Source organism: Kitasatospora sp. NPDC001225 (genome assembly GCF_053597855.1).
Genome location: NZ_JBSFJC010000055.1, coordinates 1 through 55454, shown reverse-complemented (window position 1 = coordinate 55454; position 55454 = coordinate 1). Strand labels below are relative to the sequence as shown.

General features: G+C 73.9%; 54 protein-coding genes and 3 pseudogenes (1 of these 57 running past the window's edge). 38 read left to right on the top strand and 19 right to left on the bottom strand.

What is annotated here, in order from left to right:
- The 4 genes from efp to ACWDCZ_RS20380 form a co-directional block, all read left to right on the top strand.
- Positions 1-471: the 3' portion of an elongation factor P gene (gene efp, locus ACWDCZ_RS20395; RefSeq protein ID WP_049651352.1), read on the top strand. It extends 93 nt beyond the left edge of the window; 471 of the gene's 564 nt are visible here — the last part of the coding sequence; its start codon lies off the left edge, out of view; its stop codon occupies positions 469-471.
- Positions 472-475: 4 nt separating this feature from the next.
- A complete protein-coding gene (nusB, locus tag ACWDCZ_RS20390) occupies positions 476-913 on the top strand; it encodes a transcription antitermination factor NusB (protein ID WP_049651353.1) in 438 nt (145 codons plus the stop codon).
- 142 nt (positions 914-1055) lie between these two features.
- Positions 1056-1883, top strand: coding sequence for a thioesterase family protein (locus tag ACWDCZ_RS20385; RefSeq protein WP_049651354.1), 828 nt, complete (start codon positions 1056-1058; stop codon positions 1881-1883).
- A gap of 135 nt (positions 1884-2018) precedes the next feature.
- A complete protein-coding gene (locus tag ACWDCZ_RS20380; protein WP_143204534.1) occupies positions 2019-2933 on the top strand; it encodes a hypothetical protein in 915 nt (304 codons plus the stop codon).
- A 148-nt stretch (positions 2934-3081) separates the two neighbouring features.
- Here ACWDCZ_RS20380 and bldD read toward each other — a convergent pair whose 3' ends face one another.
- Positions 3082-3585, bottom strand: a complete 504-nt coding sequence (bldD, locus tag ACWDCZ_RS20375; protein ID WP_030056198.1) for a transcriptional regulator BldD — start codon at positions 3583-3585, stop codon at positions 3082-3084.
- A 329-nt stretch (positions 3586-3914) separates the two neighbouring features.
- On the opposite strand from bldD, the gene pyrR reads away from it, so the two are divergent.
- From pyrR to ACWDCZ_RS20305, 14 genes are all read left to right on the top strand, one after another.
- A complete protein-coding gene (pyrR, locus tag ACWDCZ_RS20370; protein WP_049651356.1) occupies positions 3915-4538 on the top strand; it encodes a bifunctional pyr operon transcriptional regulator/uracil phosphoribosyltransferase PyrR in 624 nt (207 codons plus the stop codon).
- Between the two features lie 5 nt (positions 4539-4543).
- Entirely contained in the window at positions 4544-5533 is a 990-nt protein-coding gene (locus ACWDCZ_RS20365; protein WP_049651357.1) for an aspartate carbamoyltransferase catalytic subunit, read from the top strand.
- Positions 5530-6831: a dihydroorotase gene (locus tag ACWDCZ_RS20360; RefSeq protein WP_049651358.1), complete on the top strand. Its 1302-nt coding sequence runs from the start codon at positions 5530-5532 to the stop codon at positions 6829-6831. Before ACWDCZ_RS20365 ends, ACWDCZ_RS20360 begins: the two co-directional genes overlap by 4 nt.
- Entirely contained in the window at positions 6831-7394 is a 564-nt protein-coding gene (locus ACWDCZ_RS20355; RefSeq protein ID WP_049651359.1) for a PH-like domain-containing protein, read from the top strand. The genes ACWDCZ_RS20360 and ACWDCZ_RS20355 overlap by 1 nt, the downstream gene beginning before the upstream one ends.
- A complete protein-coding gene (carA, locus tag ACWDCZ_RS20350; RefSeq protein ID WP_049651360.1) occupies positions 7391-8548 on the top strand; it encodes a glutamine-hydrolyzing carbamoyl-phosphate synthase small subunit in 1158 nt (385 codons plus the stop codon). Before ACWDCZ_RS20355 ends, carA begins: the two co-directional genes overlap by 4 nt.
- The gene (gene carB, locus ACWDCZ_RS20345) at positions 8541-11849 is read left to right on the top strand and encodes a carbamoyl-phosphate synthase large subunit (protein WP_117487143.1); all 3309 of its coding nucleotides are present in this window, start codon (positions 8541-8543) and stop codon (positions 11847-11849) included. Before carA ends, carB begins: the two co-directional genes overlap by 8 nt.
- A gap of 89 nt (positions 11850-11938) precedes the next feature.
- Positions 11939-13042 carry a quinone-dependent dihydroorotate dehydrogenase gene (locus ACWDCZ_RS20340; RefSeq protein WP_117487142.1) on the top strand — a complete coding sequence of 368 codons (1104 nt, stop codon included), beginning with the start codon at positions 11939-11941 and terminating at the stop codon, positions 13040-13042.
- Positions 13043-13086: 44 nt separating this feature from the next.
- The gene (gene pyrF / locus ACWDCZ_RS20335; protein WP_049651363.1) at positions 13087-13917 is read left to right on the top strand and encodes an orotidine-5'-phosphate decarboxylase; all 831 of its coding nucleotides are present in this window, start codon (positions 13087-13089) and stop codon (positions 13915-13917) included.
- 407 nt (positions 13918-14324) lie between these two features.
- Positions 14325-14651, top strand: coding sequence for an integration host factor, actinobacterial type (gene mihF, locus ACWDCZ_RS20330; RefSeq protein ID WP_030056187.1), 327 nt, complete (start codon positions 14325-14327; stop codon positions 14649-14651).
- Between the two features lie 49 nt (positions 14652-14700).
- A complete protein-coding gene (gmk, locus tag ACWDCZ_RS20325; RefSeq protein WP_049651364.1) occupies positions 14701-15258 on the top strand; it encodes a guanylate kinase in 558 nt (185 codons plus the stop codon).
- 37 nt (positions 15259-15295) lie between these two features.
- Positions 15296-15562, top strand: coding sequence for a DNA-directed RNA polymerase subunit omega (rpoZ, locus tag ACWDCZ_RS20320; RefSeq protein WP_030056185.1), 267 nt, complete (start codon positions 15296-15298; stop codon positions 15560-15562).
- Positions 15563-15750: 188 nt separating this feature from the next.
- The gene (gene coaBC, locus ACWDCZ_RS20315; RefSeq protein WP_049651365.1) at positions 15751-16980 is read left to right on the top strand and encodes a bifunctional phosphopantothenoylcysteine decarboxylase/phosphopantothenate--cysteine ligase CoaBC; all 1230 of its coding nucleotides are present in this window, start codon (positions 15751-15753) and stop codon (positions 16978-16980) included.
- Between the two features lie 152 nt (positions 16981-17132).
- Positions 17133-18356, top strand: coding sequence for a methionine adenosyltransferase (metK, locus tag ACWDCZ_RS20310; protein WP_049651366.1), 1224 nt, complete (start codon positions 17133-17135; stop codon positions 18354-18356).
- Between the two features lie 140 nt (positions 18357-18496).
- A complete protein-coding gene (locus ACWDCZ_RS20305; protein WP_449816581.1) occupies positions 18497-20581 on the top strand; it encodes a primosomal protein N' in 2085 nt (694 codons plus the stop codon).
- 430 nt (positions 20582-21011) lie between these two features.
- Here ACWDCZ_RS20305 and ACWDCZ_RS20300 read toward each other — a convergent pair.
- A pseudogene (locus ACWDCZ_RS20300) lies at positions 21012-21479 on the bottom strand (hypothetical protein); the annotation flags it as partial.
- A 311-nt stretch (positions 21480-21790) separates the two neighbouring features.
- On the opposite strand from ACWDCZ_RS20300, the gene def reads away from it, so the two are divergent.
- From def to ACWDCZ_RS20270, 6 genes and pseudogenes are all read left to right on the top strand, one after another.
- Positions 21791-22336, top strand: a complete 546-nt coding sequence (gene def, locus ACWDCZ_RS20295; RefSeq protein WP_074002396.1) for a peptide deformylase — start codon at positions 21791-21793, stop codon at positions 22334-22336.
- Positions 22337-22414: 78 nt separating this feature from the next.
- Entirely contained in the window at positions 22415-23353 is a 939-nt protein-coding gene (fmt, locus tag ACWDCZ_RS20290; RefSeq protein WP_449816580.1) for a methionyl-tRNA formyltransferase, read from the top strand.
- A 135-nt stretch (positions 23354-23488) separates the two neighbouring features.
- Positions 23489-24922, top strand: coding sequence for an RsmB/NOP family class I SAM-dependent RNA methyltransferase (locus tag ACWDCZ_RS20285; protein WP_074002398.1), 1434 nt, complete (start codon positions 23489-23491; stop codon positions 24920-24922).
- Positions 24923-25354: 432 nt separating this feature from the next.
- Positions 25355-25510, top strand: a complete 156-nt coding sequence (locus ACWDCZ_RS20280) for a hypothetical protein (RefSeq protein ID WP_449816579.1) — start codon at positions 25355-25357, stop codon at positions 25508-25510.
- A gap of 66 nt (positions 25511-25576) precedes the next feature.
- Positions 25577-25735 (top strand): annotated as a pseudogene (locus tag ACWDCZ_RS20275) (MerR family DNA-binding transcriptional regulator); the annotation flags it as partial.
- A 216-nt stretch (positions 25736-25951) separates the two neighbouring features.
- Complete coding sequence (locus ACWDCZ_RS20270) at positions 25952-26695, top strand: MerR family transcriptional regulator (RefSeq protein WP_449816582.1); 744 nt, start codon at positions 25952-25954, stop codon at positions 26693-26695.
- A 79-nt stretch (positions 26696-26774) separates the two neighbouring features.
- Here the strand turns inward: ACWDCZ_RS20270 and ACWDCZ_RS20265 are convergent, their stop codons facing one another.
- The 10 genes from ACWDCZ_RS20265 to ACWDCZ_RS20220 all read right to left on the bottom strand — a co-directional run bounded on the left by ACWDCZ_RS20265 (position 26775) and on the right by ACWDCZ_RS20220 (position 34461).
- On the bottom strand, positions 26775-27224 hold the full coding sequence (locus ACWDCZ_RS20265) for a hypothetical protein (protein ID WP_049654244.1): 450 nt from the start codon (positions 27222-27224) through the stop codon (positions 26775-26777).
- A gap of 173 nt (positions 27225-27397) precedes the next feature.
- Positions 27398-27724, bottom strand: a complete 327-nt coding sequence (locus ACWDCZ_RS20260) for a sulfurtransferase TusA family protein (protein WP_449816578.1) — start codon at positions 27722-27724, stop codon at positions 27398-27400.
- Positions 27721-28407 carry a class I SAM-dependent methyltransferase gene (locus tag ACWDCZ_RS20255; RefSeq protein WP_449816577.1) on the bottom strand — a complete coding sequence of 229 codons (687 nt, stop codon included), beginning with the start codon at positions 28405-28407 and terminating at the stop codon, positions 27721-27723. Before ACWDCZ_RS20255 ends, ACWDCZ_RS20260 begins: the two co-directional genes overlap by 4 nt.
- A 177-nt stretch (positions 28408-28584) precedes the next feature.
- Positions 28585-29124: a MarR family winged helix-turn-helix transcriptional regulator gene (locus ACWDCZ_RS20250; protein ID WP_375875508.1), complete on the bottom strand. Its 540-nt coding sequence runs from the start codon at positions 29122-29124 to the stop codon at positions 28585-28587.
- A gap of 79 nt (positions 29125-29203) precedes the next feature.
- Complete coding sequence (locus ACWDCZ_RS20245) at positions 29204-29560, bottom strand: DUF6204 family protein (RefSeq protein ID WP_375875509.1); 357 nt, start codon at positions 29558-29560, stop codon at positions 29204-29206.
- A 142-nt stretch (positions 29561-29702) separates the two neighbouring features.
- Positions 29703-30632: an aminoglycoside phosphotransferase family protein gene (locus ACWDCZ_RS20240; RefSeq protein ID WP_449816576.1), complete on the bottom strand. Its 930-nt coding sequence runs from the start codon at positions 30630-30632 to the stop codon at positions 29703-29705.
- A gap of 68 nt (positions 30633-30700) precedes the next feature.
- Complete coding sequence (locus ACWDCZ_RS20235) at positions 30701-31678, bottom strand: serine hydrolase domain-containing protein (protein ID WP_449816575.1); 978 nt, start codon at positions 31676-31678, stop codon at positions 30701-30703.
- A gap of 597 nt (positions 31679-32275) precedes the next feature.
- On the bottom strand, positions 32276-32965 hold the full coding sequence (locus ACWDCZ_RS20230; RefSeq protein ID WP_049654234.1) for an alpha/beta hydrolase: 690 nt from the start codon (positions 32963-32965) through the stop codon (positions 32276-32278).
- A 32-nt stretch (positions 32966-32997) separates the two neighbouring features.
- A complete protein-coding gene (locus ACWDCZ_RS20225; protein WP_074002406.1) occupies positions 32998-33327 on the bottom strand; it encodes a hypothetical protein in 330 nt (109 codons plus the stop codon).
- Positions 33328-33663: 336 nt separating this feature from the next.
- Positions 33664-34461, bottom strand: a complete 798-nt coding sequence (locus tag ACWDCZ_RS20220; RefSeq protein ID WP_449816574.1) for a hypothetical protein — start codon at positions 34459-34461, stop codon at positions 33664-33666.
- Positions 34462-34612: 151 nt separating this feature from the next.
- Between ACWDCZ_RS20220 and ACWDCZ_RS20215 the strand changes: the two genes are divergently transcribed.
- A complete protein-coding gene (locus ACWDCZ_RS20215; RefSeq protein WP_074002408.1) occupies positions 34613-35221 on the top strand; it encodes a TetR/AcrR family transcriptional regulator in 609 nt (202 codons plus the stop codon).
- A gap of 41 nt (positions 35222-35262) precedes the next feature.
- Positions 35263-36783 (top strand): carotenoid oxygenase family protein, encoded by a 1521-nt coding sequence (locus ACWDCZ_RS20210; RefSeq protein ID WP_449816573.1) that lies wholly within the window; start codon positions 35263-35265, stop codon positions 36781-36783.
- Between the two features lie 169 nt (positions 36784-36952).
- Here the strand turns inward: ACWDCZ_RS20210 and ACWDCZ_RS20205 are convergent, their stop codons facing one another.
- Complete coding sequence (locus tag ACWDCZ_RS20205; protein ID WP_387966785.1) at positions 36953-37729, bottom strand: class I SAM-dependent methyltransferase; 777 nt, start codon at positions 37727-37729, stop codon at positions 36953-36955.
- Between the two features lie 218 nt (positions 37730-37947).
- On the opposite strand from ACWDCZ_RS20205, the gene ACWDCZ_RS20200 reads away from it, so the two are divergent.
- From ACWDCZ_RS20200 to ACWDCZ_RS20190, 3 genes are all read left to right on the top strand, one after another.
- On the top strand, positions 37948-39459 hold the full coding sequence (locus ACWDCZ_RS20200) for an outer membrane protein assembly factor BamB family protein (RefSeq protein WP_449816572.1): 1512 nt from the start codon (positions 37948-37950) through the stop codon (positions 39457-39459).
- A 96-nt stretch (positions 39460-39555) separates the two neighbouring features.
- Positions 39556-40365, top strand: a complete 810-nt coding sequence (locus ACWDCZ_RS20195) for an alpha/beta fold hydrolase (protein ID WP_049654204.1) — start codon at positions 39556-39558, stop codon at positions 40363-40365.
- Between the two features lie 170 nt (positions 40366-40535).
- Positions 40536-41930, top strand: a complete 1395-nt coding sequence (locus ACWDCZ_RS20190; RefSeq protein WP_449816571.1) for an alpha/beta fold hydrolase — start codon at positions 40536-40538, stop codon at positions 41928-41930.
- Positions 41931-42018: 88 nt separating this feature from the next.
- On the opposite strand, the gene ACWDCZ_RS20185 is transcribed toward ACWDCZ_RS20190, so the two are convergent.
- Positions 42019-42585 (bottom strand): hypothetical protein, encoded by a 567-nt coding sequence (locus ACWDCZ_RS20185; protein WP_049654207.1) that lies wholly within the window; start codon positions 42583-42585, stop codon positions 42019-42021.
- Positions 42573-43715, bottom strand: coding sequence for a serine hydrolase domain-containing protein (locus ACWDCZ_RS20180; RefSeq protein ID WP_449816569.1), 1143 nt, complete (start codon positions 43713-43715; stop codon positions 42573-42575). The genes ACWDCZ_RS20185 and ACWDCZ_RS20180 overlap by 13 nt, the downstream gene beginning before the upstream one ends.
- Here ACWDCZ_RS20180 and ACWDCZ_RS20175 point away from each other — a divergent pair.
- Both ACWDCZ_RS20175 and ACWDCZ_RS20170 read left to right on the top strand, forming a co-directional pair.
- A complete protein-coding gene (locus ACWDCZ_RS20175; RefSeq protein ID WP_049654209.1) occupies positions 43714-43974 on the top strand; it encodes a DUF3885 domain-containing protein in 261 nt (86 codons plus the stop codon). The genes ACWDCZ_RS20180 and ACWDCZ_RS20175 overlap by 2 nt on opposite strands.
- 119 nt (positions 43975-44093) lie before the next feature.
- A pseudogene (locus ACWDCZ_RS20170) lies at positions 44094-44804 on the top strand (vWA domain-containing protein); the annotation flags it as partial.
- A 192-nt stretch (positions 44805-44996) separates the two neighbouring features.
- Here ACWDCZ_RS20170 and ACWDCZ_RS20165 read toward each other — a convergent pair.
- The 3 genes from ACWDCZ_RS20165 to ACWDCZ_RS20155 are packed head-to-tail and all read right to left on the bottom strand — an operon-like array spanning position 44997 to position 46761.
- Positions 44997-45386 (bottom strand): roadblock/LC7 domain-containing protein, encoded by a 390-nt coding sequence (locus tag ACWDCZ_RS20165; RefSeq protein WP_449816568.1) that lies wholly within the window; start codon positions 45384-45386, stop codon positions 44997-44999.
- A complete protein-coding gene (locus ACWDCZ_RS20160) occupies positions 45383-46405 on the bottom strand; it encodes a hypothetical protein (RefSeq protein ID WP_181970524.1) in 1023 nt (340 codons plus the stop codon). Before ACWDCZ_RS20160 ends, ACWDCZ_RS20165 begins: the two co-directional genes overlap by 4 nt.
- Positions 46402-46761 (bottom strand): hypothetical protein, encoded by a 360-nt coding sequence (locus tag ACWDCZ_RS20155; RefSeq protein WP_449816567.1) that lies wholly within the window; start codon positions 46759-46761, stop codon positions 46402-46404. Before ACWDCZ_RS20155 ends, ACWDCZ_RS20160 begins: the two co-directional genes overlap by 4 nt.
- Before the next feature lie 141 nt (positions 46762-46902).
- Here ACWDCZ_RS20155 and ACWDCZ_RS20150 point away from each other — a divergent pair, with 141 nt between their 5' ends.
- The 4 genes from ACWDCZ_RS20150 to ACWDCZ_RS20135 all read left to right on the top strand — a co-directional run bounded on the left by ACWDCZ_RS20150 (position 46903) and on the right by ACWDCZ_RS20135 (position 51528).
- Positions 46903-47268, top strand: coding sequence for a hypothetical protein (locus ACWDCZ_RS20150; RefSeq protein ID WP_049654214.1), 366 nt, complete (start codon positions 46903-46905; stop codon positions 47266-47268).
- Positions 47269-47651: 383 nt separating this feature from the next.
- Entirely contained in the window at positions 47652-48728 is a 1077-nt protein-coding gene (gene zapE / locus ACWDCZ_RS20145; protein WP_449816566.1) for a cell division protein ZapE, read from the top strand.
- Between the two features lie 483 nt (positions 48729-49211).
- Positions 49212-49943, top strand: a complete 732-nt coding sequence (locus ACWDCZ_RS20140) for a hypothetical protein (RefSeq protein ID WP_387966794.1) — start codon at positions 49212-49214, stop codon at positions 49941-49943.
- A 208-nt stretch (positions 49944-50151) separates the two neighbouring features.
- Positions 50152-51528 (top strand): pyridoxal-phosphate dependent enzyme, encoded by a 1377-nt coding sequence (locus tag ACWDCZ_RS20135; RefSeq protein ID WP_380741138.1) that lies wholly within the window; start codon positions 50152-50154, stop codon positions 51526-51528.
- On the opposite strand, the gene ACWDCZ_RS20130 is transcribed toward ACWDCZ_RS20135, so the two are convergent.
- Positions 51525-52223 carry a TetR/AcrR family transcriptional regulator gene (locus tag ACWDCZ_RS20130; RefSeq protein ID WP_449816565.1) on the bottom strand — a complete coding sequence of 233 codons (699 nt, stop codon included), beginning with the start codon at positions 52221-52223 and terminating at the stop codon, positions 51525-51527. The genes ACWDCZ_RS20135 and ACWDCZ_RS20130 overlap by 4 nt on opposite strands.
- Before the next feature lie 201 nt (positions 52224-52424).
- Between ACWDCZ_RS20130 and ACWDCZ_RS20125 the strand changes: the two genes are divergently transcribed.
- From ACWDCZ_RS20125 to ACWDCZ_RS20115, 3 genes are all read left to right on the top strand, one after another.
- Entirely contained in the window at positions 52425-53411 is a 987-nt protein-coding gene (locus ACWDCZ_RS20125) for an ATP-binding cassette domain-containing protein (RefSeq protein ID WP_449816564.1), read from the top strand.
- Entirely contained in the window at positions 53411-54250 is an 840-nt protein-coding gene (locus ACWDCZ_RS20120) for an ABC transporter permease (protein WP_387966796.1), read from the top strand. Before ACWDCZ_RS20125 ends, ACWDCZ_RS20120 begins: the two co-directional genes overlap by 1 nt.
- A gap of 70 nt (positions 54251-54320) precedes the next feature.
- Positions 54321-55307: an aldo/keto reductase gene (locus tag ACWDCZ_RS20115; protein WP_049649295.1), complete on the top strand. Its 987-nt coding sequence runs from the start codon at positions 54321-54323 to the stop codon at positions 55305-55307.
- Positions 55308-55454 lie beyond the last annotated feature (147 nt).

The following is a 55454-nucleotide window of genomic DNA, read 5'->3' as shown; positions in this document are numbered from 1 at the left end:
GGCAAGGGCCCGGCCTTCGTGCGTACCAAGCTCAAGGAGGTCCTGACCGGCAAGGTCGTCGACAAGACCTTCAACGCGGGCACCAAGGTCGAGACCGCCAACGTCGACAAGCGCGGCATGCAGTTCTCGTACAAGGACGGCGAGAACTTCGTGTTCATGGACATGGACACCTACGACCAGCTGACCATCGAGCCGTCGGTCGTCGGCGACGCCGCCAAGTACCTGCTGGAGGGCTTCGAGGCCCTCGTCGCGCAGAACGAGGGCTCGGTCCTCTACATCGAGCTCCCGGCCGCGGTCGAGCTGACCATCGCCGAGACCGAGCCGGGCGTCCAGGGCGACCGCTCGACCGGTGGCACCAAGCCGGCCACCCTGGAGACGGGCGCCGAGATCCAGGTGCCGCTCTTCGTCACCACCGGTGAGAAGGTCAAGGTCGACACCCGCGACGGCAGCTACCTCGGCCGGGTGAAGTAAGTCCGTGTCGGCCGCACGCAGCAAGGCCCGCACGCGGGCCTTCCAGATCCTCTTCGAGGCCGACCACCGTGGGGTAGACCCGCAGCAGGTCCTCGCCGACTGGGTGGCCCGCGCCCGCGAGCCCAAGCCCGACGAGGGCACCCCGCAGGTCGGTGAGTACACCATGGAGCTCATCGAGGGGTACGTCCAGCACGCTCGTCGCATCGACGACCTGATCGAGCAGTACGCCGTGGGCTGGACGCTCGACCGGATGCCGATCGTGGACCGCAACGTCCTGCGGCTCGGTGCGTACGAGCTGATCTGGGAGGACGGCGTCCCGGACGCCGTCGTCCTGGACGAGGCCGTCGAGATCGCCAAGGAGTTCTCCACGGACGACTCCCCGGCCTTCGTCAACGGCCTGCTCGCCCGCTTCCTCGAGCTGAAGCCGAGCATCCGCCGCTGAGTGGTCGAATCCCGTGAACGGCCGTCGGACCCGAACAGGTGTCCGGCGGCCGTTCCGCGTTTCACCCGGGCGGCGTAGGGTGAGGGCCTACTTGTCAGTAACTTGACGTCCGGAAGCACGCGTGAAGGGCAGGTCCCCCCACATGACCACGGCGATCCGCAGCGAGTTCGACCAGGGCATCGCCCTGACCAGGCACCCCGAGGAGGCCGGCCGGTACGAGGCCGAGCTCGGCGCCGGCTGGCAGATCGGCGGCGGGGTGAACGGCGGACTGCTGCTCGCGGTGGCCGGACACGCGCTGTCGCTGGAGCACGGCACCCACCCGGACCCGGTGTCGATCAGCGGTTACTACCTGTCCGCCTCCACGCCCGGCCCGGCCACCGTCCGCACCGAGGTGCTGCGCACCGGCCGCGGCCTGTCCACCGGCACCGCCTCGCTCAGCCAGGACGGCGTCGAGCGGCTGCGCGTGGTGGCCAGCCACGGCGACCTCGCCACCGCCGACGGCGAGGTGCGCACCAGCGCGCTGCCGCCGCAGCTGCCGCCGCCGGACCAGTGCATCGGCGTCGAGCACGCGCCCAAGGAGCTGATCGCCCAGGCCGCCCTGCTGGAGCGGTTCGACCTGCGGCTGGACCCGGCCACCATCGGCTGGGCGCTCGGACAGCCCTCCGGCAACGGGCGGATCCAGGGCTGGTTCCGGCTCGCCGACGGCCGCGAGCCCGACCCGCTGCTGCTCCTGCTGGTCGCCGACGCGCTGCCGCCGGTCACCTTCGACCTCGGCCTGCCGGGCTGGGCCCCCACCGTCGAGCTGACCGTCCACCTGCGGGCCAGGCCGGTGCCCGGCTGGCTGCGGGTCACCCACGCGACCCGCAACCTGGCCGGCGGCTACTTCGAGGAGGACGCGGAGGTCTGGGACGAGTCCGGCCGCCTGGTCGCGCAGTCCCGCCAGCTGGCCCGCGCGCCCCGCTCCGCCTGACGCCCGCGCGACCCGCATTACCGGTGGTTACATTCCTGTGACACGCCGTACGTGTGCGACGCGCGCGGATGGGGAGGAAGACGGTCAGCGGCACGCCTGCCGCCGACCGTCCTCCCCTGAAGCCAGGAGCCACCGATGAGTCATTTGGGGCGCGCCCGCCGTAACTCCGACTGCACCGCCGGCGGCTCGCGGCCCGTGGTGCGGTCGCACCGGCCGCGGCGGGTCGAGGGCGCCGAGCAGGCGTTCGTCATCGGAGTGCTCACCAACGCCGCGGACTTCGCCCGGGCCCGCGCCTGGGGGATCTCCGACGCCCCCGACCACGAGCGCTACCTGGCCGACACCGCGGACCTGCTGGCCGAGGCGCTGGAGCGGTTCGACACCGTCCGGGCCCGGACGTTCCACCCGCAGGACTTCGAGGAGTTCTGCCTGCTGAACGGGCTGGACCCGGCCGAGCCCGCGGCCCGCGACCGCTACCTGGTCAACCCGGCCCTGCAGACCCAGCTGCTGGCCTATCAGGGCGAGGAGCTGGCCGGGGACTTCGTGCCGCGCCTGGTGCGCGCCCGGGAGAACGGGCTGACGCTCTGCCACGCCGACCTGCTGCTTGACGGGGGCCTGTACGGGGGCGCGGGCGCGTCCGACGAGGAGCATGCCGCCTGGGTGCGCGCCGCCTACGAGCGCGGGGGCGAGGTGTTCCGGCGGATGCTGGTCGGCGCGGGCGCCGGGGTGTACGAGCTGCGCCTGCGGGTGGACGCGCCCGGCGGCGGGCTGACCGCCGCGGCCCGGGTGCTCCAGTGGGAGGACGGCGTGGTCCGGATCAACGACGAGGACCTGGAGCTGGTCTGCGCGGTGCTCTGCACCGGGCTGGCCCTGGAGCTGCCGGGCGTCGCGGTGCTGCACGGCTCGCAGGGCTCGGCGGCCTCCTGCGGGGAGTACCTGCCGGCCTCCTGGGCCTGGTCGAGCGGCGGGCAGGAGTGGGCCCCGGCCGACCGGCCGGTCCGGCTGGACGGCGTGGCGGCACAGCCCGGCTACAGCCTGGGGACGGTCTGCTGACGCCTCCGCCGCCCCGGGGTGGTGTGGCTACACCGCGGCGCGGCCCCCGGTCTGGGGAGCCGCGCCGTGACGTTTCTGCTTGCCAGCACTAGTGGCGCGAGTGCTGGGTTGTGCCTGGATCCGCTGGCGGGAGCCGGTGCGGTGAGCCTCAGCTCGCATCCTCCTCGCGCACCGCACGGCGCGCGTCGGGGTTCAGCACGCCCCAGGAGATCAGCTGCTCGGTGAGGATCGACGGGGACTGGTCGTAGATCACGGCCAGGGTGCGCAGGTCGTCCTGGCGGATCGACAGCACCTTGCCGTTGTAGTCGCCGCGCTGGCTCTGGATGGTCGCCGCGTAGCGCTGCAGCGGGCCGGCCTTCTCGGAGGGGACCTGGGTCAGTCTCTCCAGGTCGAGGACCAGGCGCGGCGGCGGCTCGGCCGCGCCGCCGGGCGTACCGCCGGGCAGCAGCTCCTGGACCGGGACGCCGTAGAACTCCGCCAGTTCGGCCAGTCGCTGCACGGTGACCGCACGGTCACCACGCTCGTACGAACCGACGACGACTGCCTTCCAGCGCCCCTGGGACTTCTCCTCGACACCGTGCAGGGAGAGACCCTGCTGAGTGCGGATCGCTCGGAGCTTGCCTCCGAGTTGCTTCGCGTAGTCGCTGGACATTGATCTCCCCGGACGAGATTGCTTCGCGTTCAGTGGTGGGTCACGGGCGATTGCCGACGCCGTTACCGGTGGGTCCGACGTCCGTCTCGTAACTCACTGTGAGGTTACGTAGAGTAAGGTAGTTGCGTCAAGCCGAATGGGGCAGTCGTGCGAATGGCCCGCATCGGCGGCGCGTCCGGAGTGTTAACCCGGGGAAGCGGAATGGTGGACGTCTGTTTGCCGTCCGGCGCGCTGGTAGGATGACCGAAGCCCGCGCCCGGTCGGCGGGGGCCATCCCAGACATCCTTTAAGGCCCGTCCAGTGAGGCGGGGAAGGAGGTCCGCTTCGGCATGACCACACACCACGAACCCACGCCGCGGCCGCCGCACCAGGTGCTCGACGGCACGGACATCGCCCGGGTCGTCACCCGGATAGCGCACGAGATCGTCGAGCGCGCCAAGGGCGCGGAGGACGTCGTGCTGCTCGGCATCCACACCAGGGGCGTCCACCTCGCCCGCCGCCTGCACGACCGGCTGGCCCAGATCACCGGGCGCGAGATCCCGCTGGGCTCCCTGGACATCACCATGTACCGGGACGACCTGCGGCTGAAGCCCGCCCGGGCCCTGGAGCACACCGAGATCCCGCCCGGCGGCATCGACGGCAAGCTCGTCATCCTGGTCGACGACGTGCTCTTCTCCGGCCGCACCATCCGCGCCGCGCTCGACGCGCTGAGCGACATCGGCCGCCCGCGCGCCGTCCAGCTCGCCGTCCTGGTCGACCGCGGCCACCGCGAGCTGCCGATCCGCGCCGACTACGTGGGCAAGAACCTCCCCACCTCGCTGCGCGAGGCCGTGCAGGTGCGCCTCGCCGACCGCGACGGCGTGGACGCCGTCCTGGTCGGCGACCGCGACTTCGCCCAGCGCTCCTCGCAGGCCCTGGCCCCCCAGTCTTCCGAACCGCACCTCCCGGAGTAGCCCGCGTGAAGCGCCACCTCGTCTCCGCCGCCGATCTCAGCCGCGACGACGCGCTGCTGATCCTGGACACCGCCGAGGAGCTCGCCCAGCTCTCCGGCCGGGCCGTCAAGAAGCTGCCCACGCTGCGCGGCCGCACCGTCGTCAACCTCTTCTTCGAGGACTCCACCCGGACGAAGACCTCCTTCGAGGTCGCCGAGAAGCGGCTCTCGGCCGACGTCATCAACTTCTCCGCCAAGGGCTCCTCGGTCTCCAAGGGCGAGAGCCTCAAGGACACCGCGCTGACCCTCCAGGCGATGGGCGCCGACGCGGTGGTCATCCGCCACCACGCCTCCGGCGCCCCGGCCCGGCTGGCCCAGTCCGACTGGCTGCACGGCAGTGTGATCAACGCCGGTGACGGCACCCACGAGCACCCCACCCAGGCGCTGCTCGACGCCTTCACCATGCGCCGCCACCTCAACCCGGGCGCCGGCCAGGACCTCGCGGGCCGCCGGGTGACCATCGTCGGCGACGTCCTGCACAGCCGGGTCGCCCGCTCCAACGTCCACCTGCTGAACACCCTCGGCGCGCAGGTGACCTTCGTCGCCCCGCCGACCCTGCTGCCGATCGGGATCGAGAACTGGCCCTGCGAGGTCAGCTACGACCTGGACAGCGTGCTGCCCAAGACGGACTCGCTGATGATGCTGCGGGTGCAGCGCGAGCGGATGAACGCCGCGTTCTTCCCGACCGAGCGCGAGTACAGCCGCCGCTACGGCATGAACGGCCGCCGGATGGCCCAGCTGCCGGACCACGCGATCGTGATGCACCCCGGTCCGATGGTCCGCGGCATGGAGATCACCGCCGAGGTCGCCGACTCGCCGCGCTGCACCGCGATCGAGCAGGTCGCCAACGGCGTCTCCGTCCGGATGGCCGTCCTCTACCTGCTGCTCGGCGGCGCCGTCTTCGCCGACGCGCCCACCGACACCCCCCGTACCGACTCCGTGGAGACCGCCCAGTGACCAGCTACCTGATTCGCAACGCCAAGATCCTGGGCGGCGCCCCGCAGGACCTCCACCTCGCCGACGGCGTCGTCCAGGCGATCGGCACCGGCCTGACGGTCGAGGCGGACATCGAGATCGACGCCACCGGGCTGATCGCCCTGCCCGGCCTGGTCGACCTGCACACCCACCTGCGCGAGCCCGGCCGCGAGGACGCCGAGACCGTGCTCACCGGCACCCGGGCCGCCGCGATGGGCGGCTTCACCGCCGTGCACGCGATGGCCAACACCACCCCGGTGGCCGACACCGCCGGCGTGGTCGAGCAGGTCTGGCGGCTCGGCCAGGAGGCCGGCTACTGCGACGTGCAGCCGGTCGGCGCCGTCACCGTCGGCCTGGAGGGCAAGCAGCTCGCCGAGCTCGGCGCGATGCACGAGTCCGCCGCCGACGTCCGGGTCTTCTCCGACGACGGCAAGTGCGTGGACGACGCGGTGCTGATGCGCCGCGCCCTGGAGTACGTCAAGGCCTTCGACGGCGTCGTCGCCCAGCACGCCCAGGAGCCGCGGCTCACCGAGGGCGCCCAGATGAACGAGGGCCAGGTCTCCGGCGAGCTCGGGCTCGGTGGCTGGCCGGCCGTCGCCGAGGAGTCGATCATCGCCCGCGACGTGCTGCTCGCCGCGCACGTCGGCTCCCGGCTGCACGTCTGCCACCTCTCCACGGCCGGCTCGGTCGAGATCGTCCGCTGGGCCAAGTCCAAGGGCTGGGACGTCACCGCCGAGGTGACCCCGCACCACCTGCTGCTCACCGACGAGCTGGTCCGCACCTACGACCCGGTGTACAAGGTGAACCCGCCGCTGCGCACCGCCGAGGACGTCCGGGCACTGCGCGAGGCGCTGGCCGACGGCACCATCGACGCCGTCGCCACCGACCACGCGCCGCACCCGGCCGAGGACAAGGACTGCGAGTGGGCCGTGGCCGCGATGGGCATGGTCGGCCTGGAGACCGCCCTGTCGGTCGTGCAGCAGACCATGGTCGACACCGGCCTGCTGAACTGGGAGGGCGTCGCGGACCGGATGTCGCACCGCCCGGCCCGGATCGGCCGTCTCACCGGCCACGGCCGGCCGATCTCGGTGGGTGAGCCCGCCAACCTGGTGCTGTTCGATCCCGCGTACCGTGGTGCCGTGAACCCGGACAGCTTCGCCACCCGCAGCCGCAACACCCCCTACAAGGGCCTGGACCTGCCCGGACGGGTGCACGCCACCTTCCTGCGCGGGCGCGCCACCGTGCTGGCCGGCGAGCTCGCCGAGCGGGGCGAGGCGTGATGGACCGCGCCACGCTCGCCCAGGAGCAGGCGAAGGTCACCGACTGGCCCGGGTACATCGGCTGGTCCATCGGCCTGCTGATCGTGATCGGCCTCGTCTACTGGCTGATGCGCCAGGGCTGGAACTGGCGGCGCACCCTGCAGTCCGGGATCCCGCCGCTGCCGGCCGTGCCGGCCCGCGCCGGGCGCACCATCCTGGAGACCAGCGGCCGGTACCACGGCACGACCACCGCCGGGAACTGGCTGGACCGGGTCGTCGCCCACGGCCTGGGCACCCGCAGCCGCGCCGACCTCACCCTCGGCGAGGACGGCCTGCTGGTGCAGCGCCCGGGCGACGTCGACTTCTGGATCCCGGCCGAGCACCTGACCGGTGCCCGTACGGACTCCGGGATCGCCGGCAAGGTCGTCCCCTCCGGGCTGCTCGTCGTCACCTGGACGCACGAGGGCGCCGAGCTGGACTCCGGTTTCCGGGCCGACCACCCCGATGAGCACGCCGCCTGGGTCGAGGCGGTCGCCCAACTCGCAACACGTACGAAGACGAAGACGGAAGAGGCCGCGCAATGACCGCACCTGCCCCCACCACGCAGCGCCAACGGCGGGAACGAGTGCCTGCCGTGCTCGTCCTGGAGGACGGCCGGACGTTCCGCGGACAGGCCTACGGCGCCATCGGCGAGACCTTCGGCGAGGCGGTCTTCAACACCGGCATGTCCGGCTACCAGGAGACCCTCACCGACCCGTCGTACCACCGCCAGGTGGTCGTGATGACCGCCCCGCAGATCGGCAACACCGGCTGGAACGACGAGGACGACGAGTCCAAGCAGATCTGGGTCGCCGGCTACGTGGTGCGCGACCCCGCCCGGGTCGCCTCCAACTGGCGCTCCCGCCGCTCGCTCGACGAGGAACTGGTCGACCAGGGTGTCGTCGGCATCAGCGGCATCGACACCCGCGCGCTGACCCGCCACCTGCGCGAGCGCGGCGCGATGCGCTGCGGCATCTTCTCCGGCGAGGCGCTGGCCGACCAGGCCGCCCTGCTGGCCCGGGTGCAGCAGTCGCCCGAGATGAAGGGCGCCGACCTGTGCGCCGAGGTCGCCACCACCGAGGCGTACGTGGTGCCCGCGATCGGTGAGAAGAAGTTCACCGTCGCCGCGCTGGACCTCGGCATCAAGGCGATGACCCCGCAGCGGATGGCCGAGCGCGGCATCGAGGTGCACGTGCTGCCGGCGAACTCCACCCTGGAGGACCTCTACGCCGTCAACCCGGACGGCGTGTTCTTCTCCAACGGCCCGGGCGACCCGGCCACCGCCGACCACCAGGTCGCCGTGGCGCAGGGCGTGCTGGAGCGCAAGACCCCGTTCTTCGGGATCTGCTTCGGCAACCAGATCCTCGGCCGCGCCCTGGGCTTCGGCACCTACAAGCTCAAGTACGGCCACCGCGGCATCAACCAGCCGGTGCAGGACCGCACCACCGGCACGGTCGAGGTGACCGCCCACAACCACGGCTTCGCCGTGAACGCCCCGCTGGACAAGGTGAGCGACACCCCCTACGGGCGGGTCGAGGTCTCCCACGTCTGCCTCAACGACGACGTGGTCGAGGGCCTCCAGGCACTCGACGTCCCCGCCTTCAGCGTGCAGTACCACCCCGAAGCGGCCGCCGGTCCGCACGACGCCGCCTACCTGTTCGACCGCTTCGTGAAGCTCATGGAGGGCCAGCGTGCCTAAGCGCTCTGACATCAAGTCCGTCCTGGTGATCGGCTCCGGCCCGATCGTGATCGGCCAGGCCGCCGAGTTCGACTACTCGGGTACGCAGGCCTGCCGGGTCCTCAAGGCCGAGGGCCTGCGGGTCGTGCTGGTCAACTCCAACCCGGCCACGATCATGACCGACCCGGAGATCGCCGACGCCACCTACGTCGAGCCGATCACCCCGGAGTTCGTCGAGAAGATCATCGCCAAGGAGCGCCCCGACGCGCTGCTGCCGACCCTGGGCGGCCAGACCGCGCTCAACACCGCGATCTCGCTGCACGCGGCGGGCACGCTGGAGAAGTACGGCGTCGAGCTGATCGGCGCCGACGTCGAGGCGATCAACAAGGGCGAGGACCGCGAGCTCTTCAAGGGCGTCGTCGAGGCCGTCAACGCCAAGATCGGCCACGGCGAGTCCGCCCGCTCGGTCATCTGCCACACCATGGACGAGGTGCTGGCCGGCGTCGACACGCTCGGCGGCTACCCGGTCGTCGTCCGCCCCTCCTTCACCATGGGCGGCGCCGGCTCCGGCTTCGCCCACAACGAGGAGGACCTGCGCCGCATCGCCGGCCAGGGCCTGACCCTCTCGCCGACCACCGAGGTGCTCCTGGAGGAGTCCATCCTCGGCTGGAAGGAGTACGAGCTGGAGCTGATGCGCGACAAGAACGACAACGTCGTGGTCGTCTGCTCCATCGAGAACTTCGACCCGATGGGCGTCCACACCGGTGACTCGATCACCGTCGCCCCGGCGATGACGCTCACCGACCGCGAGTACCAGATCCTGCGCGACATCGGCATCGCCGTCATCCGCGAGGTCGGCGTGGACACCGGCGGCTGCAACATCCAGTTCGCCGTCAACCCCGAGGACGGCCGGGTCATCGTCATCGAGATGAACCCGCGCGTCTCCCGCTCCTCGGCGCTCGCCTCCAAGGCCACCGGCTTCCCGATCGCCAAGATCGCCGCCAAGCTGGCCGTCGGCTACACCCTGGACGAGATCCCCAACGACATCACCGAGCAGACCCCGGCCTCCTTCGAGCCGACCCTCGACTACGTCGTCGTCAAGGTGCCGCGGTTCGCGTTCGAGAAGTTCCCGAGCGCCGACGCCACGCTGACCACCACCATGAAGTCGGTCGGCGAGGCGATGGCCATGGGCCGCAACTTCCCCGAGGCCCTGCAGAAGGCGCTGCGCTCGCTGGAGAAGAAGGGCTCCCAGTTCAACTGGACCGGCCCGCTCGGGGAGAAGACCGAGCTGCTGGTCAAGGCCACCGTGCCGACCGACGGCCGGATCAACACCGTGATGGACGCCATCCGGGCCGGCGCCACCCCGGAGGAGGTCTTCGAGTACACGAAGATCGACCCGTGGTTCGTCGACCAGCTCTTCCTGCTGGACGAGATCGCCGGCGAGCTGGCCGAGGCCGAGGAGCTCACCCCCGAGCTGCTGCGCCACGCCAAGCGGCACGGCTTCTCCGACCAGCAGATCGGCGAGATCCGCGGCCTGAAGCCGGACGTCGTCCGCGAGGTGCGCCACGCCCTCGGCATCCGCCCGGTGTTCAAGACCGTCGACACCTGCGCCGCCGAGTTCGCCGCCAAGACCCCGTACTTCTACTCGTCCTACGACGAGGAGAACGAGGTCGCCCCGCGCACCAAGCCCGCCGTGATCATCCTGGGCTCCGGCCCGAACCGCATCGGCCAGGGCATCGAGTTCGACTACTCCTGCGTGCACGCCTCCTTCGCGCTCGCCGACGCCGGGTACGAGACCGTCATGGTCAACTGCAACCCGGAGACCGTCTCCACCGACTACGACACCTCCGACCGGCTCTACTTCGAGCCGCTCACCCTGGAGGACGTGCTGGAGATCGTCCACGCCGAGCAGCAGGCCGGCCCGCTCGCCGGCGTGATCGTCCAGCTCGGCGGCCAGACCCCGCTCGGCCTGGCCCAGGCGCTCAAGGACAACGGCGTGCCGATCGCCGGCACCCAGCCCGAGGCGATCGACCTCGCCGAGGAGCGCGGCGCCTTCGGCCGCGTCCTGCGCGACGCCGGCCTGCCGGCCCCCAAGCACGGCACCGCCTTCTCCTTCGAGGAGGCCAAGGCGATCGCCGACGAGATCGGCTACCCCGTGCTCGCCCGCCCGTCCTACGTGCTCGGCGGCCGCGGCATGGAGATCGTCTACGACGAGGCCTCGCTCGCCTCCTACCTGGAGCGCCACGCGGGCCTGATCTCCGAGCACCCGGTGCTCATCGACCGCTTCCTCGACGACGCGGTGGAGATCGACGTCGACGCCCTCTACGACGGCACCGAGCTCTACCTCGGCGGCGTCATGGAGCACATCGAGGAGGCCGGCATCCACTCCGGCGACTCCGCCTGCGCGCTGCCCCCGATCACCCTCGGCGGCTACGACATCAAGCGCCTGCGCACCTCCACCGAGGCCATCGCGCGCGGTGTCGGCGTCCGCGGCCTGATCAACATCCAGTTCGCCATGGCCGGGGACATCCTCTACGTGCTGGAGGCCAACCCGCGCGCCTCCCGGACCGTCCCGTTCACCTCCAAGGCGACCGCCGTGCCGCTGGCCAAGGCCGCCGCCCGGATCTCGCTCGGCGCCACCATCGCCGAGCTGCGCGCCGAGGGCCTGCTCCCGGCCGAGGGCGACGGCGGCACGCTGCCCGCCGACGCGCCGATCGCGGTCAAGGAGGCCGTGATGCCGTGGAGCCGCTTCCGCGACATCCACGGCCGCGGCGTGGACACCGTGCTCGGCCCGGAGATGCGCTCGACCGGTGAGGTCATGGGCATCGACAAGGTGTTCGGCACCGCCTACGCGAAGGCGCAGTCCGGCGCGTACGGCGCGCTGCCGACCAAGGGCAAGGTCTTCGTCTCGGTGGCCAACCGGGACAAGCGCAACCTGGTCTTCCCGGCCCGGGCGCTGGTCAACCTCGGCTTCGAGGTGCTCGCCACCGCCGGCACCGCCGAGGTGCTCCACCGCGGCGGCATCCCGTCCACGCTGGTGCGCAAGCACAGCGAGGGCGAGGGCCCGAACGGCGAGCGGACCATCGTCCAGCTGATCCACGACGGTGAGGTCGACCTCATCATCAACACGCCGTACGGCACCGGCGGCCGCCTCGACGGCTACGAGATCCGCACCGCGGCCGTGGCCCGCGCGGTGCCCTGCCTGACCACCGTCCAGGCGATGGGCGCGGCCGTGCAGGGCATGGACGCGCTGCTGCGCGACGAGGTCGGGGTGATGTCGCTCCAGGAGCACGCCGAGCTGATCAACGCCGGCCGCAAGTAGCACCACCGCAGTGGGGGGCACCGGAGCCAGCCGGGTGCCCCCCACTTCCATGAGCAAGCCCGTTATCCGCTCCGGGAGTTGAACCACCCTTGTACAAGCTTCTGTTCGACCTGCTCTTCAAGAGGATGGACCCCGAGAAGGCCCACCACCTCGCCTTCTTCTGGATCCGCCTCGCCTCCTCGGTGCCCGGCCTGCGCACCCTGGTGCGGCTGGTGCTCGCCCCGCGCGACCGGGCCCTGCGCACCCGCGCCCTCGGCCTCGACCTGCCCGGCCCGTTCGGCCTGGCGGCCGGCTTCGACAAGAACGGCGTCGGCATCGACGGCCTGTCGATGCTCGGCTTCGACTACGTCGAGATCGGCACCGTCACCGGCGAGGCCCAGCCCGGCAACCCGGCGCCCCGGCTCTTCCGCCTGGTCGAGGACCGCGCGCTGATCAACCGGATGGGCTTCAACAACCAGGGCTCGGCCCGGGTCGCCGCCCGGCTGGCCGCCCGCCCGCACACCAGCTCCACCCCGGTGCTCGGCGTCAACATCGGCAAGACCAAGGTGGTCGAGGAGGCCGACGCCGTCGCCGACTACGTGAAGTCCACCGAGCGGCTCGCCCAGTACGCCGACTACCTGGTGGTCAACGTCAGCTCGCCGAACACCCCCGGGCTGCGCAACCTCCAGGCCGTGGACCACCTGCGGCCGCTGCTCTCCGCCGTCCGCGAGGCCGCCGACCGCACCACAGCGCACCACGTGCCGCTGCTGGTCAAGATCGCCCCCGACCTGGCCGACGAGGACGTCGACGCGGTCGCCGACCTCGCCCTGGAGCTGGGCCTGGACGGCATCATCGCCACCAACACCACGATCGGCCGCGAGGGCCTGCGCGCCGACGCCGCGCGGGTCGAGGAGATCGGCATGGGCGGCCTGTCCGGCGCCCCGCTCAAGGCCCGCGCCCTGGAGGTCCTCCAGCGGCTGCGCGCCCGCACCGGGGGCCGGCTGACCCTCGTCTCGGTCGGCGGCATCGAGACCGCCGAGGACGCCTGGCAGCGGATCGTCCACGGCGCCGACCTGGTCCAGGGCTACAGCGCCTTCATCTACGAGGGACCGTTCTGGTGCCGGCGGATCCACAAGGGCCTGTCCGCCAAGGTCCGCGCGGGCGGCTTCCGCAGCCTGGCCGACGCCGTCGGCAGCGCCGTCCGCGGCTCGTGAACACCCCCATCGGTTCTGGACCCACCGGTCCTGGAAAGGACGACATGACCCTCGCCCCGTTCGGCGCCCGGCTGCGCCAGGCCCTCGACACCCGCGGCCAGCTCTGCGTCGGCATCGACCCGCACGCCTCCCTGCTCGCCGCCTGGGGGCTCGGCGACGACCTCGCCGGGCTGGAGTCCTTCAGCCGCACCGTGGTCGAGGCGCTGGCCGACCGGGTGGCCGTGCTGAAGCCGCAGGCCGCCTTCTTCGAGCGCTTCGGCAGCAAGGGCGTCGCGGTGCTGGAGCGCACCGTCGAGGAGGCCCGGGCGGCCGGCGCGCTGGTCCTGATGGACGCCAAGCGCGGCGACATCGGCTCCACCATGGCCGCGTACGCCGAGGCCTTCCTGTCGCCGGGCAGCCCGCTGTTCTCGGACGCGGTGACGGTCAGCCCGTACCTGGGCTTCGGCTCGCTGCGCCCGGCCCTGGACCTGGCCCGGGAGCAGGGCTGCGGCGTGTTCGCGCTGGCGCTCACCTCCAACCCCGAGGGCGCCGAGGTGCAGCGCGCGGTGGGCGCGGACGGCGAGCCGGTCGCGGCCTCGGTGCTGCGGCAGCTGGCGGCCGAGAACGAGGGCGCCGCGCCGCTCGGCTCCTTCGGCGCGGTGGTCGGCGCGACGCTGGCCGACGCGGGCGTGGACCTGGCCATCAACGGCCCGCTGCTGGCCCCCGGGATTGGCGCCCAGGGCGCGACCATGGCGGACCTGCCGCGGGTCTTCGGCGCCTCGGTGATGAACGTGGTGCCGAGCGTCAGCCGCGACGTGCTCAAGCACGGCCCCTCGGTGCCGGCGCTGCGCGCGGCGGCGGAGCGCTTCGTCGGGGAGTTCGCGGGGGCCGTGTAGGGCCCGTCCTGCCGGTCAGCCCGGATCAGGAGTGATCGGCAAGACGGGTCCTGGTAGCGGAACCCGTCCTTCAGGTAGCGGGGTGGTGACCCTGCGGAGTGTCCGCAGGACCGCGCGGTGGCCGCCGAGTTGACGTGAGCGCCGTCACATCGGCCCCGCCAAAGTCTCGCAATCGCGGTCATTTTGCCCTGGAAAGTCCTGGTCGGCCTTGGCTGACCAGGACTTTTCGTGTTCTTTTCCTGACGTGGCGCCGCAATCCGGGTAGTGTCCGGCGATAGGTCATCGGCGAGCCGCGATTTCCGTGGCTCCCGCAGGTCAGGGCCTTGTGGTTCCCCTTGCGGACGGTGTCCTCGGTACCGAAACCAGTCCTAGCTCAATCCATCCATCCACACCCTGAGGTGAACGGCGTGGCCCTTCCGCCCCTTACCCCTGAACAGCGCACCGCCGCGCTCGCCAAGGCCGCCGAGGCTCGCCGGGAGCGCGCCGAGGTCAAGAACCGGCTCAAGCACTCCGGCGCCTCCCTGCACGAGGTGATCAAGGCCGGCAAGGCCGACAACGACGTGATCGGCAAGATGAAGGTCTCGGCTCTGCTCGAGTCCCTTCCCGGCGTCGGCAAGGTCCGCGCCAAGCAGATCATGGAGCGCCTCGGCATCAGTGAGAGCCGGCGTGTCCGCGGCCTCGGTACGAACCAGATCGCTTCCCTGGAGCGGGAGTTCGGCGGTGGCGCCGCCTGACCGTGCCCCCGTGGTCCCAGGATCCCCCGCGATCCGGGATAATCGGTGCATGAGTGAGCGTCCGCGGCTGACCGTGCTCTCCGGCCCTTCGGGGGTCGGCAAGAGCACGGTCGTCGCTCATATGAGGAAGATGCACCCCGAGGTCTGGCTCTCGGTGTCGGCGACGACCCGGCACCCGAGGCCCGGCGAGAAGAACGGGGTCCAGTACCACTTCGTCGACAACGACGAGTTCGACAAGCTGGTCGCCAACGGCGAGCTGCTGGAGTGGGCCGAGTTCGCCGGGAACCGTTACGGGACCCCGCGTGCGGCCGTGCAGGAGAAGCTGGAGCGCGGCGAGCCGGTGCTGCTGGAGATCGACCTCCAGGGCGCCCGGCAGGTGCGCGAGTCGATGCCCGAGGCGCAGCTGGTCTTCCTGGCCCCGCCGAGCTGGGACGAGCTGGTCCGCCGGCTGACCGGCCGGGGCACCGAGTCGCAGGACGTGATCGAGAAGCGGCTGGCGGCGGCCAAGATCGAGCTCGCGGCCGAGCCCGAGTTCGACACGACCCTTGTCAACACCTCGGTCGAGCAGGTAGCGGCCGAACTGCTAGCCTTGCTCGGTGTAGCCTGACCTGTCTGTCTTTTCCACCCTTTCGGAAGGTTTTAGCGTGTCCTCTTCCATGACCGCGCCCGAGGGCATCATCAACCCGCCGATCGACGAGCTGCTCGAGGCCACCGACTCCAAGTACAGCCTCGTGATCTACGCCGCCAAGCGCGCGCGCCAGATCAACGCTTACTACTCCCAGCTCGGCGAGGGCCTGCTGGAGTACGTCGGCCCGCTGGTCGACACCCACGTGCACGAGAAGCCGCTGTCGATCGCGCTGCGCGAGATCAACGCGGGCATGCTGACCGCCGAGGCGGTCGAGGCTGCCTGAGGCGGTCGCTGAATTTCCGGGAGGGCCCGGCGGAATCGTTTCCGCCGGGCCCTCCGGCGTTCCCGGCGCCGGAGCGCGGTGCGGAGCGCCGTACGGGGTCGGGCCGGGGCGCTGTGCGGGGCGGGGCCGGGGGGCCGTAGGGTGGGCGCGTTCCCGATGCGGAGCCCGATGCGGAGAAAGGCCGGTAGATGACTCTGAGTGCGGACGCCCCCCGCGTGGTCCTCGGCGTGAGCGGCGGGATCGCCGCGTACAAGGCGTGCGAGCTGCTGCGCCGCTTCACCGAGTCCGGCCACCAGGTCACCGTGGTGCCGACCGCGGCCGCGCTGCACTTCGTCGGCGAGGCGACCTGGGCCGCGCTGTCCGGCCGCCCGGCCGCCACCGAGACCTGGGAGCGCGTGCACGAGGTGCCGCACGTGCGGATCGGGCAGCAGGCCGACCTGGTCGTGGTCGCCCCGGCCACCGCCGACCTGATCGCCAAGGCCGCCCACGGCCTCGCCGACGACCTGCTGACCAACACCCTGCTCACCGCCCGCTGCCCGGTGGTGCTGGCGCCCGCCATGCACACCGAGATGTGGGAGCACCCGGCTACCCGGGACAACGTCGCCACGCTGCGCCGCCGGGGCGTGATCGTGCTGGAGCCGGCCGTCGGGCGGCTGACCGGCAAGGACACCGGCAAGGGCCGGCTGCCCGAGCCCTCCGCGATCTTCGAGGCGTGCAAGGCCGTGCTGCGCCGCGGCGGGCCGGTGCCGACCGACCTGGCCGGCCGGCACGTGGTGGTCTCGGCCGGCGGCACCCGGGAGCCGCTGGACCCGGTGCGCTACCTGGGCAACCGCTCCTCCGGCAAGCAGGGCTACGCGCTCGCCGTGACGGCCGCGGCGCGCGGGGCCCGGGTGACGCTGCTCTCGGCCAACGCCGAGCTGCCGGACCCGGCCGGGGTGGACGTGGTGCACGTCTCGACCGCGCTGGAGCTGCGCGAGGCGGCGCTGGAGGCGGTCAAGGACGCGGACGCCGTGGTGATGGCCGCGGCGGTGGCGGACTTCCGGCCCGCCGAGTACGCCACCGGCAAGATCAAGAAGGTCGAGGGGGTCGAACCGGCCGCGGTCGCGCTGGTCCGCAATCCGGACATCCTGGCCGAGCTCTCGGCCCACCGGGCCCGTTCGGGCCAACTGGTGGTGGGTTTCGCGGCGGAGACGGACGACGTGCTCGCCAACGGCCGCGCCAAGCTCGCGCGCAAGGGCTGTGACCTGCTGGTCGTGAACGAGGTGGGCAACGGCAAGGCCTTCGGCACGGACGTCAACGAGGCCGTGGTGCTGGGCTCGGACGGCAGCGAGACGGCCGTTCCGGTCGGCCCGAAGGAGGCGCTCGCGGACGTGGTCTGGGACCTGGTCGCAAAGCGGCTGGAAACAGGCGGCAACTGATCGGATTCGCTCGCGCGGCGGTCGAGAAATCCTGAAGCGGGTGACGTTCGGCGGAACCAGACCGTTAGACTCCAGGAATCAAGTCTTTCCGGAGTTCCCCGGTACGAGCCGGGGAACTTCAGTCAGCAGCCGCTGCAACCCCAGGGAGCGCTGTGTCTCGCCGCCTGTTCACCTCGGAGTCCGTGACCGAGGGACACCCCGACAAGATCGCTGACCAGATCAGCGACACCATCCTTGACGCTCTCCTGCGGGAGGACCCGACGTCCCGGGTCGCCGTGGAGACGCTCATCACCACCGGCCAGGTGCACGTGGCCGGCGAGGTGACCACCAAGGCGTACGCGCCGATCGCCCAGCTCGTCCGGGACAAGATCCTGGAGATCGGCTACGACAGCTCCAAGAAGGGCTTCGACGGCGCCTCCTGCGGCGTGTCGGTGTCCATCGGTGCCCAGTCGCCCGACATCGCGCAGGGCGTCGACACCGCGTACGAGGCACGGGTCGAGGGTTCCACCCAGGGGGACGGCGCTGACGACCTGGACAAGCAGGGCGCCGGTGACCAGGGCCTGATGTTCGGCTACGCGTCCGACGAGACGCCCGAGCTCATGCCGCTGCCGATCACCCTGGCGCACCGCCTCTCCCGCCGCCTGACCGAGGTGCGCAAGAACGGGACCATCCCCTACCTGCGCCCCGACGGCAAGACCCAGGTCACCATCGAGTACGACGGCGACAAGGCCGTCCGCCTCGACACCGTGGTCGTCTCCACCCAGCACGCCAGTGACATCGACCTGGAGTCGCTGCTCACCCCGGACATCCGCGAGTTCGTCGTCGAGCCGGAGCTGAAGGCGCTGGCCGAGCAGGGCATCAAGCTGACCACCGAGGGCTACCGCCTGCTGGTCAACCCGACCGGCCGCTTCGAGATCGGCGGCCCGATGGGCGACGCCGGCCTCACCGGCCGCAAGATCATCATCGACACCTACGGCGGCATGGCCCGCCACGGCGGCGGCGCCTTCTCCGGCAAGGACCCGTCCAAGGTGGACCGCTCGGCCGCGTACGCGATGCGCTGGGTGGCGAAGAACATCGTCGCCGCCGGCCTCGCCCGCCGCGCCGAGGTGCAGGTCGCGTACGCGATCGGCAAGGCCGAGCCGGTCGGCCTGTTCGTGGAGACCTTCGGCACCGAGTCGGTGCCGGTCCTCGCGATCCAGAAGGCCGTCTCCGAGGTCTTCGACCTCCGCCCGGCCGCGATCATCCGCGACCTGGACCTGCTGCGCCCGATCTACTCCCAGACCGCCGCGTACGGCCACTTCGGCCGTGAGCTGCCGGACTTCACCTGGGAGCGCACCGACCGCGTGGAGCAGCTGAAGGCCGCCGTCCAGGACTGACGTCCTGAGCCCGGCGCCCGAGCGTCGGCCCGTAGCGTTCTGACGCTCGGCCCGTAGCGCCCGGAAGCGGCGCCCGTCCCCGTTCGGGGGTGGGCGCCGCTTCGTGCATTGTCGGTGTGACCTGGTAGTACTTGGTGGCGATGAGCAGCACAGGGGAGAACGGGGCCGCCGAGCCGGAGCAGCTGGCGTTCATCCGGGAGACGGTCAAGCGGGCCAAGCCGCGCACCTGGCACGGGGCCAAGCGGGCCGAGCACCTGCCGGTGGCCCGGGTCGTGGTGGACAAGGGCGTGCTCACCATCGACAAGTTCTTCGACTACGCGGTGCCGGCCGCCATGGCCGAGGAGGCCCAGCCCGGGGTGCGGGTGCGGGTGCGGTTCGGGGCGCGGGTGGTGAAGGGCCAGCGCGAGGGCGGGGAACTGCACGACGGGTTCATCGTCGCCCGGCTGGAGAAGAGCGACTTCGCCGGCCCGCTCGCCCCGCTGGCCCAGGTGCTCTCGCCCGAGCCGGTGCTCACCCCGCAGCTGCTGCGGCTGTGCCGGACCGTCGCCGACCGGTACGCCGGGACGCTGGCCGACGTGCTCCAGCTGGCCGTCCCGCCCCGGCACGCCAAGGCCGAGGCCGAACCCTCGCCGCCGCCGCTGCCGCGCCCGGCCGCCCCGGCCCCCGGAGGCTGGCAGCGCTACCCCGCCGGGCCCGACTTCCTCGCCTCGCTCACCGCCGGCGGCTCGCCGCGCGCGGTCTGGGCGGCGCTGCCCGGGCCCGGCTGGCCGTACGAGATCGCGCGCGCCGTGGCCGCGACCCTGGCCGGCGGGCGCGGGGCGCTGGTCGTGCTCCCGGAGGGGCGCTCGGTGGCCCGGGTCGACCAGGCGCTGACCGAACTGCTCGGCCCCGGGGCGCACGTGGCGCTGGAGGCCGACCTCGGCCCGCGCGAGCGGTACAAGCGCTGGCTCGCGGTGAGCCGGGGCTCGGTGCGCGCCGTGATCGGGACCAGGGCCACCATGTTCGCGCCGGTCCGGGACCTCGGGCTGGTCGTCGTCTGGTCGGACGGCGACGGCAGCCACAGCGACCCGCGCGCCCCGCACCCGCACGTGCGCGAGGTGGCGCTGCTGCGGGCCGCCGACGAGGGCGCCGCGGTGCTGCTCGGCGGGCACGCGGTGACGGTGGAGGGCGCGCAGCTGGTCAGCACCGGCTGGGCGCGCCCGCTGGTCGCGGACCGCGAGACGGTGCGGCAGGCCGCGCCCCGGGTGCGGACCGTCACCGACCAGGACCAGCACCGGGACGCCGCCGCCCAGGCCGCCCGGCTGCCCTCGGTGGCCTGGGAGGCCGCCCGGGAGTCGCTGGCCGCCGGGCACCCGGTGCTCATCCAGGTGCCCCGGCGCGGCTACGTGCCCCGGCTGGCCTGCGGGCGCTGCCGGACCCCCGCCCGCTGCCGGCGCTGCGAGGGGCCGCTGGAGGCGCCCTCGGCGGACGCCACGCTGTGCTGCGGCTGGTGCGGGGAGCCGGAGAACGACTGGCACTGCCCCGAGTGCGGGTCCTTCCGGCTGCGGGCCCAGGTGGTCGGGGCCCGGCGGACGGCGGAGGAGCTGGGCAAGGCGTTCCCGCGCATCCCGGTGCGGACCTCGGGCCGGGATGCGGTGCTGGCCACCGTGCCGGACGAACCCTCCCTGGTGATCTCCACGCCCGGCGCGGAACCGGTGGTCGAGGGCGGCGGCGGGTACGGGGCCGTACTGCTGCTGGACGGCTGGGCGCTGCTCGGCCGGCCGGACCTGCGGGCGGGGGAGGAGACGCTGCGGCTCTGGCTCACGGCGGCCGCGCTGGCGCGGCCCTCGACGGAGGGCGGGACGGTGGTCGTGGTCGCCGAGCCCTCGGCCCGCCCGGTGCAGGCACTGGTCCGGTGGGATCCGCTGGGGCACGCCGGGCTGGAGCGGGACGAACGGGCGCAGCTGCACTTCCCGCCGGTGTCCCGGATGGCCTCGGTGAGCGGCAGCCCCTCGGCGGTCGCGGACCTGCTGAACCTGATCCGGCTGCCGGAGGAGGCGGACGTGCTCGGGCCGGTGCCCTCGCCGGCGCTGCGGGGGGAGGAGCAGGAGCGGGCGCTGCTGCGGGTGCCGCCCGGGCAGGGGGCCGCGCTGGCGGCGGCGCTCAAGGCGGCGCAGATCGCGCGGATCGCGCTGCGGACGGCGGAGCCGGTGCGGGTGCGGGTGGATCCGACGGACATCGGCTGAGACGGACATCGGTTGAGGGGCGGGGTTCGGGGGCTTCGGGGGCTCGCGGGTGGGTGCGTCGCGTCCGGGGGCTTGGGGACCGGCGGCCCGGCGGGGCGGGGTGAGTGGGCCACCCCGCCCCGGACGGCCCGGGTGCGTGGCTCGGTCAGCCGCGCAGCGGGATGCCGGGTCGGTCCGCCTGGGGGCGGTCGACGGGGGTGCTGCGGTCGGTCGTGGCGCGGTCGACGGGGGTGCGGTCGATCGTGGTGCGGTCGATGCCGGGGCGGTCCAGCGGGCCCCGGTCCAGCGCGCCCCGGTCGATGCCGGCGCGGTCGATGCCGGTTCGGTCGATGGGCGTGCGGTCGATCGTGGTGCGGTCCATCGGCGTGCGGTCGATGCCGGTGCGGTCGATCGTGGCGCGCTCCAGGGCGCGACCGTCCAGGCCGCCCTGGCGGGCCGCCGGGACGGTCGTGGCCAGTCCGGTGCGCTCGGTGCCCGTGGGCAGCTCCTCGGAGCGGTCCGGACGGGCCTGGCCCGGGACGGCGCCGCTCGCGGCGAGGAGTTCGCTGGTCGGCCGGCGCATCCCGTAGCGCCGGTGCACCGCCTGCTTGGTGACCCCGAGGGCGGAGCCCACCGAGTCCCAGGAGAACCCCAGCGCCCGGTCGAACTCGACCGCCGCCGCCACCAGGGTCTCCACGCTCTCCCGCAGCTCCTGTGCCAGGCGCACGGTCGGCGCCGGCGCCCGCCCGTACACCACGAAGCCGGCCGAGGTGCTCGGTCGGCGCGGACGGTAGACGTTGCCCAGTTGAGCGGTGAGCGTCCGCAGCGCGTCGACCTGCCGCCTCACCCGCTCGATGTCCCGCACCAGCAGGTGCAGGCTCGCCCGCGCCCGGGCGTCGTGGTTGATCTGCTCGGCCATGGCCTACGTGCCACCTTCCGTACGGTTCAGCTCGGCCGGGACGCGGTGTCCCGTGCGCCCGGCCCCGGTCAATCTCTCTTGACCAACGCCGAAGCGGGGGCCGGGGTAACGCGGCTCGGCACAGTCGGGGCGTGCCGGGCGGCGATCCGGCGCCTATCCGGCGCCTATCCGGCGCCGATTCGGGCCCTGAGGCGGTGCCGGTCAGGGCTCCGGGGAAGCCCTCGGCGGGCGGCCGCGCGGGTTGCATAGACTGGCGGGTGAACCAGCCGCCGACCGCAGCCCGCGCCCCTACGGACAGGAGCCCGTACCCCGTGGCGATCCAGCCGATCCGTCTCTTCGGAGACCCCGTCCTGCGGTCCACCGCCCAGCCGGTGACCACCTTCGACAAGGAACTGCGCAAGCTGGTCGGCGACCTCACCGACACCATGCTGGACGCCCCCGGCGCCGGCCTCGCCGCGCCGCAACTCGGCGTCTCGCTGCGGGTGTTCACGTACCACGTGGACGGCGTCACCGGGCACCTGATCAACCCGGACCTGTCGCTGAGCGAGGAGGAGCAGGACGGCCCCGAGGGCTGCCTGTCGCTGCCGGGCCTGCGCTACGACACCACGCGCGCGTACGGCGTGGTGGCCAAGGGCTTCAACATGTACGGCGATCCGGTGACGGTGGAGGGCACGCAGTTGCTCGCCCGGTGCATCCAGCACGAGACCGACCACCTGGACGGCATCATCTTCATCGACCGGCTGGACCGCGAGCAGCGCAAGGCCGCGCTGAAGGCGATCCGGGAGGCGGACTGGGGCGCCGGGCCGGCCCCGGTGGTCAAGGTCTCGCCGCACAGCACCTTCGGTTCCGCCCGCTGAGTTCCGTCGGTTCCGGCGGCCCCGGTCGTTGTCGGTCTTCGTTGGTTTCTTGAACTTCCGTTTGCAGAAAGGCACTTGATGCGTCTCGTCTTCGCCGGCACCCCCGAGGTCGCCGTTCCCGCCCTGGACGCCCTGCTCGCCTCGGACCGGCACGAGGTCGTCGCCGTGGTCACCCGCCCCGACGCCCCGGCCGGGCGCGGGCGCAAGCTGGTCGCCAGCCCCGTCGCCCAGCGCGCCGAGGAGGCCGGGATCGAGGTCCTCAAGCCGGCGAAGCCCAGCGACCCGGACTTCGTCGCCCGGCTCACCGAACTCGCCCCCGACTGCTGCCCGGTGGTCGCCTACGGCGCGCTGCTGCGCCCCGGCACCCTGGAGATCCCCAAGCACGGCTGGGTCAACCTGCACTTCTCGCTGCTGCCCGCCTGGCGCGGCGCGGCCCCGGTCCAGCACGCGGTGCTGGCCGGCGACGAGGTCACCGGCGCGTCCACCTTCCTGATCGAGCAGGGCCTGGACTCCGGCCCGGTCTACGGCGTGATCACCGAGGAGATCCGCTCGACCGACACCAGCGGCGAGCTGCTCACCCGGCTCTCCCTCTCCGGTGCGCGGCTGCTCGCGGCCACCATGGACGGCATCGAGGACGGCTCCCTGCACGCCGTGCCGCAGCCGGCCGAGGGCGTCACGCTCGCGCCGAAGATCAGCGTCGAGGACGCGCGGATCGACTGGAGCCACCCCGCGCTGCGGATCGACCGGGTGGTGCGCGGCTGCGCGCCGGCGCCGGGGGCCTGGACGGAGTTCCGGGGTGAGCGGCTGAAGGTCACCGGGCCGGTCAGGCTGCTGCCGGACTCCACCGAGCTGGCGCCGGGAGAGGTCGCGATGGCGGGCAAGAACAGCGTCCGGGTCGGGACCGGCAGCCACGACATCGAGCTCGGGGAGGTGCGTCCGCAGGGGAAGAAGGAGATGCGGGCCGCCGACTGGGCCCGGGGCGCGCGCCTGGAGGCGGGGGAGCGCTTCGGGGGCTGACGCTCCGGTTTGGCGCTACTGTTCGTTTGAGATCGTCCGTGTTCGTTCGACTTCGTTGTCGTCCGATTGCGTTGTCGTCCGAGTTCGTTGCTAACCACCGTTCGTTGATAACCACCGCAGCACCTTGAGGCACCTGTGACCACCCCCAGCGCCAAGCGCGCCCCCCGCCCGCACCGCCGCCCGAAGAAGGACCCGGCCCGGATCGTCGCGTTCCGCGCGCTGCGTGCCGTCGACGAGCGCGACGCGTACGCCAACCTGATCCTGCCCTCGCTGCTCCGCGAGGCCGAGCAGAAGGGCATGGACCGGCGCGACGCCGCCCTCGCCACCGAGCTGGTCTACGGCACCCTGCGCCTGCAGGGCACCTACGACGCGGTCATCGCCGCCTGCATCGACCGGCCGCTCGGCAAGGTCGACCCGCCGGTGCTGGACGTGCTCTCGCTCGGCGCCCACCAGCTGCTCACCACCCGCATCCCCAGCCACGCGGCCGTCTCGGCGACCGTCGAGCTGGCCCGGGTGGTGCTCGGCGACGGCAAGGCCAAGTTCGTCAACGCCGTGCTGCGCCGGATCAGCGCCCACGACCTGGACGCCTGGATCGAGAAGGTCGCCCCGCCGTACGACAAGGACGCCGAGGACCACCTGGCGGTCGTGCACTCGCACCCGCGCTGGGTGGTCTCCGCGCTCTGGGACTCGCTCGGCCGCTGGCAGCCGGACGCCTCCGGGCGCGCCGCGATGGAGGAGCTGCTGCGGGCCGACAACGAGCGGCCCGAGGTCACCCTGGTCGCCCGCCCCGGCCGGGCCACCGTCGACGAGCTGGCCGACGCGCTCCCCGAGGCCGAACCGGGCCGCTGGTCCCCGTTCGCCCTGCGGCTCGCCGAGGGCGGCGACCCGGGCGCCGTCGCGGCCGTGCAGGAGAACCGGGCGGGCGTGCAGGACGAGGGCAGCCAGCTGGTCGCGCTGGCACTGGCCGCGGCGCCGCTGGACGGGCCGGACCGGCTCTGGCTGGACGGCTGCGCGGGCCCCGGCGGCAAGGCCGCGCTGCTCGGCGCGCTGGCCGCCGAGCGGGGCGCGGCGCTGGTCGCGAGCGAGAAGCAGCCGCACCGGGCCCGGCTGGTGGCACGGGCGCTGGCGGGCAACCCCGGCCCGTACACCGTGATCGCGGCCGACGGGACGCGCCCGGCCTGGCGGTCCGAAGGCTTCGACCGGGTGCTGGTCGACGTGCCGTGCTCCGGCCTCGGCGCGCTGCGCCGCCGCCCGGAGGCGCGCTGGCGGCGCCGGCCGGCGGACATCGCGGCCTTCGGCCCGCTCCAGCGGGACCTGCTGCGTTCGGCCATCGAGGCCACCCGGGTCGGCGGCGTGGTCGGCTACGCGACCTGCTCGCCGCACCTCGCGGAGACCCGGGCGGTCGTGGACGACGTGCTGCGGGCCGAGGGCGGCCGGGTCGAGTGGATCGACGCGCGCCCGCTGCTGCCCGGCGTCCCGGCGCTCGGCGACGGGCCGGACGTGCAGCTGTGGCCGCACCTGCACGGGACGGACGCGATGTACCTGGCGCTGCTGCGGCGTACCGCCTGACGGCGGGGTGCCGATGCCGCCTCCCCGGTCGGGGTCGCTTCCCCGGCCGGGGTCGTCACCTCGGCGGGGGTCGTCGCTTCGGCGGGGAGGCCGGCCGGGCGGCTCCGGCAGGTGAACCGCCGCCTGTCCGGGCGGGGTTGACGCGGCGTCGGATGTCGGCTTCCATGGCTGCTGTGTAGCCGCTCGGCTGCATGATCTTTGGGGGGCAGGCTTCGTCGCGTCGAGCGGCGGAAGCCGGGGAAGCAACCCCACAAGACATGCGGCGCGATGCGGCTGTTTCGTTGTGTGGAGTCGGATCCTCGGCGCTGCCCTCCCCGGCCGTGGGAGGCGGCAGTGTCATCGGAGATTCGACATTCGACGAGGGAGCCTGCCGGTTCACGGGGTGACGGTGGTGCCGGGACGGACGGCCGCGCGCTCGATCTGATCGCCCTGATGTCGATCCTGGCGGTGTGCACCCTGATCTGCCTGCTGGCCGGTACGGGGGCGCTCCAGGCGGTCATCGGTGCGGCGGGCATCCTGTTCGCCGCCTGGCGGACACCGCGGGGCTCCGGGCGGGAGGAGGGGCGTCGGCGCGGGCCCCGTGGGTGAGGCGGGGGCGGCCGCGGCCGTGGGCGGCTTGCATCTCCCGTAGGGGGAGGTAGCAGGGTGGTGGCCATGAACGGCGACGCGCTCTGGACGATCGGTGAGCTGGCCCGGCGCACGGGGCTGACGGTCAAGACCGTCCGCTTCTACTCGGACCAGGGGATCGTGTCGCCGGCCGACCGCAACCCGGCCGGCCACCGGCGGTACGGCCCCGAGGCCGTCGCACGCCTCGAAGCAGGCCCTCTCTTTCGGACCACGCCGGGTGCACGACGCCGGAGCACGCACCTCGCCGCGTTGTCGTCGGTCGCCGATGCTCCGCATGGACTCCCTCCTCCGCCTTGCGATGCACGCACTCCGACGCCGCGCGCTGATCCGACGTGGTCCGAAAGAGAGGACCTAATCCACACCCTGCGGGAACTCGGGCTCGGACTACCCGCGATCCGACGGGTGGTGGAGCGTGAACTGACGCCGGCCGACGTCGCCGCCGCGCAGGCGGAGGCGATCGACCTCCAGATCCGGGTGCTGCGGCTGCGGCGGGCGGTGCTCGGGGCGGTGGCCCGGCTCGGTTCCACACCTGAGGAGTTGACGCTCGTGCACCGGTTGGCCCGGCTCACGGAGGATGAACGGGGACGCCTGATCGGGGAGTTCCTGACGGGGGTGTTCGGCGGGATCGAAGACGGCGGGATCGAAGACGGCGGGGTCGGGGGCGGCGGGCGGTTGGCCGCGGTGGCGCGCTCGTTGACGCCGGAGTTGCCGGGGGAGCCGTCGGTCGAACAGATCGAGGCCTGGGTGGAGTTGGCGCAGCTGGCGGGGGACGCCGGGTTCCGGGCGCTGCTGCGCGGGCTCGCCGAGGCGGAGGCCGCGGAGGCGGCCGGAACGGGGCTGCCGAGGCCCGGACTGGCGGTGGCGGTGCGGGAGTTGGCCGGGCCGGCGGTCGCGGCCGGGGTGGAGCCCGGGTCGGCGGAGGCGGCGGCGGTCGTCGCGGTGCTGGCGGAGCGGTACGGGCGGTGCTGCGCGGGGGCGGTGCCGGGGGATGCCGGGGCGGTGCGCGACCGGTTGGCGGAGCGGCTGGGGGCGATGGCCGATCCGCGGCGGGAGCGGTACCTGGAGCTGCTGGCGGTGGTCAACGGTTGGGCCGCGCCGGAGAGTTGGGCGGCCGAGGTGGACTGGGCGGTGCGCGCGGTGGCGTGAGTCGGGGCTGCTCGGCGGTGGGGCGGCGAGGTGGCGAGGTGGTGGGGCGGTGGGGCCGTGGGGTGGTGGGTCTGTACGGCTACCGGCGGGTGGGGCCGGAGAAGGTGGTGAGGAAGGCGTGGGCCTGGGCGCGGAGGTGGTCGACCGGCGGGTCCTCGCAGATCACCTCCAGGCCGAGTCCGGTGGCCCGGCCCAGGTCGTAGTAGGACTGGTAGGCGAGGTACGGGCGGTGGTCGTCGGTGGGGTCGAGGCCGACGGCGAAGGTCGCGAAGTGGGGCTGCGGCCCGCCCGGGGCGGGGGCCGGCCCGCTGCGGGAGAGCTGCCACTCGAACTCGTACGGCTCGGGTTCGGCGGGCAGGTCCAGCAGGGCCTGGGCGAGCCGGCGGACCTCGTCCGGGTTCGCGAAGGGGATCGACTCCGACGAGGAGGGGGCCGAGGCGAGCAGTTCCCAGGCGTCGCCGTTGTGGCCGACGGTCAGGGCCCACTCGCCGCTCGGGTCCTGCCAGCGGCAGCTGATGATCGGGTCCACGGCGGTCAACCTCCCTGTGGCGCTGGATCGTTCGTACCTCATCATGGTGGCACACCGGTCGCTGCGGGGGCCTCGGCCGCGAGCCGTCCTCGGGCCCGTTGCCAGGCTTCCTGGAGCGTGCGGCAGCCGTGGCCCGCTCCGGGTGCGCCCTGCGGGGCGGGTCGGTCAGCCGGTCAGTCGGCGGCGGGGGCCGGGTGCCAGGGGCGGTCGGGGCGCGTCTGGACCGGGGCGGAGGTGAGGCGCAGCGCGTACACCTCGCGGTCGGTGGCCTCGTACGGGACCTGGCCGAGGTACTCGTGGCCGGTCAGGTGGCACCAGGCGGGGAGGTCGAGCGGGGCGGCGGGGTCGGTGGTGTGGATGTGGACCACCGCGCCGGCGGGGAGGTGCGCGATCCGGGCGCGCAGCCGGAGCAGGAGCTGGACGCAGAGCAGGCCGGTGCCGTCGATGGTGAGGTCGGGGGCGTTCGGGGCGTCGGGGGCGGCGGTTTCGGGGGCGGTCATCGGGGCGTCTCCTGGGTGATGTGCCAGAGGCGGCGGGGCAGTTCGCCCTCCTCGAAGGGGTGGACGTCGGTCAGGTGCCAGCCTTCGGCGAGCCTGTCCACCAGCTCGCGGGGGAAGAAGTGGACGGCGAAGCCGCCGTGCTCCCAGATGTCGTCCCCGTGGCCGGTGCCGGCGCCGTAGTGGGCGTCGCCGGTGTGGCGGACGGTGTGGACGAGGGTGCCGCCCGGGCGCAGGACCCGGCGGACCTCGGCGACGAGCGCCTCGATCTCCCCGGTGGAGAGCGCCATGCAGAGCAGCATGTGGGCGAAGACCGCGTCGACGGAGGCGTCGGGGAGGGACAGCGGGTCGCGGACGTCGTGGGTGAGGACCGAGAGCCGGTCGGCCAGGCCCTGGTCCGCCGCGGTGGCGCGCAGCTGCTCCAGGCCGGTCGGGCTGAAGTCGGCGGCCAGCACGCGGAAACCCGCCCGGGCGAAGTGCAGCGCGTCGCGTCCGTGACCGGCGCCGAGTTCCAGCACCTCCCGGGCCCCGGCGGCGGCGAACACTCCGGCGGCGTACTCGGCGGGGGCGGAGGGCCGCTCGCCGTACATCCCCGGGTTGGCGGTGTAGGTCTGCTGCCAGTGCGCGCGTTGGGCGTCCGCGAGGGCGCGCTCCGGGCCGGGCCCGGTGTCGGGGGTGTCGGTCATGGTGCGGCCCTTCGCGGGGTGGGGTGGTGCGGGTGGTGCGGGTGGTGCGGGTAGTGCCGGTTGTTGCGGATGGCACGGGGGGTGCCCTGTGGTGCGGGGCCAGCCTAGGACGTGGGCTCGGGCGGAGGGTGTGGCGGGGTGCGGAAGGGCGTGCGCGGGGGCGGTGAGGCGGGCGGATCAGCCGAGGTGCCGGCCCGGGGCGGTGCCGCCGAGGCGGGTGAGCAGGGTGGACAGCCGGCCGAGGTCCTCGGCGCTCCACTGCTCCGCCGCGAAGTGCTCGGCGGCGACCTTGCGGGCGGTGTACAGCATCTCGGCGAGCCGCTCGCGGCCGGTCGGGGTGAGGGCGGCGTAGGTGACCCGGGCGTCGCGGGCGGCGGCCTCGCGGGCGACCAGGCCGATCCGCTCCAGCGGTGCGAGGCCGCGGGTCACGCCGGAGGCGGTGAGCCCGAGGGCCTCGGCGAGGTCGACCCGGCGCATCCGGCCGCCGGGGGCCTGGGAGAGGTGGAGCAGCATGGTGAAGTCGGCCAGGCTGACGCCGTGCAGGCGGCTGAGGCCCGCGTCGAAGCGCTTGACCACGGCGGTCTGGGCGCGGACCAGCCGCAGGGCGGTGTCCAGGGGATCGGGGCTCGGGCTCGTTGCGGCCGGTGCGGTCGCGGCCCGGTCCACCTGGTCCGGCTGCTGCTGGTCTGAACGCTGATGGTCTGGACGCTCTGTCATTGCCACCTCCTTGACTGCTCAAGTATAGCGCCAGGGCGAGCCGTCAAGGAGGTGGCGGAGGGGGGAGGGGAGGGGTGGGTCAGTGCGCGGTGTTGGCGGCGCGGCGCTGACGCTTGCCGAGCGGGGCCTGGGAGAGGTCCTCGGCCTGGGAGCGGAGGTTCTTGTAGCCGTAGCCGCGTTCGATGAGCCAGTCCCGCGCCGACTGCTCGGCCCGCTCGGTGGCCTCCAGGATGTCCTCCTCGGCCTCGCCCTCGTCGAGGAAGCGGAAGGTGAAGGCGGCCCGGGCGGAGACGTCGTAGCTGAGGTGGCCCTCGCGGGTGAAGGCGGCGCGCAGCACGTCGTGCTCGGGGGCGGCGGCGAGCAGTTCGGCACGCTGGTCGGCGGTGAGGCCGTCGAAGACGCCGCGCACCATGATGCGGAAGGTTCGAGTGGTCATCCCCCGACCATAGGCAGTGCGGGCCGCCGACCGCCAACGTGATTCCTGGGCCGGGCGCTTCTCGGTGACGGTCGGTGGTCGCGGGCCTCCTTGGGCGCCCGTAGGCGGTCGTCGGGTGGTTGCCGGTGGTGGTGGGCGCCGGTCAGGCGGGGGTGAGTACTTCGGCGAGCTCGTCCGCGTACCGGGTGAGCCGGTCGAGCCCGGGGCCTCCTCGGGCGAGCCGGAAGCCGTGCCGCCGACCGTGGAAGGCGGCCTGGACGGCGTGGAGTTGGGTCCAGCGGCGGAGGCGTTCGCGGTCCAGCTCGGCGGCCTCGGCGAAGACGTCGAGCGCGCGGAGGAGTGCGCGCTGCCGGTCCTGCGCGTCGAGCAGCGTCAGGGCGTGGACCTTGAGCAGGGTGCCGCCGTCGTAGGCGCGGTCTCCCACGTAGCCCTTGGGGTCCACGGCCAGCCAGGGTTCGCGCTCCGCCCGCAGGATGTTGCGGGGGTGGAGGTCCCCGTGGACGAGCACGTCCGGCTGGGTGCGGGCGAGTTCGCGGACGGTCGCGAGGGCGGCGCCGACCGTGCGGGCCGGCAGGGGGTGGGAGAGGGAGGCCGCGTCGGCGCGCAGGGCGGCCTCCCATTCCGCGGCCTGCTCGCTCAGCCGGGGCAGGCCCGGGGGCGCCGGGACGGCGAGCCGCCGGCTGAGCCGCCCGGCGACCGTCGGCACCTCGTCGGTGTCCCGGGCCTCCGCGAGCGTGGTCGGGCTCGCCCGTTCGAGCAGCATCGCGAAGCGCTCGTCGTCCCGTTCGTAGAGCCGGACGGCGCCCCGGCCCGCCCACACCGCGAAGGCGTCCGGCTCGTGCACGTTGCCGGGGTGGGGGAACGAGACCTTCAGTACGGCCACGCGCTCGGCCGCCTGCCGGACCGGGAGGATCAGGCCGACCCCGCCGTGGGTGGCGGCGCCGTCCGGCACGCAGCCCCAGCGTTCCAGCAGCTCGGCGGCGAGGCCGGGGAGTTCGGCGATCCAGGCCGCGCCGGGGGCTCCCTCACGGTCGATGGTGGTGCGGGCGAGCCCGCCGGGGATGCTGATCATCTGCTTCCTTTCGACGGTGGGGGGAGGGTGCTGGTGTGGCTTGCCGGTTCGGTCCGGTCCGGTCGGGCTCAGGGGGCGAAGGGGCCGAAGGTCGTGGCGGCGAGGCGGAGCGCCGGTGCCGGGGTGCCGCTCCCGGCGCCGACGGAGTAGACCAGCCGCCTGCGCAGGTCCGGGGTGGTGAAGAAGCCGTCGGAGTACCCGAGGTCGTGCCCGGTCTTGCCCCAGAGCACCGTGCCGTCCCGCAGCGGGACGGCCATCAGTCCGGCGCTGTAGCAGGCCCGACCCTTGTCCGGACCGAACAGGCACTCGCCCGCTCCGCGTACGGGCACCAGCCGGCCGGAGGCGTCGCGCGGCAGGGTGAGCAGGTCGTGCAGCTGCTGCGGAGGCAGGAGTTCGCCGTCGAGCAGGGCGCGCAGGAACCTGTCCAGGTCGGCCGGGGTGGACACCATCGACTCCGGGTTGCCGCCCTGCTCGGAGACGTCCGTCGGGGTGTCGGCGCTGTCGGGGACGTAGCCGGCCAGGTGGGGCTCGGGCATCGCGGGCCTGCCCTCCGTCACCTCGGTGTGCCGCAGGCCGAGCGGCTTCAGGATGCGGGCCGTCACCTCCTCCCTGATCGTGTGCCCCGTCACCTGCTCGATGATCCGGCCCGCCACCCGGTAGTTGAAGTTGTTGTACTCCTGCTCGCTGCCCGGATCGAAGGCCGGGCCGGCCTCCGGCAGGCCGCGCTCCGGGTGGGGCCGAAGCGTCCGCTGGACGACCAGGTCGAGCGTCTCGATCGCGAAGCGGTTGGCGATCAGTCCGTCGCGCTTCTCCAGCTCGGTGCCCTCGAGTTCCGGGCCCTCGACGGCCTGCGGAAGTCCGCTGGTGTGGTCGAGGAGTTGACGGACGGTGATCGGCAGCGTGAAGCTCGCGGGCAGCGTGCCGGGCAGGTACTGCTGGACGGTGCCGTCCAGGGAGATCCGCTGCTCGGCGGCGAGTTGGAGCAGCACCGCGGCGACGAAGGTCTTGTTGATGCTGCCGATCCGGAACGCCGCGTCCGGCGCCACCGGCCGCCCGCTCGCCCGCTCGCCGGATCGTCGGCGCTGCCGCGCCAGACCAGGCCGTCGGCCGTCACCCGGGCGACCGCGCCCGCCACCGGGTCGCCCGGCCGGGCGGCGATCGCGGCGTCGAGGGCGGCCGGATCGAGGACAGCCGGACCGAGAGCGGCCGGAGCAGGCGTGGCGGCGAAGGCGGGTGCGGTGGATGCGGACGCCGCCGCGAGGAGCAGGGCGGCGAGGCCCCGCGCGAGGGTGGCGGGTTTGCTGACGGCCATGTGCCCTCCGAAGCGGGTGGGACGGCTGTGGGGCGGAGCGATCCGCCCTGGAGAACACGCGGCTGACGGTCATTCAGTTGCACACGACCGGTGCGAAGGCGGAGAGCGCGGGCACGGAACACGGTGGGGACTCCCTTCCACGGCGGCCCGGGTGGCCACCGTCGCGATGCCCCCAAGAGTGATCGCCGGAAGCCCCTTCGCGCATGTGCCGTTCGGCAGGAATCCGGCGGGAAAGCGGCCGGGCCTCCCCTGCCGATCGGCAGGGGAGGCCCGGGGTGCGGACGCGGACCACACGGGAGGCGGGACGCGACAGCGATTGGGGGAGCGCCGGCTACACCCGCGCCGGCAGCCGGGTGCAGACCGCCCCCGCCACCAGCGGAGCGGGCTCGGCGCCCAGGACGCCGAGGGTGAAGGCGGTGGTCAGCGCGCTGATGTCGCGGGACTCGCGGAGCAGCAGGTGGTTGGCGCCCGGGGCCTCGTACCGCGCGAGGTCCGGGACGACCCGCCGGGCGCGCAGCGCGTACTCCAGGGACTGGGTGGCGCTGGCCGAGCTGTGGTCCCCGGTGCCGTGGACGATCAGCACCCGCCGCCCGGCCAGCTGGTCGACCGGGTCGCCGCTGGGCAGCCACGGCGCGATCCCGGCCACGCCGACCACCGAGGGGTGCCCGGCGCACCAGAAGGCGGCGCGCCCGCCCAGCGAGTTGCCGATCAGCACGACGGGTGCGCCCGGGTAGAGCCGGGCCAGCTCGTCGAGCGCCCAGCGGGTGTCGACGGCGGTGTCGGCGTCCGCGTCGTTCCAGCCGCCGTGGCGGTAGCGCAGCAGGTGCACCGCGAGGCCGTGCGGCCGGCCGCGGTCGGTGAGCTCGGTGGCCAGGTCCCGCAGGCCCAGCTCGGCGACCCGCATCGGTGCGCGCCGACTGCGGAGGAACCCGCCCGGCAGCAGCAGGGCGACGCCGGTGACCGGCTCCTCGCCCCGTCGTGGGGTCAGCTCTGCGGTGCGCGGACGCTGCGCTCGGAACACGCGAATTCCCTCCTGATGTGTACAGGCGGATTCTACGGTTCCGAGGAGGGGTCGCGGTGCGCGAGCAGGGACCACAGGACCCAGCCGGAGACCCGGGTGCGCTCCACCATGACCTTCGCCCAGCGGGCGCCGAGCGGTGAGGTCCAGGTGTCCACGACCTCGACCCGGTCACCCGAACGGGCGAGTCCGATGACGGTCTCCTCGCCGAAGTGGTCGACCCGGACGTTGGCGGCGTTGGCCGACACCTCCCACCAGCCCGCACCGGGCTCGGGCGGCAGGTCGGTGCCCGCCGTGACGGCCGTCGGGATCAGCAGGATGCCCAGCGCGACCACGGTGGCCGCCGCACGGCCGATCACGGCCACGGGGACCTCCGTGCGGTGGTCCGCGCGGTGCCGCGGACGGGCAGCGGTGGTGGCGTCGGGATCAGGGGAGGCATGTACAGCAGAACGAGCCGACCGGGCGTGCGCGTACAGTCCGGCGCCGAGGTTGACCCGGTCGGCGCAGCACGACGTGCGGACCCGGTGCCGCCGGTGCGCCGGCGGACGCCCGACGCATGTCAACTGTCCGGCCGTAGCGCGGGGTTGGCGCGCCCTGGCGGACGGCCGTCGAGTCGTCTGGCCGCGGCTCGGGGTGCGGACAGGCCCGGTCGGGCGGGGCGGTCACACGGCCCGGTCACAAGGGGCGGTCACAGGGGGCGGTCACTCCGGGCGCTGCTCCGCCAGGAGCTTCGCCCGGGTCTCCCGGACGAACGCCGCGACGACGTCCGCGTCGGCGAGCACGCGGGTGACGACCCGTCCGCCCCGGCCCGGTCCGGTGCGCTCCGTGATCCGCAGCTCGCGCGTGTCCTCGGCGCTGATGTCCTGGAGGTCGCTCCACAGCAGCGGGGCCGTGGGGTGGTCGTCGTCGGGGTCGAGGAGGAGCCCCGCGGGCAGCACGGCGAGCACCGTCCCGAACAGGACGTGTCCCTCCTCCTCGAACCGCTCGTGCAGCGGCGCGGTGTAGCGCGGCAGCAGGCCCGCGCGGATGGCCTCGGCCAGCCCCGGTTCGTAGCGGCCCGCCAGTTTCGAGACCACGAAGGGGGTTTCGCGGCCGCGCGCCAGGATGAGGACGCGGCCGAAGTGCTCGACGCTCAGGTTGCCGCGGAACTCCATCCGGGAGGGTATGTACTCGTAGCTCTCGATGGCGTCCCAGGGCAGGGCGCGGAAGTCGCCGCCGGCGTGGTGGAGGACGAGGCCGCCCTGGTAGCGCGCCACGGCGACCAGCCCGGAGCGCGGCGGGACCTTCTGGTAGGCCACGGCGGCCGCTGCCACGGCGGCGACCGCGAGGGCAGCACCCCACCAGGTCCAGCCGGAGGCGGCGAGGACGAGGATGCCGGGCAGCCCCAGGCCCCACTTGCCCACGCCGTCGCCGATCCGGCGGCTCGTCCGGTACAGCCGCCGCCGTTCGCCCAGGCCCGCCTCGGCCGCGACCTCGTCGCAGCGGGTGGCACCACTCATCGCTGACTCCCCTCGGCTGTGGAGCGCGCCAGTCTAGTCAGGGTGGTCGGACAGCCGGTCGGGGCGGCCGGGTGGTCGGGCCGGGTGGGTGGTGAAATCCCTTGCCCGCAAAGGCTGGTAACACTGTTTCTGATCGGTTACGTTGTTACCCATGAGCACGCCCTACCAGGACGCGCAGCGGGTCGGCCAGGATGCCGTACGCGCCGTGATCCTCGACCGCGCCATCTCCCTCCTCGTCGCCGAAGGCCCCGCCGCGCTGACCGTGCGCCGGATCGCCGCCGAGATCGGCTCCTCGACCAAGGTGCTGTACACGATGTTCGGCGGGAAGGAGGGGCTGCTCGACGCGCTGTACCGGGAGGGCTTCGCACGGTTGCGCCGGGCGCAGGAGCAAGTCCCGCGCGGGAGCGACCCGTTGGAGTACCTGACCGAGCTCGGCCGCGCCTACCGGGAGCGGGCCGTCGCCGAACCCGCCTACTACCGCGTGATGTTCGAGCAGCCGGTGCCCGGATTCCGGCCCAGTGCCGAGGCGTTGGCCCTGGCCGACGGCGCGTTCGGCGCCTCGGTGGCCGCCGTCGAGGCCTGCATGGCGGCCGGGGTCTTCCGGCCCGGCGACGCCCTGGAGGTCTCCAACCTCTTCTGGGCGGCCACCCACGGCGCGGTGAGCCTGGAGCTCGCCGGCCACTTCGCGTCGGCCGAGGCCGGGGCGCGCTACGAGGCGCTGATGGCCGCACTGGGGCGGGCGTTCGGCGCCGGTTCGTGAACGAGTCCGGACACCCCATCACCTGACGAGAGGCCGAGACGATGAGCCCAGGCGACCCGATCCGCAACAGCACGATCGGCAAGAGCAACGGCAACGGCGCGATCAGCAACAGCAACAGCAACAGCAACGGCAACAGCAACAACGGTACGAGGCGCAGCCGCTACGTCTCCGGGAATTTCGCCCCGGTGGCCGAGGAGGTCACGGCCTACGACCTGCCCGTCACCGGCCGGATCCCCGCCCACCTCGACGGCCGCTACCTGCGCAACGGCCCCAACCCGCTGGGCATCGACGACCCGGGCGCACACCTGTGGACCCTCGGTGCGGGCATGGTGCACGGCGTGCGGATCCGGGACGGGCGCGCCGAGTGGTACCGCAACCGCTGGGTCCGCTCCGGCGCGGTCGCCGACCGGCTCGGTGAGCCCCGGCGCGGCACGCCCGTCGACGAGCGGATGGACATCTCCCCCAACGTGCAGGTCGCGGGCCTCGCCGGGCGCACCTACGCGCTGCTCGAGGGCGGCATCCGCCCGTACGAACTCACCTACGAGCTGGACACGGTGGGGCCGTGCGGGCTGGGCGCCACGCCGGAGGGGTACAGCGCCAACGCCCACTCGGTCGTCGACCCGCACACCGGGGAACTGCACTCGCTGGCCTTCCTGTACGGCTCCGAGCAGGTGCAGCACATCGTGATGGACGCGGCCGGCACCGTCCGGCGCAGCACGCTGATCGAGGTGCCCGGGAACCCGTACATGCACGACTTCGCGCTCACCGAGCGGTTCGTGCTGCTGTACGACACCCAGGTGGTGTTCAGCCCGGCGCACCTGGCCACCGGGGCGCCCTTCACCTGGGACGAGCGGCGCGCCGCCCGGGTCGGGGTGATGCCGCGCGAGGGCGGCGCGGTGCGGTGGTTCGAGCTCGAGCCGCACCTGGTCGGGCACACCCTCAACGCGTACGAGCGGACGGCGGACGAGCTGGTGGTCGACGTCGTGCGGCACCCGCCGGGCATGGACCTGCGGAACATCGGCGCGAGCCGCCCCACGCTCGACCGCTGGACGGTCGACCTGGCGGCGGGGACGGTCCGGGAGGAGCGGCTGGACGACCGGGTGCAGGAGTTCCCGCGCCTCAACCCGCGGCACACCGGCCGCCCCTACCGCTACGGCTACGCGGCCGCCGTCGAGCTCTACGCGCCGCCGACCGGCCCCGGGGACGACCGCCCGGACGAGGGCTTCAGCAACGCCCTGCTCAAGCACGACCTGAGCCGGGGGACCGTCGAGGCCCACGAGTTCGGGCGCGACGGGGCGGTGGGCGAGGCGGTGTTCGTCGCCGCCGAGTCGCCGACGGCGGAGGACGACGGGTATCTGATGGCGTACGTCCACGACCCGGAGCGGGGAGCGGCGGACCTGGTGGTCCTCGCCGCCCAGGACTTCACCGGCGAGCCCCTGGCCCGCATCCACCTGCCGGTGCGGGTGCCCCTGGGCCTGCACGGCAACTGGGTGCCGGGCGGGGACAGGGTGCCTGGCGGGGACCGGACCGCGGGCCGGGGCGGGGACACGGGCTGGAGCTGAGGGGCCAAAATGTGCCCGCTGCGAGCACGGGCGGGATCGCGCCCGGCGGCACCGCGGGGGAGGGCGTCGGCGTAGGGGACGGGGGTCTCGACGGCGGCGAGGGCGGTGCGGGCGGCGAGGGCGGCGAGGGGGAGGCCCTGGGAGCCGGGGCGGAGCCGCCCCGGCGGGGTCATCGGGGCCGGGTGGCGCGGAGGGAGTAGGTCTGCGGGGCGGGGGCGCCGGCGGGGACGCGGAAGTGGGCGTGGGCGTGCTCGTGGAGGAAGTCCAGGCGCAGGCCCGCGTCGGCCAGGGCGGTGACGACCTCGCCGAGGCCGTGCTGCCACTGGACGGTGACGGTGGAGTCGAGCCGGGCGTCCGGGTCGGCGTAGGTGCCGGGGTAGTCGACGACGATCGGGGTGCGCTCGAAGTAGTCCTCCGCGAAGCCGCGCCCGTCGTCGGCAAGGACGTCGGCCACCGGGTGGTACTCGGCGAGGTAGAGGAAGCCGCCGGGGGTGATGAGCGAGGCGACCGTCCGGGCCCAGCGGGTGAGGTCGGGGAGCCAGCAGAGCGCGCCGAAGCCGGTGTAGACGATGTCGTACGTCCGGCCGTCGAGCGCCTCGGCGGCGGCGTAGACGTCGGAGGTGACGAAGCGGGCGTCGGCGGCGCCGATCCGGGCGGCGAGGTCGGTGGCGGCCGCGACGGCCGGGGCGGAGAAGTCGAGCCCGGTGACGACGGCGCCGCGGCGGGCCCAGGAGAGGGTGTCGAGCCCGAGGTGGCACTGGAGGTGGAGCAGGGTGCGGCCGGTGACGTCGCCGACCTCGGCGGGCTCGTAGTCCTGGAGGGTGTCACGGCCCGCGACGAAGCCGGGCAGGTCGTAGAAGGGGCCGGCGGCGTGGACGGGGACGCGCTCGTCCCAGTTCGCGCGGTTGGCGGTGCGCCAGTCGGGGGTGGTGGATGGCGTGGTCATGCCGGGCAACGCTAGTCAGCGGCCCAGGGGCGGGCAATCGATTTCCGCGCCCGGCGCGCGCCGTGGACAGCAGGTGCCCCCGGCGCCCCGGGCCCGGTATGTGCGGGTCATGGCCGGGGTTTTCCCTGCTCTTTGTTCCGGATCATGGCGCGCTCTGCGACGATCCGATGATCGTCGCCCCGACGCGGTGGGCGGCGCGTCGCAGGGGAGAGACCGGCATGGCCGTTCGGCCCGAGGACAGTGTCGTCCGGGCGAAGTGGGGAGTGTGGTCCGCCTGGGACCGGGAGACCTGGATGGTGGTCTCCGGCGGGGTGCTGGGGGCGCTGTTCGCGAGCATGGGGCTGGCGGTGCTGTTCGGCCCGGCGAACGGGTTCGGCGGCGACAGCCTCGCGTACATGGGGATCATCAGCATCCTGGGGCTGATGCCCTGCGGCGCGGGCTTCGTCTGGGCGCTGATCCACCCGAGGGCCGGGTTCCCGTCGGCCGCCGTCGGGGCGGTACTGGGGCTCGGGATCTTCGTCGGCTTCGCCGGGGACGGCCTCAACGACTCCTGGAAGGCGCCGCTGGACCGGCCGTCGACGATCCGCGCGGTGGGCAGCTGGACCAGCGGGGACCTGGTGGTCCGGGCCCGGCCGGACCTGGTGGTGGCGTACCGCCGGACGAGCGGGGCCGTCGCCTGGCACTGGGCCCCGCCCGGGGAGGACACGGTGTGCGCGATGAGCCGGACGACCGGACCTGACGGCACGGGCCGCGGCGGCGCCCTCGGCCTGATCGGCCACGCGCCGCACGACAAGCCGTGCTCCGCCGTCACCGCGCTCGACCTCTCCGACGGCAGGGAGGGCTGGACCGCCGCCGTGGACGCGCCCGCCCGGGACGGGGACGACGCGACTCCGGACGTGGTCGCGGTGGCCGGGCAGCAGGCCCTCCTCCAGGAGAAGGCCGGCTGGCGCGCCGTACGGCTGGCCGACGGCCGGGACGTCTGGCGCGGCACGGCCGACCCGGGCTGCACCCCGCTGCAGGTCGCGGGCGGGCCCGGGGACGCCGTCACGGTCGCGCAGTGCGGCGCCGCGCCGCCCGTGCTGCGCTCGCTGGCCCCGGCGGACGGCCGGGAGCAGCGGCGGATCGCGCTGCCCGCGGCGGGCGGGCTGAAGAACCTCGCGGTGGTCTCGGTCGACCCGCTCGCGGTGTGGGTGGACGCCCAGGCCGAGCGCGGCACCCACGCGGTGCTCAGCTACGACCGGACCGGCCGGCAGCGGGCGGTGATACCGGTCGCCGGGGACGAGTACGACCTGGACGTGATGCTGGGCGGGCTGCACGCCTTCGACGAGTTCAGCGCCCGGCCGCTGTTCGGCGGGGTGGTGGTCGGGGACCTGTTCGTCGTACCGGGGGAGAAGCCAGGCGACATCGGCATCAGCGGCGGCAAGCACCCGAGCCGCACCGCCACCGGCCGGCTGCTGGCGTACTCGCTGACGGACGGCGGCAAGCGGTGGACGGCGGGGCTGGACGACCAGGTGACCGGCCTGGTGGTGGACGGCGGCTCGGTGTGGGCGATGACCCGGGGCCGGGTGACCAGGGTGGAGGCGGCGACCGGGCGGCAGAGCGCCGTGCTGGACGTCAACGACACCGCGTCGCTCTATCCGGTGGACCTGTCGGTGTCGGACGCGGAGCGGTTCACGGTGGTCGCGGAGGACGGGACGCGGGACGAGCCGCCGGTGCGGGCGATGAGCTGACGGGGCCGGGACGGGGCCCGCCGCCGACGGACCTGACCCTTTCGGGTGGTTGTGTCAGTCTGGTGGGGGAGCACCGCCGAGACCGGGAGACTCGTGATGGCCGAGATCAGGGTGAACGGGGTGGCGCTGCACTACGAGGCCCGTGGCGAGGGCCCCGGCGTCGTCCTGGTGCACGGTTCCTGGAGCGACGCGGACTCCTGGGCGCGGGTGCTGCCCGGCCTGGCGGAGTCCACCACCGCGGTCGCCTACGACCGCCGGGGGCACAGCCGCAGCGAGGACCCGCTCACCCAGGGTTCGGTGCACGAGGACGCGGCCGACCTGGCCGGGCTCATCCACGAGCTGGGCCTCGCGCCCGCCTTCGCCTACGGCGACTCCTACGGAGCCCTGGTCGTCCTCCGGCTCGCCGCCGCCCGGCCCGACCTGCTGCGCGGGATCGCCGTGCACGAGCCGCCGGGCACCGGCATCCTGCTCGCCGACCCGGACCTGCGACCGCTCGGCACCGGCTTCGCCGACCGGATCGCCGCCGTCCGGGAGCTGCTGGAACAGGCCGAGTCGGCGGCCGCCGCCGAACTGTACGTGGACAGCCTCGCCTTCGGCCCCGGCGCCTGGGAGCAGCTGCCCGCGCCGGTCCGGCACAGCTACATCCGCAACGCGCCCACCTACCTGGACGAGCTGCGCGACCCGGACGCGCTCGACCTCGACCTCATCGGGCTCGCCCGCTTCGGCGAGCCCGCGCTGCTCACCCAGAGCGACGAGAGCGCGCCGATGTTCGGCGAGGTGCTGGACCTCATCGACCTCACCCTGCCCAAGGCGGAACGCCACCTGTACGGCGGCGCCGGGCACGCCCCGCACCTGTCGCAGCCGGAGGAGTGGGTGCGGGTGGTGCTGCCGCGGGCGCTGCTCTGAGATTGCCGCGGCTTCCGCGATTGATGTGACGGTGCGTCACCGTCGCTGGCTCCGTCGGGGATTCGCCCCTGGTCGAATCCCCGGATAACCGCTCGCCTTCGCCGTCGTCCCGGGCGCAGGCTACTTCCGTGACCGCGTCGCACGGGCGCGGTGCGAGCGGAAGGACTCACATGACGAGCACGCGCGGCCGCATCGCCGCCCTGCTGGGCGCCGTCGCGGTGGTCGCCGGCACCACGCTGGCCACTCCCGCGGCCGCCACGGCCGACACACCCGCCACGGCCAGGCCAGGCGGCGGGATCACCGGGCAGGCGCCCTGCCCGGACGCGCCCGAGTTCACCTGCGGGACCCTCACCGTCCCGCTCGACCACAGCGGCGCCGTCCCCGGCACCCTCGACCTCGCCGTGGCCGTCGCCGGGAACACCGCGGCCCCCAAGGGCGACCTGCTGTTCCTCACCGGCGGCCCCGGCCAGCCCGGCGTCCCGTTGATGAAGCGGATCGCCGGCAAGATGGCGCCCGTCCTCAAGGACTACCGCCTGGTCATGTACGACCAGCGCGGCACCGGCGCCCGTGCGCTCCAGTGCCCCGGCCTCCAGGAGGACATGGGCTCCTCCGACCTCGCCGTGCCGCGCAAGCAGTCGATCGCGGACTGCGCCGCCACCCTGGGCCCCAACGCCCGCTTCTACAGCACCGCGGACACCGTCGCCGACATCGACCGGCTGCGCGCCGCCCTCGACGACCGGCGGCTGACCCTCGACGGCGTCTCGTACGGCACCCTCGTCGCCGAGCGGTACGCGCTCGCCCACCCGGCGCACGTGGCCCGGCTGGTGCTCGACTCGGTGGTGCCGCAGCAGGGCTACGACCCGCTCGACCTGGCCGCCCTGCCCGCCAGCGCCCGGGTGCTGCGGGCCGCCTGCCAGGCCACCGGCTGCACCACCGACCCGGCCGCGGACCTCGCCGCCACCGTCCGGCGGTACGGCAACGGGGCGCAGGTCCTGGACGCCCTCACCAGCTACGAGTTCACCGACCCGAACTACGGCGGGGTCCCGGAGGCGCTGCACGAGGCCGCCGCCGGGCAGCTCGCCAAGCTCCAGGCCTTCGTCGAGACCGTCCACCGGGACGACGCGGCCCCGGCCGAGGCGCTCAGCCAGGGCCTGCACGCCGCCACCGTCTGCGCGGACTCGCGCTTCCCGTGGGGCAGCACCGACACCCCGGTCGCGGGCCGGGCGGCCGCGCTGGAGCGCACCCGGCAGCGGCTGACCGCCGAGCAGACCTGGCCGTACGACGCGGCGACCGCGACCGGGCTCGGCAGCCAGTTGGTCTGCCTGGACTGGCCGCGCGAGCAGGTGCCGCCGATCCCGCCGGCGCACCGCAGGCTGCCGAACGTGCCGGTGCTGCTGCTCGGCGGCGACCGGGACCTGTCCACGCCGAACGAGTGGCTGTACCAGCAGGCGGAGCTGGCGCACGACCCGCAGGTCGTGATCGTCCCGGGTGCGGCGCACTCGGTGCAGACCCGGGCGGCCGACCCGGCCGGGCGGCAGGCGGTGTACGACTTCCTGCTCAAGTAGCGGTGGCCGTCGGCGGGTTGCGGCCGACGGTGGACCGCCGCCGACGGTGGGCCGTTCCGAGCAGGGGACGGAACGGCTCGCCGCCGCGCTACGGCCCGGCCGCGCCCCAGCCGTCGTCGGGCAGGGAGCGGTCGGGCTCGGGGCAGTCGAGGTGTTCGTAGCCCCACAGCAACGCCTTGTGCAGCGCCCACGCCTCCAGCGGCGGCTCGTCCTGGGACGCCCGGTTCGTCAGGACCAGCTCCACCCGGACCTCCTCGGCCGGCGAGAACAGCAGATTCCGCTGGTCCGGGAGGTTCTCGTACGTCACCGTCTGCCAGCTGTGGCCGGTGGCGGTCAGCGCCGCCATCAGGTCGGCCTCGGAGACGTGGGTGTCGAGCGTCGCCGAACCGCCGCCCGGCTGCGGGAGGTCGAGCTCGCCCTGCCAGACCGGCAGGGAGAGCGAGTGGAGCCGGCGGCAGCGGCAGAACACCGTCCGCACGTCGCCCCAGCAGAAGGCGTGCGGCCACCGGTCGCCCCGGTGGATGCCGCCGCCGTCCCACGGATCGCCGTAGTGGACGGCGAGTTCGGGCAGCGAGGCGCCGTAGCGCAGCTCGCCGAGGCCGCCGGTGGTGGCCAGGACGGTGACGAGCGGGAGGAAGCCGGTCAGCCCAGGCACTCGCGCACCGCCTCGATCAGGCGGTTCGCCCGGGCGTCGCCGTGGCCGATCATCCGGTTGGCGACGTAGGCGAAGCCGACGCCGAACTCGTCGTCCCCGAAGGCGAACTGACCGCCGGCGCCGTCGTTGCCGAAGCTGCGCGCGCCGAGCAGCGGGCGGAAGGCCGGGGAGTCGAGCAGCAGCCCGGAGCCCCAGCGGGCGCCCATGTCGAAGCCCAGGAAGCCCGCCCCGGAGGAGACTTCGCCCACCGCGCCGGTCACCGTGTCGGGCGAGAGCAGGCGGGGCGCGCCGTCCAGTCCGGTGGCCGCCGCCGCGTAGAGGCCCGCCAGGCCGGTGGCGGAGGCGACGGCGCCCGCGCCGGGCAGCTCGATCGCGTGCAGCGCCGGGTCGTTCCAGCCGTGCGGCACGTCCAGGCCGGGGAAGACCAGGGCGCCGTTCATGGTGACGATCCGGGTCAGCAGGTGCTCCGGGCCGGGCATCGGACGGCGGCCCTCGGCCTCCACCAGCCGGGCCAGGCGGGGGAGTTCGCTCTCCGGCAGGCCGATCCAGACCGGCAGGCCGAGCGGCTCGGCGATCTCCTTGCGCAGGAACGCGCCCGGGGTCAGCCCGGTGATCCGGCGGATCACCTCGCCGACCGCGAAGCCGAGCACATGGCCGTGGTACTCGTACGCGGTGCCCGGCTCCCAGAGCGGCTGCTGCGCCTCGATCGCCCGGACCACCGGATCCCAGGCGGCGACCTCCTCGAAGGAGAGCACCGCGTCCAGGGCGGGGATGCCGGCCCGGTGGCCGAGGATCATCCGGGTGGTGACGTCCTGCTTGCCGTTGCGGGCGAACTCCGGCCAGTAGCGGGCGACCGGCGCGTCCAGGTCGAGCCGGCCCCGCTCGGCGAGCAGGTGGGCGCTGATGCTCACCGGGCCCTTGGCACAGGAGAAGACGGGCACGAGGGTGTCCTGCGCCCAGGCCCGCCCGGTGCGCTCGTCGGCCGTGCCGCCCCACAGCTCGACCACCTTCCGGCCCCCGGCGAACACCGTGACGGCGGCGCCCAGCTCGGGGAACCCGGCGAAGTTGGCGGCGAAGACGTCCGCGACGGCGCCGAAGCGCTCGTCGGCCCAGCCCTGGTGCTGCTGCATGATGTGGTGCCCCGTTCTGCCCAGTTCCGCCCTCAAGATCGACCGAACCACGCTACGGGAGCCCGGCGCCCCTGACGAGGGGATTTCACCAGGCCGGGACGGGTGGGACGGATGTGGCAGACTCGCCGGCCCCGGCCTGCGGCGGCTGTACCACCCGTACGACGGCGGGGCGGACGTCTACCTGGCGTCGACGGAGGAGCGGGACCGGCTGAAGGAGCGGCACGCCGGGTGGCTGTCGGGGCACCCGAACGGCCTGTGAACGGCCGCGCCGGGCGGACGGCTTGCCCTCACCGCCGTCCGCCGCGCACAGTGTCCGGAGCGCGTTGACGATCACGCGCCCCGGCAGCCCGGTTGCCGCAGCGAGCGAGGGAGCGACACATGGCCGTCAGTCTGAGCAAGGTCGAGCAGAGCGCGCCCGCGCTGGTGAGCCTCTACAAGACGGCCGGCGCCTCGGTGGAGCGGCGCGGGCTGAACGGCCAGCGGGTGGCGGTGTACCTGGTGGTCGACTACTCCGGCTCGATGCGGCCCTACTACAAGGACGGCAGCGTCCAGGCGCTCGCCGACCGGGTCCTGGGGCTGTCGGCCCACCTGGACGACGACGGGACCGTGCCGGTCGTCTTCTTCTCCACCGAGGTCGACGCCCAGGCCGAGATCGCCCTGGAGGACCACGCGGGCTGGATCGACCGGATCGTCGCGGGCCTCGGCCACATGGGCAGGACCAGCTACCACCTGGCGATGGACGCGGTCATCCGGCACTACCGGGAGAGCGGAGCCACGGACCCGGCCTTCGTGCTGTTCCAGACGGACGGCGGCCCGATCAGCAAGCCCGCGGCGGAGAAGAAGCTCTGCGAGGCGGCGACGCTGCCGATCTTCTGGCAGTTCATCGGCTTCGGCGACCCGGACAGCCGGCAGTTCGACTTCCTGCGGAAGCTGGACGAACTGCCCGTCCCGGAGAAGCGGCCGATCGACAACGCCGGCTTCGTCCACCTGGGGCGCGACCCCCGGACGGTCTCCGACGACGAGCTGTACGACCTGCTCCTCACCGAGCTGCCGAGCTGGCTGGTGGCCGCCCGGGCCCAGGGCATCGTGCCGGACGGCCCGGCGCTGCGGGCGCCGGTCGGCGCCGCGGCCGAGGAGCAGCCGCAGCGCCGGGGCTTCTGGGCGACCCTGACCGAGGGGCTGGGGAAGCGGGGCCGCCGCGATCGGTAACCCGACGGCGTCGGGACCAGGCGCTCTCTTCCGGATCACGCCGCGCGCCCGGCATGATCCGAACGAGAGGGCCTAGACCGCGGGGACCATCCCGAGCAGCTCGCTCAGGCGGCGGACCGTGGCGGGCGACTCGCGGTGCAGGCCGGCGATGTCGAGGCCCTCGTCTCCCAGAACCATCAGCAGCGCCTGCTCCCCGATCGCCAGCACCACGACGTAGCCGCTGGTGCAGCGGGTGACCACGTCGCGCAGGCCGCCCACGCCGACCTCGGCCGCGGTGCGCCGGCCGAGGCCGAGCATGGCGGCGGACAGGGCGGCGGCCGACTCGGGGTGGACGGTGGCCGTGTCGGCGGCCACCAACAGGCCGTCGGTGGTGGAGACGACACTCTCCGAGATGCCCATGACCCGGTCGCGGAGGGACTTCAACTCGTCGACCAGCACGGCGGTCGGTGTCTGGCTGCTCATGGTGCGCTCTTCTCGCTCTGCTCGGTCGTCTCGGTACGCGCGGTGTGCTCGGCGCGGTGTGCGTTCGGTGGACCGTCGGAAGCGGCCGCCGCTCCCTCGGATCGGGCGGGCAGGCCGCCGGGGCCGCCCGGACCACCCGCGCCGCGTCCGCTGCGGACGCGGCGCGGCAGCGGCCCGGTGTCGGCCGGCGGCGGTTCGCTCGTCGGCGTGCGCGGGGCCACGCTCGGTGCCAGGGGCCCCGGGTGAGCCGGTTCCCGGTGGAGCAGGTGCCGGGCGTCCATCCGTACGACGTCGAGGAGCACGGCGAACACACCGCGTCCCAGGGCGAAGCCGAGGTCGCGCGCGGTGCGGCGGCCGGTGGCGGCGGCCAGGATCTCCCGGTAGCGGACCGGGATCCGCAGCGCGCCGGACTCGGCCCGGGCGGCAGGACGGATCCGGATGCGGGCCAGTTCGCCGGGCGGTCCCCAGAGGCGGGTCAGCAGGGCCGTCCGCCGGGCGGTCTCCTCGAAGAGCCGCTCCGGCTCGATGCCCGGGCGCAGCGCGATCCTGGCAGGCGGCGCCGCCTCGGCCGTCTCCCAACTGCCGGGCGGGCTCAGCACCAGGGCGAAGGCCCCGTCGAAGGCGGCGGCGGCGCAGACGGCTTCGAGCTCGGCGGCGCCGATCGACCCCTGAGCCACCAGGGCCGCGCCGAGGTCGCCGCCCCAGGTCGGGGGAGCGTCGGTCGGTCGGCCGATGGACGCGGCCGTCTCGGCGGACGCCCACTCCTCCTCGCCGACGCGCCGGGACTTCAGCAGCAGGGTCGCGGCGGTCGGGGCCCCGGGGGTCTCGATCGCCGCGACCAGACCCTGCTCCAGGTGGATCGTGCCGCCCGGTGCGCTGGAGACGGTGACCGAGCCGGTGAACTCCGTCCGGCGCAGCGCGAGCAGCAGCGCGGGCACGTTGCGCGCGGTGGGTGGAGCCGGCGTCGTGGGAGTCGCGGGCACGGCGGGCGGCGCCGTGCCGTGGGACGGGTCGGTCATGCCAGCAAGTCCCGCGCGCGGTCGGCGGTCTGGCGGAGGGCCAGTGCCAGGTTGGTCCGTTCCCGATCCAGCACGGTGGCCAGCAGCAGGGGGTCGCCCTTCCGGGACAGCACCTGGACGACCTGGTGATGGCGGGTGCTGGTGACCACCAGGCTCTCCAACTCGCTCTCCGCCCCTGCCTCGTACAGCCGCTCGCCGATCAGGTTGGTCAGCTCGGCGAGTTCGGCCCCGGTCCCGAGCAGTCGGTGGTCCCCGGCGGACTGGTAGCTGAGACCCGTGACGGCGTCGACGAGCGCGGCACCGACCACTCCGGGGGAGCCGAGCACATCGGAGAGGGAAGCGTCGAGTGCGCGCACCAGTACCCCTTCACGTTCTGAACCCCGGCAGCGTACTTTATTCCATCATTTTCACGAGGCGACCACAACCGGCGGCTTCTTGCTATTTTGTTCCCGCACACGGGAGTTCTGCCCGGAAGTCACGCAAAGGACGAACAGCGCATGAACATTGACGAGGCACTCAAGGACGCGATGGCCATCGAGGGGGCCATCGGAGTGGCCGTGGCCGACCACGAGAGTGGTATGTCACTCGGGTTCCTCGGCGGGGGGCAGCAGCTCGACCTGGAGATTGCGGCCGCCGCCAACACCGAGGTCGTTCGTGCGAAGATACGCGCCCTGGCCGCGCTGTCGATCGATGATGTCATCGAGGACGTCCTGATCACCCTCGGCACCCAGTACCACCTGATCCGCCCGCTGACCCGCGGTCACGGCTCGCTCTTCCTCTACCTGGCGCTGGACCGCTCGCGGGCCAACCTCGCGCTCGCCCGGCACGGTCTCAAGCGCATCGAGGCCGCTCTCGACATCTAGCGGGGCCGGGCCGGCCGCCCGGGTGTCCGCGCCCCGTCCGGACGCCCTGCCCGGATGCCCTGCCCGGATGCCCTGCCCGAAGGCCCGCGCGGGCCGCGTTTCGCGCGCGGAATTCCGGACGGAGCGAATGCGCGGCGTGACGAAGCGGCTACGGAGATCCGTCCGCGGGAATCGGGCCGCGAATATCGCGGGTGTGCGCCCGGCACGGAAATGCGTGACTTTCCGATGACTGGGCGTCATATTCGCCCCGGCCGTTCCGGCCGGCGGCGGAGCACCGGAATACCGTGGTCGAACCGCCGGAGCGCCGGTGTTTCGGCGGTGCCGCGGACCGGGCAACTCCCGGTGATCCCGACGGTTCTGATGCCCTGCTATGGTCCGGACCCGTGACGGACGGGGTGCGGAACCAGTACGAGGCGATGCGCGGGCACTTCCACCGGGCCGCGGGGCAGCAGGGATTCACACTCGATCCCGCCCAGGAGTTGCCGGTCGAACGACTCAGTCGGCTGGCCGGCGAGCTGGCCCACCCGGCCTGGCGGCTGCGCCGCAGTCCACGGCACCTCTACCTCTGGGGCCCGGTCGGCCGCGGCAAGAGCTGGCTGGTGGACACCTTCCTCGACGGGCTGCCGACCCCACGCAAGCGGCGGCTGCACTTCCACGACTTCTTCCGCCGACTGCACGAGGGTGTCGCCCACCACTCCGAGAGCCGGAGCGCGGACGGCGCGGCGGTGGACCGGGCCGTGGACGAGCTGCTCGGCAACTGCCGGATCCTCGTCTTCGACGAGTTCCACGCCCACGACGCGGGTGACGCGATGCTGGTCGCCCGTCTCCTCCGCACCCTGCTGGACCGGCGGATCACCCTTGTCACCACGTCCAACTACCCGCCCGCCGGGCTGATGCCCGACCCGCTGTACCACCACCTCTTCGAGCCGACGATCAGGCTGATCGAGGAGCGGATGGACGTGCTCGACGTCTCCGGGCCGGTCGACTTCCGGCGGCAGCCCCGGTCGGAGCGCGCTCACGGGTTCGACCTCGGCGCCCGGCTCCGCCCCGGCGACGAGCCCTCGGCCGGTCTCACCCCGCCCCGGCCCGAGGAAGCGGGTCCGGTGGCCGCCCACCGCCGTGAGCTGTCGGCCCGGGCGGTCCGCGAGGACCACGTGTGGTTCGGCTTCCAGGAGCTGTGCGAGGGCCTCACCGCCGTCGCCGACTACCTCGCACTCGTCGACCGCTTCCCCACCGTCGTCCTCGACGGCGTCCCACCGCTCGCCGAGGCGTCCCCCGACGGCCGTCGGCGCTTCGCCAACCTGGTCGACGTCTGCTGCGACCGCGACGTCCGCCTGGTCCTGATCGGCGCCGATCCGCTCGCCGGCCTCGCCACCGGCTCCACCCTCATGCGCGACCTCGACCGCACCGCCAGTCGCCTCGCCCTCCTCCGCCCGCCGGTTCGGGAGGCCGCCGGCTGAGCGCCCGCCGGGCGACCGGCGGGAACGGAGAAGTCCTGCCGAAGTGCCAGGACTTGCCCGGTCGATCACGCCGGCCCTGGAGGGGGGTTGCTCGCCCGGCGCCTTGGCGAACCGGCGTGCCAGGCCGGGCCGGAGTCCGGTAGCGTGCGCGAAGGAGTGCCGGGAAGCCTGGTCGGCGATCGAGGGACAGCTGTGTCCGCGAGCCGGTCCGGGGGTGGTGTGCGTGGCGCTCGACGCGAGGTCCGCCGGCGCGCCGCCGGCCCGGCCGCGGCTGGGTACCCGCCGCCCCTCGCGCGGACCCGCTCAGGCCGTACGCATCGCTCACGGGGCTTCGGCGAGCTCCGGACAGACTCCGAGAACCGCGACACCGTCCGGCGTTCCGGCCGCCCGGTACCGTCCGACCCCGGAAGGGGCGGGGCGGCACGCCCCGGCGACGGCGACCCGGGGGTTCCGGCCGCGCACCGGACCGGGGGGAGAACCGTCATGACCCACCGTCCCTCACCATGGACCCGCACCGGCGGCGCGCTGCTCGCCGTCGCGGCGCTGGCCCCGGCGGCGGCCGCCTGGTACGTGTTCACCGTCGTGCTGCCGGACGACGCCGAGCGGTACCGCTCGTACACGGCCGCCGTGACCTGCCCGGCCGGGAGCCCGGGCGCGGGGGTCGAGGAGTGCGTGCGCACCGTGCCGTTCACCGTCAGCGGCACGGTCGTCCGCAACGCGGGCAAGAGCTCCGAGTTCCGGGCGACGCTGGACGGCGCGCCGTTCTGGACCGGCGAGGTGGGGTTCGCCGACGGCGGGCCGCTGCTGGACGCACTGAAGCCCGGAGACCGGGTGGACGGCACGGTGTGGCGCGGCCGGGTGATGCGCCTGGAACGGGCCGGTGTCGCGCAGGCCTCGTACGACGAGCCCCGCGACGAGGGGCAGTTCACCGCCGGGGTGGGCGCGTTCGCCGCGCTGCTGGCGGTGCTCGCCGCCGTCCTGGGCGCGCTGCGGTTCACCGGCCGCCCCGGCGACGTCACCCTCGACCTCGCCCGGTCGCTCGTCCTGTGGACGCTGCTCGCCTGCGGAGTGCCCGCGGTGCTCGCGTCCGTGACCGGCCTGCCGTGGTGGACGGTGCCGGCCGCGGCCGTCCCGGCGGCGCTGCTCGCGGCGGAGGCGGTGCGGCGCCGGAACCGGGGGAGGACCCCGGGGGGACCCCGCCGGCTGCCCGCTTGATCGACGACCGTCCCCGCTTGCGCCCGCCCGTCCCCGCTTGCGCCCGCCCGTCCCCGCGTGCGCCCGCCCGTCCCTGCTCGCACCGGCCCGTACCCGATCCCGGCCGTCGGACAATGTTTCGGCCGGATGAGGAACGGTGTCGCTACCGTCTACCGAGCCCGTGGCCTGGGCAGGCTCGGGCTGACAGTGCTAGCGAAAGGGGCCGACGATGGCCGCAGTTCACGAATCCGTCCTCGACGCGATCGGCGGGACGCCGCTGATCCGGCTGGCCCGGCTCGGCGCCGGGATCGCCGCGCCGATCTACGCCAAGGCCGAGTTCCTCAACATCGGTGGCAGCGTCAAGGACCGCGCCGCGCTCTCGATGGTGCTGGCCGCCGAGCGGGACGGCCTGCTGAAGCCGGGTGGGACGATCATCGAGGCGACCAGCGGGAACACCGGCATCGGCCTGGCGATCGTCGGGCGGCAGCGCGGGTACCGGGTGATCGCCGGGGTGGCCGACAAGTCGTCGGCCGAGAAGTCGGACATCCTGCGGGCGTACGGTGCCGAGGTCGTCCTCGCGCCGACCGCCGTGCCCGCCGAGGATCCGAGGCACCTGTTCAACGTCGTGCAGCGGCTGGCCGAGGAGATCCCCGGCGCCTGGCTCGCCAACCAGTACGACAACCTGGCCAACCCGGACGCCCACATCCGGACCACCGGCCCCGAGATCTGGGAGCAGACCGGCGGCCGGGTGACCCACTTCGTCGCCGGCGTCGGCACCGGCGGCACCATCACCGGTACCGGCGGCTTCCTCAAGGAGACCTCCGGCGGCGCCGTGACCGTGGTCGGCGCGGACCCGGAGTCCTCCACGTACGGGGGCGGCGACGGCAGCCCGTGGTACGTCGAGAGCATCGGGCACTACCTCCACCCCGACACCGTCGAGGACCGCATGCCGCAGGCCCTGCGTACGGAGCTGATCGACTCCTACGAGCGGATCCCGGACCGCGAGGCGCTGCTGGCCGCCCGTCGCCTCTCCCGCGAGGAGGGCCTGCTGGCCGGCCCGTCCTCCGGCGCGGCGGTGGCGGCGGCGCTGCGGGTGGCGCGCCGGCTCGGGCCGGACGACCTGGTCGTGGTGGTGCTGCCGGACTCGGGGCGCTCCTACCTGTCCAAGGTGCACAGCGACGCGTGGATGCGGGAGTGGGGCTTCCTGGAGGAGGCGGCGGACGGCCTGCGGCCGCTGCTCGACGCCGCCGCGCCGCTGGTGACGGTGGCCGCCGGCGCGACCGTGGGCGAGGCGCTGGAGGCGCTGGGCGATGCGCCGGGCGGCGTGGCCCCGGCGGTGCTGGCGCGGGCGGCGCGCCCGTACGGGGTGGCCGCGACGGAGGTGGTCGGCTCGGTCTCCCGGGCCGCGCTCGCGGCGGCGCTCGCGGACGGCGCCGCCAAGCCGGGCGACCCGCTGGGCGGGCTGATCGGGCCGGCGCTGCCGACGGTCGGCGTCGGGCAGTCGGCGGCCGACGCGCGGACGGTGCTCGGGAGGACGCACCGGGCGGTCATGGTCCTGGTGGACGGTCGGGTGGCCGGGGTGCTGCCGAGGGAGGCGGTGGCCTAACCCCCTTGGACTGTCTCCTGGGCGCCCCCTTCGGCGGGCGCCAGGATCGCCGAGATCACCCGGTCCAGGGTGCGGTCGAAGGCCCGGTCCGGGTCGGCGGGCGGACCGGTGGTGGCGAACACCTGGGCCAGGTGCGGGAATTCGCCGCTCGCCGCCGCCTGGCCGAGGTAACCGACCAGCTCCGCCTGCCACTTGGCGCCCGCCGCGGCCGTCTGCTCGTACTGGGCGAACTGGCCGACGAAGCCGTTGAACAGCGCCATCGCCTCCATCCGGGCGCCCCCGCCGAGGCCGGTGGGGGCGGTGACGGCGAGGAAGTGGTCGGTGTAGCGCAGGGCGTTGGGGCCGATGCTGGGGCGGACCAGCACCAGTGCGGGCAGCCAGGGGTGGCGGCGGGAGAGGCCGAGCTGCTGGTGGGCCAGGTCGGCGAGGTCGGCCCGGACGTCACCGCTCGGCGCGGGCGGGAAGCGGTACTCGCCGGCGACCGCGTCGAGCATCAGGTCGAGCAGGTGCTCCTTCTTCGGCACGTAGTTGTAGAGCGACATGGTGCCCGCGCCGAGCGCCGCCGCGACCCGGCGCATGGAGACCGCGTCCAGGCCCTCGGCGTCGGCGATCGCGATGGCCGCGGCGGCGATCGAGTCCCGGCTGTGGGCCGGGCGCGGGCCGCGGCCGGTGCGCTCGGGGCGCAGCCAGATCACTTCGGGCGCCTCGGGGGGCGTGGGCCTGTCGGGCTGTTCCGACTGTTCCGGCTGGTCGGGGCCGGTGGGGGGCTTGCTGGACGGCACTGGAAGATCACCTCGCCCTCCCATCTTAGATACGTACGGCGTACGTAGTACGATGGCGCCCAAGCGCGCTTCTACGTACGCTGTACCTAGAGAAGGCCAGAGAAGGGCAGAGCCATGTCCGACACCGCCCGACCCGCCGCCGGTGCGGCGCCCGCCATCGAGATGGCGGGCGTGCGGAAACGCTTCGGCGCCACCGAGGCCCTGCGCGGCCTCGACCTCACCGTCCCGGCCGGCACCGTCTGCGGCATGCTCGGCCCCAACGGCGCCGGCAAGACCACCGCCGTCCGCGTCCTCGCCACCCTGGTCGCCCCCGACCGCGGCACCGCCCGGGTCGCCGGACACGACGTCGTCCGCGCCGCCGAGGACGTCCGGCGCGCCATCGGCCTCGCCGGGCAGCACGCCGCCGTCGACGAGGGCGTCACCGGCCGCGACAACCTCCGGCTGTTCGGCCGGCTGCACCACCTCGGCGCCCGCCGGGCCCGGGAGCGCGCCGACGAACTGCTCACCCGCTTCGACCTCACCGAGGCCGCCGACCGGCTCGTGCGCACCTACTCCGGCGGCATGCGCCGGCGCCTCGACCTCATCGCCAGCCTGGTCACCAGCCCGCCGGTGCTCTTCCTGGACGAGCCCACCACCGGGCTCGACCCGCGCAGCCGGCAGGCGATCTGGGACACCGTCAAGGAGTTGGCGGACGCCGGCACCAGCGTGCTGCTCACCACCCAGTACCTGGAGGAGGCCGACCGGCTCGCCGACGACATCGTGGTGATCGACCACGGTGCCGCCATCGCCACCGGCCCGCCGGACCGGCTCAAGGCCGCGATCGGCAGCCAGGTCTCCGTCACCCTGGCCGACCCCGGGCAGCTCGCCGCCACCGCCGTGGTGCTGTCCTCGATGACCGGCGGCGACGCGCGGGTGGACGTCGCCGAGCGGACCGTCACGGTGCTGACGACGCCCGGCGTGTCCGTCCTGCTGCCCTCGCTGGTACGGGAGTTGGACGGTGCGGGGGTCGTCGCCGAGGACGTCGCGGTGCGGGCGCCCTCGCTGGACGACGTGTTCCTCGCGCTCACCCAGGAGTCCGCGGACGCCGGGAGGGCCGCCTGATGACCGCCTCCGCACTCGCGCCCCCGCGCCCGTCCGCCGTACCGCGCCCGTCCACCGCCCGGCGGCTCGCCTCCGGCACCTGGACCTCGATGCTCCGCGTCCTGCTCAACTACCGCCACTCGCCGGGCCTGTTGGCGGCCTCGCTGGGCGTGCCGGTGGTGATGGTGGTGGTCTTCGGGTACGTCTTCGGCAGCGCCATGCAGGTCCCCGGAGGGGGCGGCTACCGGGAGTTCCTGATGCCCGGCCTGTTCGCCATGGTGGCCACCAACGGCGTCATGCCCACCATGGTCGGCGCCGCCCGCGACGTCGGGCGCGGGGTCACCGACCGGCTGCGCTCCATGCCCGTCTCCCGCACCGGACTGCTGCTCGGACAGGCCCTCGCCGACCTGCTGGTCAGCGTCGTCGTCCTGGCGCTGCTGGCGCTGGTCGGGCTCGCCACGGGCTGGCGCGTCCGGCACGGACTCGCCGACGCGGCAGGGGCGTTCGCACTGCTGCTGCTCTTCCGCTTCGTGATGACCTGGGTCGGCACCGTGCTCGGCCTGACCATCGGCAAGGAGGAGGCGGCCGGCCAGCTGTCCGCCGCGGTCATCCCGTTGGCGATGGTCACCAACGCCTACGTGCCGACCGGCGGCATGCCCGGCTGGCTGCGGTTCCTCGCCGACTGGAACCCGGTCAGCTCCGTCGTCCAGGCCTGCCGGGAGCTGTTCGGCAACCCCTCGGCGGCCGGGTCCGCCTGGCCGACGCAGCACGCCGTGCTCGCCGCGCTGCTCTGGAGCGCCGTGCTGCTCGCGGGCTGTATGCCGCTCGCCGTACGGAAGTTCGCCACCCACGGGCGGTGATCCGCCAGCTTGCGGCACGCCCCCCTAATGTGCTGGACAGCGGGGCCGGTGTGGTCTTGGGTGGGGCGCCATGGAGTACACCCACCTCGGCCGCACCGGCCTGACCGTCTCCCGCCTCTGCCTCGGCACCATGAACTTCGGCCCCCACACCGAGGAGGCCGAGGCCCACCGCCTCATGGACGCCGCCCACGAGCACGGCATCAACTTCTTCGACACCGCCAACACGTACGGCCGCGACCGCGAGGGCCGGCTGCGCGGGCGTACCGAGGAGATCATCGGCCGCTGGTTCGCCAAGGGCGGCGGCCGCCGCGAGCGCACCGTCCTCGCCACCAAGGTCTACGGCGACATGGGGGACTGGCCCAACGAGAGCAGGCTCTCCGCGGTCGCCGTCCGCAAGGCCGTCGAGGCCAGCCTGCGCCGCCTCCAGACCGACCACATCGACCTCTACCAGATGCACCACATCGACCGGGCCACGCCCTGGGAGGAGATCTGGCAGGCGATGGAGGTCCTGGTCGCCCAGGGCAAGATCGTCTACGTGGGCTCCAGCAACTTCGCCGGCTGGCACATCGCCCAGGCCCAGGAGACCGCCCGCGCCCGCCACTTCCTCGGCCTGGTCAGCGAGCAGTCCCTGTACAACCTGCTCGACCGGGCGGTCGAACTCGAGGTCGTCCCCGCCCTCCAGCACTACGGCCTCGGGCTGATCCCGTGGTCCCCGCTGCGCAGCGGCCTGCTCGGCGGCGTCCTGCGCAAGGAGCGCGAGGGCACCCGGGACCGCAGCGGCATGGCCCTCGCGAGCGAACTCCTCGCCAAGCACCGCGACCGCATCCAGGCCTACGAGGACCTCGCCGCCGAACTCGGCGCCGACCCCGCCGACCTCGCCCTCGCCTGGCTCCTCTCCCGCCCCGTCGTCACCGCCCCCATCATCGGCCCCCGCACCCGGGCCCACCTCGACGCCGCCGTCGGCGCGCTCGACCTCAAGCTCGACCAGAAGACCCTCGACCACCTCGACGAGCTCTTCCCGGGCCACCGCCCCGCCCCGGAGGACTACGCCTGGTAGCCCGCCCGCGCCCCGGCTTCGGCCGGTGCGTCCGTCGCGCCCCCGGCGGCCGTGGAAGACGGCCTGGGCGGGGGGGGGGCGGGGGGGGCGGGCCGGTGGCGCGGGGCCCCCCCGTGGGGGGGGGGGCCCCCCCGGGGGGGGCAGCCG

What these genes read in the sequence shown, in the direction of transcription:
- ACWDCZ_RS20385 (WP_049651354.1), top strand. Translation starts at nt 1,056, where the DNA reads ATGACCACGGCGATCCGCAGCGAGTTCGACCAGGGCATCGCCCTGACC.
- ACWDCZ_RS20380 (WP_143204534.1), top strand. Translation starts at nt 2,019, where the DNA reads ATGAGTCATTTGGGGCGCGCCCGCCGTAACTCCGACTGCACCGCCGGC.
- bldD (WP_030056198.1), bottom strand. Translation starts at nt 3,585, where the DNA reads ATGTCCAGCGACTACGCGAAGCAACTCGGAGGCAAGCTCCGAGCGATC.
- pyrR (WP_049651356.1), top strand. Translation starts at nt 3,915, where the DNA reads ATGACCACACACCACGAACCCACGCCGCGGCCGCCGCACCAGGTGCTC.
- ACWDCZ_RS20355 (WP_049651359.1), top strand. Translation starts at nt 6,831, where the DNA reads ATGGACCGCGCCACGCTCGCCCAGGAGCAGGCGAAGGTCACCGACTGG.
- carA (WP_049651360.1), top strand. Translation starts at nt 7,391, where the DNA reads ATGACCGCACCTGCCCCCACCACGCAGCGCCAACGGCGGGAACGAGTG.
- pyrF (WP_049651363.1), top strand. Translation starts at nt 13,087, where the DNA reads ATGACCCTCGCCCCGTTCGGCGCCCGGCTGCGCCAGGCCCTCGACACC.
- gmk (WP_049651364.1), top strand. Translation starts at nt 14,701, where the DNA reads ATGAGTGAGCGTCCGCGGCTGACCGTGCTCTCCGGCCCTTCGGGGGTC.
- coaBC (WP_049651365.1), top strand. Translation starts at nt 15,751, where the DNA reads ATGACTCTGAGTGCGGACGCCCCCCGCGTGGTCCTCGGCGTGAGCGGC.
- ACWDCZ_RS20305 (WP_449816581.1), top strand. Translation starts at nt 18,497, where the DNA reads ATGAGCAGCACAGGGGAGAACGGGGCCGCCGAGCCGGAGCAGCTGGCG.
- fmt (WP_449816580.1), top strand. Translation starts at nt 22,415, where the DNA reads ATGCGTCTCGTCTTCGCCGGCACCCCCGAGGTCGCCGTTCCCGCCCTG.
- ACWDCZ_RS20280 (WP_449816579.1), top strand. Translation starts at nt 25,355, where the DNA reads ATGTCGATCCTGGCGGTGTGCACCCTGATCTGCCTGCTGGCCGGTACG.
- ACWDCZ_RS20260 (WP_449816578.1), bottom strand. Translation starts at nt 27,724, where the DNA reads ATGACCGCCCCCGAAACCGCCGCCCCCGACGCCCCGAACGCCCCCGAC.
- ACWDCZ_RS20255 (WP_449816577.1), bottom strand. Translation starts at nt 28,407, where the DNA reads ATGACCGACACCCCCGACACCGGGCCCGGCCCGGAGCGCGCCCTCGCG.
- ACWDCZ_RS20250 (WP_375875508.1), bottom strand. Translation starts at nt 29,124, where the DNA reads ATGACAGAGCGTCCAGACCATCAGCGTTCAGACCAGCAGCAGCCGGAC.
- ACWDCZ_RS20245 (WP_375875509.1), bottom strand. Translation starts at nt 29,560, where the DNA reads ATGACCACTCGAACCTTCCGCATCATGGTGCGCGGCGTCTTCGACGGC.
- ACWDCZ_RS20240 (WP_449816576.1), bottom strand. Translation starts at nt 30,632, where the DNA reads ATGATCAGCATCCCCGGCGGGCTCGCCCGCACCACCATCGACCGTGAG.
- ACWDCZ_RS20220 (WP_449816574.1), bottom strand. Translation starts at nt 34,461, where the DNA reads ATGAGTGGTGCCACCCGCTGCGACGAGGTCGCGGCCGAGGCGGGCCTG.
- ACWDCZ_RS20215 (WP_074002408.1), top strand. Translation starts at nt 34,613, where the DNA reads ATGAGCACGCCCTACCAGGACGCGCAGCGGGTCGGCCAGGATGCCGTA.
- ACWDCZ_RS20210 (WP_449816573.1), top strand. Translation starts at nt 35,263, where the DNA reads ATGAGCCCAGGCGACCCGATCCGCAACAGCACGATCGGCAAGAGCAAC.
- ACWDCZ_RS20205 (WP_387966785.1), bottom strand. Translation starts at nt 37,729, where the DNA reads ATGACCACGCCATCCACCACCCCCGACTGGCGCACCGCCAACCGCGCG.
- ACWDCZ_RS20200 (WP_449816572.1), top strand. Translation starts at nt 37,948, where the DNA reads ATGGCCGTTCGGCCCGAGGACAGTGTCGTCCGGGCGAAGTGGGGAGTG.
- ACWDCZ_RS20195 (WP_049654204.1), top strand. Translation starts at nt 39,556, where the DNA reads ATGGCCGAGATCAGGGTGAACGGGGTGGCGCTGCACTACGAGGCCCGT.
- ACWDCZ_RS20190 (WP_449816571.1), top strand. Translation starts at nt 40,536, where the DNA reads ATGACGAGCACGCGCGGCCGCATCGCCGCCCTGCTGGGCGCCGTCGCG.
- ACWDCZ_RS20175 (WP_049654209.1), top strand. Translation starts at nt 43,714, where the DNA reads ATGATGTGGTGCCCCGTTCTGCCCAGTTCCGCCCTCAAGATCGACCGA.
- ACWDCZ_RS20180 (WP_449816569.1), bottom strand. Translation starts at nt 43,715, where the DNA reads ATGCAGCAGCACCAGGGCTGGGCCGACGAGCGCTTCGGCGCCGTCGCG.
- ACWDCZ_RS20165 (WP_449816568.1), bottom strand. Translation starts at nt 45,386, where the DNA reads ATGAGCAGCCAGACACCGACCGCCGTGCTGGTCGACGAGTTGAAGTCC.
- ACWDCZ_RS20160 (WP_181970524.1), bottom strand. Translation starts at nt 46,405, where the DNA reads ATGACCGACCCGTCCCACGGCACGGCGCCGCCCGCCGTGCCCGCGACT.
- ACWDCZ_RS20150 (WP_049654214.1), top strand. Translation starts at nt 46,903, where the DNA reads ATGAACATTGACGAGGCACTCAAGGACGCGATGGCCATCGAGGGGGCC.
- ACWDCZ_RS20140 (WP_387966794.1), top strand. Translation starts at nt 49,212, where the DNA reads ATGACCCACCGTCCCTCACCATGGACCCGCACCGGCGGCGCGCTGCTC.
- ACWDCZ_RS20135 (WP_380741138.1), top strand. Translation starts at nt 50,152, where the DNA reads ATGGCCGCAGTTCACGAATCCGTCCTCGACGCGATCGGCGGGACGCCG.
- ACWDCZ_RS20125 (WP_449816564.1), top strand. Translation starts at nt 52,425, where the DNA reads ATGTCCGACACCGCCCGACCCGCCGCCGGTGCGGCGCCCGCCATCGAG.
- ACWDCZ_RS20120 (WP_387966796.1), top strand. Translation starts at nt 53,411, where the DNA reads ATGACCGCCTCCGCACTCGCGCCCCCGCGCCCGTCCGCCGTACCGCGC.
- ACWDCZ_RS20115 (WP_049649295.1), top strand. Translation starts at nt 54,321, where the DNA reads ATGGAGTACACCCACCTCGGCCGCACCGGCCTGACCGTCTCCCGCCTC.